This window comes from Bradyrhizobium dasycarpum (assembly GCF_042019905.1).
GTDB lineage: Bacteria > Pseudomonadota > Alphaproteobacteria > Rhizobiales > Xanthobacteraceae > Bradyrhizobium > Bradyrhizobium japonicum_B.
This window is the reverse complement of record NZ_CP169574.1, coordinates 1,520,829-1,578,499: the sequence shown is the minus strand read 5'-3', so window position 1 is coordinate 1,578,499 and position 57,671 is coordinate 1,520,829. Positions and strand designations below refer to the sequence as shown.

General features: G+C 65.9%; 45 protein-coding genes and 8 pseudogenes (2 of these 53 cut by a window edge). 31 read left to right on the top strand and 22 right to left on the bottom strand.

The features are described from left to right. From dnaE to fabZ, 14 genes and pseudogenes are all read left to right on the top strand, one after another. Positions 1 to 2,409, top strand: partial view of a DNA polymerase III subunit alpha gene (gene dnaE, locus ACETMP_RS07975; RefSeq protein ID WP_375160530.1) — the 3' portion only. It extends 1,095 nt beyond the left edge of the window; only the last 2,409 of its 3,504 coding nucleotides appear in the window; its start codon lies off the left edge, out of view; it ends in the stop codon at positions 2,407 to 2,409. 114 nt (positions 2,410 to 2,523) lie between these two features. Beyond that, on the top strand, positions 2,524 to 3,267 hold the full coding sequence (locus tag ACETMP_RS07970; protein ID WP_375160529.1) for a carbonic anhydrase: 744 nt from the start codon (positions 2,524 to 2,526) through the stop codon (positions 3,265 to 3,267). A gap of 278 nt (positions 3,268 to 3,545) precedes the next feature. Beyond that, positions 3,546 to 6,132, top strand: a pseudogene (locus tag ACETMP_RS07965) (caspase domain-containing protein). A gap of 218 nt (positions 6,133 to 6,350) precedes the next feature. Beyond that, positions 6,351 to 7,346: a 30S ribosomal protein S2 gene (locus tag ACETMP_RS07960; RefSeq protein WP_028136108.1), complete on the top strand. Its 996-nt coding sequence runs from the start codon at positions 6,351 to 6,353 to the stop codon at positions 7,344 to 7,346. Between the two features lie 132 nt (positions 7,347 to 7,478). Next, positions 7,479 to 8,403: pseudogene (tsf, locus tag ACETMP_RS07955) on the top strand (translation elongation factor Ts). A 60-nt stretch (positions 8,404 to 8,463) separates the two neighbouring features. Then, positions 8,464 to 9,180: a UMP kinase gene (gene pyrH / locus ACETMP_RS07950; RefSeq protein WP_375160528.1), complete on the top strand. Its 717-nt coding sequence runs from the start codon at positions 8,464 to 8,466 to the stop codon at positions 9,178 to 9,180. 68 nt (positions 9,181 to 9,248) lie between these two features. Next, the gene (frr, locus tag ACETMP_RS07945) at positions 9,249 to 9,812 is read left to right on the top strand and encodes a ribosome recycling factor (RefSeq protein ID WP_028136111.1); all 564 of its coding nucleotides are present in this window, start codon (positions 9,249 to 9,251) and stop codon (positions 9,810 to 9,812) included. A gap of 12 nt (positions 9,813 to 9,824) precedes the next feature. After that, on the top strand, positions 9,825 to 10,583 hold the full coding sequence (locus ACETMP_RS07940; protein ID WP_375160527.1) for an isoprenyl transferase: 759 nt from the start codon (positions 9,825 to 9,827) through the stop codon (positions 10,581 to 10,583). Next, entirely contained in the window at positions 10,580 to 11,422 is an 843-nt protein-coding gene (locus ACETMP_RS07935; protein WP_375160526.1) for a phosphatidate cytidylyltransferase, read from the top strand. Before ACETMP_RS07940 ends, ACETMP_RS07935 begins: the two co-directional genes overlap by 4 nt. Before the next feature lie 4 nt (positions 11,423 to 11,426). Beyond that, positions 11,427 to 12,650, top strand: a complete 1,224-nt coding sequence (dxr, locus tag ACETMP_RS07930; RefSeq protein WP_375160525.1) for a 1-deoxy-D-xylulose-5-phosphate reductoisomerase — start codon at positions 11,427 to 11,429, stop codon at positions 12,648 to 12,650. Positions 12,651 to 12,693: 43 nt separating this feature from the next. Then, positions 12,694 to 13,844: pseudogene (gene rseP, locus ACETMP_RS07925) on the top strand (RIP metalloprotease RseP). A gap of 176 nt (positions 13,845 to 14,020) precedes the next feature. After that, positions 14,021 to 16,542: pseudogene (gene bamA, locus ACETMP_RS07920) on the top strand (outer membrane protein assembly factor BamA). 125 nt (positions 16,543 to 16,667) lie between these two features. Continuing rightward, on the top strand, positions 16,668 to 17,735 hold the full coding sequence (gene lpxD, locus ACETMP_RS07915; protein WP_375160524.1) for a UDP-3-O-(3-hydroxymyristoyl)glucosamine N-acyltransferase: 1,068 nt from the start codon (positions 16,668 to 16,670) through the stop codon (positions 17,733 to 17,735). Continuing rightward, positions 17,732 to 18,193, top strand: a complete 462-nt coding sequence (gene fabZ / locus ACETMP_RS07910) for a 3-hydroxyacyl-ACP dehydratase FabZ (protein WP_024341283.1) — start codon at positions 17,732 to 17,734, stop codon at positions 18,191 to 18,193. The genes lpxD and fabZ overlap by 4 nt, the downstream gene beginning before the upstream one ends. A gap of 27 nt (positions 18,194 to 18,220) precedes the next feature. Here fabZ and ACETMP_RS07905 read toward each other — a convergent pair whose 3' ends face one another. Further along, positions 18,221 to 18,544, bottom strand: coding sequence for a KTSC domain-containing protein (locus ACETMP_RS07905; RefSeq protein WP_375160523.1), 324 nt, complete (start codon positions 18,542 to 18,544; stop codon positions 18,221 to 18,223). Between the two features lie 175 nt (positions 18,545 to 18,719). Between ACETMP_RS07905 and lpxA the strand changes: the two genes are divergently transcribed. The 3 genes and pseudogenes from lpxA (at position 18,720) to lpxB (ending at position 21,564) form a co-directional block, all read left to right on the top strand. Next, positions 18,720 to 19,511, top strand: coding sequence for an acyl-ACP--UDP-N-acetylglucosamine O-acyltransferase (lpxA, locus tag ACETMP_RS07900; protein WP_375160522.1), 792 nt, complete (start codon positions 18,720 to 18,722; stop codon positions 19,509 to 19,511). A 19-nt stretch (positions 19,512 to 19,530) separates the two neighbouring features. Then, a complete protein-coding gene (locus ACETMP_RS07895; RefSeq protein ID WP_375160521.1) occupies positions 19,531 to 20,388 on the top strand; it encodes an LpxI family protein in 858 nt (285 codons plus the stop codon). Continuing rightward, positions 20,385 to 21,564 (top strand): annotated as a pseudogene (gene lpxB / locus ACETMP_RS07890) (lipid-A-disaccharide synthase). Before ACETMP_RS07895 ends, lpxB begins: the two are co-directional and overlap by 4 nt. Positions 21,565 to 21,673: 109 nt before the next feature. On the opposite strand, the gene ACETMP_RS07885 reads toward lpxB, so the two are convergent. From ACETMP_RS07885 to gltX, 8 genes are all read right to left on the bottom strand, one after another. Further along, entirely contained in the window at positions 21,674 to 22,441 is a 768-nt protein-coding gene (locus ACETMP_RS07885) for an SDR family NAD(P)-dependent oxidoreductase (protein ID WP_375160520.1), read from the bottom strand. Next, positions 22,438 to 23,547 carry an ABC transporter ATP-binding protein gene (locus ACETMP_RS07880; RefSeq protein WP_375160519.1) on the bottom strand — a complete coding sequence of 370 codons (1,110 nt, stop codon included), beginning with the start codon at positions 23,545 to 23,547 and terminating at the stop codon, positions 22,438 to 22,440. The genes ACETMP_RS07885 and ACETMP_RS07880 overlap by 4 nt, the downstream gene beginning before the upstream one ends. Before the next feature lie 10 nt (positions 23,548 to 23,557). Beyond that, positions 23,558 to 24,415: a carbohydrate ABC transporter permease gene (locus ACETMP_RS07875; protein WP_375160518.1), complete on the bottom strand. Its 858-nt coding sequence runs from the start codon at positions 24,413 to 24,415 to the stop codon at positions 23,558 to 23,560. Next, positions 24,408 to 25,331: a carbohydrate ABC transporter permease gene (locus ACETMP_RS07870; RefSeq protein ID WP_257179972.1), complete on the bottom strand. Its 924-nt coding sequence runs from the start codon at positions 25,329 to 25,331 to the stop codon at positions 24,408 to 24,410. Before ACETMP_RS07870 ends, ACETMP_RS07875 begins: the two co-directional genes overlap by 8 nt. Then, a complete protein-coding gene (locus ACETMP_RS07865) occupies positions 25,328 to 26,614 on the bottom strand; it encodes an ABC transporter substrate-binding protein (protein ID WP_375160517.1) in 1,287 nt (428 codons plus the stop codon). Before ACETMP_RS07865 ends, ACETMP_RS07870 begins: the two co-directional genes overlap by 4 nt. Before the next feature lie 59 nt (positions 26,615 to 26,673). Beyond that, entirely contained in the window at positions 26,674 to 27,852 is a 1,179-nt protein-coding gene (locus ACETMP_RS07860) for an ROK family transcriptional regulator (protein ID WP_375160516.1), read from the bottom strand. 185 nt (positions 27,853 to 28,037) lie between these two features. Then, a complete protein-coding gene (gltA, locus tag ACETMP_RS07855) occupies positions 28,038 to 29,342 on the bottom strand; it encodes a citrate synthase (protein ID WP_028136129.1) in 1,305 nt (434 codons plus the stop codon). Positions 29,343 to 29,487: 145 nt separating this feature from the next. Next, a complete protein-coding gene (gltX, locus tag ACETMP_RS07850; protein WP_375160515.1) occupies positions 29,488 to 30,912 on the bottom strand; it encodes a glutamate--tRNA ligase in 1,425 nt (474 codons plus the stop codon). Positions 30,913 to 31,078: 166 nt separating this feature from the next. On the opposite strand from gltX, the gene ACETMP_RS07845 reads away from it, so the two are divergent. The 4 genes from ACETMP_RS07845 (at position 31,079) to ACETMP_RS07830 (ending at position 36,036) form a co-directional block, all read left to right on the top strand. After that, positions 31,079 to 32,755 carry a glutamine--tRNA ligase/YqeY domain fusion protein gene (locus tag ACETMP_RS07845; protein WP_375160514.1) on the top strand — a complete coding sequence of 559 codons (1,677 nt, stop codon included), beginning with the start codon at positions 31,079 to 31,081 and terminating at the stop codon, positions 32,753 to 32,755. Positions 32,756 to 32,762: 7 nt separating this feature from the next. After that, on the top strand, positions 32,763 to 33,149 hold the full coding sequence (locus tag ACETMP_RS07840; RefSeq protein ID WP_375160513.1) for an SgcJ/EcaC family oxidoreductase: 387 nt from the start codon (positions 32,763 to 32,765) through the stop codon (positions 33,147 to 33,149). 279 nt (positions 33,150 to 33,428) lie between these two features. Further along, the gene (locus ACETMP_RS07835) at positions 33,429 to 33,662 is read left to right on the top strand and encodes a DUF2171 domain-containing protein (protein ID WP_375160512.1); all 234 of its coding nucleotides are present in this window, start codon (positions 33,429 to 33,431) and stop codon (positions 33,660 to 33,662) included. Positions 33,663 to 33,756: 94 nt separating this feature from the next. Further along, complete coding sequence (locus ACETMP_RS07830) at positions 33,757 to 36,036, top strand: ComEC/Rec2 family competence protein (protein ID WP_375160511.1); 2,280 nt, start codon at positions 33,757 to 33,759, stop codon at positions 36,034 to 36,036. A gap of 124 nt (positions 36,037 to 36,160) precedes the next feature. On the opposite strand, the pseudogene ACETMP_RS07825 reads toward ACETMP_RS07830, so the two are convergent. From ACETMP_RS07825 to ACETMP_RS07800, 6 genes and pseudogenes are all read right to left on the bottom strand, one after another. Then, positions 36,161 to 36,596 (bottom strand): annotated as a pseudogene (locus tag ACETMP_RS07825) (hypothetical protein). A 550-nt stretch (positions 36,597 to 37,146) separates the two neighbouring features. Then, positions 37,147 to 37,848, bottom strand: coding sequence for a transcriptional repressor LexA (gene lexA / locus ACETMP_RS07820; RefSeq protein ID WP_375160510.1), 702 nt, complete (start codon positions 37,846 to 37,848; stop codon positions 37,147 to 37,149). 175 nt (positions 37,849 to 38,023) lie between these two features. After that, complete coding sequence (gene glp, locus ACETMP_RS07815; RefSeq protein ID WP_375160509.1) at positions 38,024 to 39,235, bottom strand: gephyrin-like molybdotransferase Glp; 1,212 nt, start codon at positions 39,233 to 39,235, stop codon at positions 38,024 to 38,026. A gap of 208 nt (positions 39,236 to 39,443) precedes the next feature. Continuing rightward, complete coding sequence (locus tag ACETMP_RS07810; RefSeq protein ID WP_375160508.1) at positions 39,444 to 39,650, bottom strand: hypothetical protein; 207 nt, start codon at positions 39,648 to 39,650, stop codon at positions 39,444 to 39,446. Between the two features lie 168 nt (positions 39,651 to 39,818). Further along, on the bottom strand, positions 39,819 to 40,442 hold the full coding sequence (locus tag ACETMP_RS07805) for an HAD family hydrolase (protein ID WP_375160507.1): 624 nt from the start codon (positions 40,440 to 40,442) through the stop codon (positions 39,819 to 39,821). A gap of 39 nt (positions 40,443 to 40,481) precedes the next feature. Beyond that, on the bottom strand, positions 40,482 to 41,615 hold the full coding sequence (locus tag ACETMP_RS07800; protein WP_375160506.1) for an alpha-hydroxy acid oxidase: 1,134 nt from the start codon (positions 41,613 to 41,615) through the stop codon (positions 40,482 to 40,484). A 321-nt stretch (positions 41,616 to 41,936) separates the two neighbouring features. Here ACETMP_RS07800 and ACETMP_RS07795 point away from each other — a divergent pair, with 321 nt between their 5' ends. After that, positions 41,937 to 43,274, top strand: coding sequence for a S41 family peptidase (locus ACETMP_RS07795; protein ID WP_375160505.1), 1,338 nt, complete (start codon positions 41,937 to 41,939; stop codon positions 43,272 to 43,274). A 124-nt stretch (positions 43,275 to 43,398) separates the two neighbouring features. Here ACETMP_RS07795 and ACETMP_RS07790 read toward each other — a convergent pair whose 3' ends face one another. Beyond that, positions 43,399 to 43,653, bottom strand: coding sequence for a hypothetical protein (locus ACETMP_RS07790; protein ID WP_375160504.1), 255 nt, complete (start codon positions 43,651 to 43,653; stop codon positions 43,399 to 43,401). Positions 43,654 to 43,767: 114 nt separating this feature from the next. Here ACETMP_RS07790 and ACETMP_RS07785 point away from each other — a divergent pair, with 114 nt between their 5' ends. After that, positions 43,768 to 44,022, top strand: a complete 255-nt coding sequence (locus ACETMP_RS07785; protein ID WP_375160503.1) for a hypothetical protein — start codon at positions 43,768 to 43,770, stop codon at positions 44,020 to 44,022. Between the two features lie 60 nt (positions 44,023 to 44,082). Then, entirely contained in the window at positions 44,083 to 45,351 is a 1,269-nt protein-coding gene (locus ACETMP_RS07780; RefSeq protein WP_375160502.1) for an OpgC domain-containing protein, read from the top strand. Positions 45,352 to 45,432: 81 nt separating this feature from the next. Here the strand turns inward: ACETMP_RS07780 and ACETMP_RS07775 are convergent, their stop codons facing one another. Then, positions 45,433 to 45,678, bottom strand: coding sequence for a hypothetical protein (locus ACETMP_RS07775; RefSeq protein WP_375160501.1), 246 nt, complete (start codon positions 45,676 to 45,678; stop codon positions 45,433 to 45,435). A 1-nt stretch (position 45,679) separates the two neighbouring features. Between ACETMP_RS07775 and ACETMP_RS07770 the strand changes: the two genes are divergently transcribed. From ACETMP_RS07770 to ACETMP_RS07740, 7 genes are all read left to right on the top strand, one after another. Beyond that, positions 45,680 to 46,165, top strand: a complete 486-nt coding sequence (locus ACETMP_RS07770) for a Spy/CpxP family protein refolding chaperone (RefSeq protein ID WP_375160500.1) — start codon at positions 45,680 to 45,682, stop codon at positions 46,163 to 46,165. A gap of 273 nt (positions 46,166 to 46,438) precedes the next feature. Beyond that, positions 46,439 to 46,696 carry a hypothetical protein gene (locus tag ACETMP_RS07765; protein ID WP_375160499.1) on the top strand — a complete coding sequence of 86 codons (258 nt, stop codon included), beginning with the start codon at positions 46,439 to 46,441 and terminating at the stop codon, positions 46,694 to 46,696. Positions 46,697 to 46,713: 17 nt separating this feature from the next. Continuing rightward, positions 46,714 to 48,153 (top strand): 2Fe-2S iron-sulfur cluster-binding protein, encoded by a 1,440-nt coding sequence (locus ACETMP_RS07760; protein ID WP_375160498.1) that lies wholly within the window; start codon positions 46,714 to 46,716, stop codon positions 48,151 to 48,153. Between the two features lies 1 nt (position 48,154). Further along, on the top strand, positions 48,155 to 48,853 hold the full coding sequence (locus ACETMP_RS07755; RefSeq protein WP_375160497.1) for an iron reductase: 699 nt from the start codon (positions 48,155 to 48,157) through the stop codon (positions 48,851 to 48,853). Beyond that, complete coding sequence (locus tag ACETMP_RS07750; RefSeq protein WP_375160496.1) at positions 48,850 to 49,629, top strand: cytochrome c3 family protein; 780 nt, start codon at positions 48,850 to 48,852, stop codon at positions 49,627 to 49,629. Before ACETMP_RS07755 ends, ACETMP_RS07750 begins: the two co-directional genes overlap by 4 nt. A 148-nt stretch (positions 49,630 to 49,777) precedes the next feature. Beyond that, on the top strand, positions 49,778 to 50,227 hold the full coding sequence (locus tag ACETMP_RS07745) for a hypothetical protein (RefSeq protein ID WP_375160495.1): 450 nt from the start codon (positions 49,778 to 49,780) through the stop codon (positions 50,225 to 50,227). Between the two features lie 358 nt (positions 50,228 to 50,585). Then, positions 50,586 to 51,197 carry an RNA polymerase sigma factor gene (locus tag ACETMP_RS07740; RefSeq protein WP_375160494.1) on the top strand — a complete coding sequence of 204 codons (612 nt, stop codon included), beginning with the start codon at positions 50,586 to 50,588 and terminating at the stop codon, positions 51,195 to 51,197. Here the strand turns inward: ACETMP_RS07740 and ACETMP_RS07735 are convergent. From ACETMP_RS07735 to ACETMP_RS07715, 5 genes and pseudogenes are all read right to left on the bottom strand, one after another. Beyond that, positions 51,194 to 53,927, bottom strand: a pseudogene (locus ACETMP_RS07735) (EAL domain-containing protein). The gene ACETMP_RS07740 and the pseudogene ACETMP_RS07735 overlap by 4 nt on opposite strands. Before the next feature lie 175 nt (positions 53,928 to 54,102). Then, on the bottom strand, positions 54,103 to 54,666 hold the full coding sequence (moaC, locus tag ACETMP_RS07730) for a cyclic pyranopterin monophosphate synthase MoaC (RefSeq protein ID WP_375160493.1): 564 nt from the start codon (positions 54,664 to 54,666) through the stop codon (positions 54,103 to 54,105). A gap of 1 nt (position 54,667) precedes the next feature. After that, positions 54,668 to 55,489, bottom strand: coding sequence for an indole-3-glycerol phosphate synthase TrpC (trpC, locus tag ACETMP_RS07725; protein ID WP_375160492.1), 822 nt, complete (start codon positions 55,487 to 55,489; stop codon positions 54,668 to 54,670). 7 nt (positions 55,490 to 55,496) lie between these two features. Then, positions 55,497 to 56,511 (bottom strand): annotated as a pseudogene (gene trpD, locus ACETMP_RS07720) (anthranilate phosphoribosyltransferase). Between the two features lie 14 nt (positions 56,512 to 56,525). Then, on the bottom strand, positions 56,526 to 57,671 hold the 3' portion of the coding sequence (locus ACETMP_RS07715; RefSeq protein WP_375160491.1) for a SurA N-terminal domain-containing protein. It continues 753 nt past the right edge of the window; only the last 1,146 of its 1,899 coding nucleotides appear in the window; its start codon lies beyond the right edge, outside the window; it ends in the stop codon at positions 56,526 to 56,528.

Here is a 57,671-nt window from a genome sequence, read left to right as displayed (position 1 = left end):
CCGGTCGGGCCGGGCCGCGGCTCGGGCGCGGGCTCGCTGGTTGCCTGGGCGCTGACCATCACCGACCTCGATCCGATCAAGTTCGGCCTGCTGTTCGAGCGCTTCCTCAATCCCGAACGCGTCTCGATGCCGGACTTCGACATCGACTTCTGCCAGGACCGCCGTGGCGAGGTGATCAGGTACGTCCAGGATCGCTACGGCCGCGACCAGGTCGCGCAGATCATCACCTTCGGAACGCTGCAGGCGCGCGGCGTGCTGCGCGACGTCGGCCGCGTGCTGCAGATGCCCTATGGCCAGGTCGACAAGCTGACCAAGCTGGTGCCGCAGAATCCGGCCGCACCGGTGACCCTTGCGGCCGCGATCGAGAGCGAGCCGAAGCTCCAGGCGTTTCGCGACGAAGATCCGATCGTGGCGCGCGCCTTCGACATCGCCCAGCGCCTCGAAGGCCTGACGCGGCACGCCTCGACGCACGCCGCCGGCATCGTGATCGGCGATCGCCCGTTGAGCGAGCTCGTGCCGCTCTACCGCGATCCCAAATCCGACATGCCGGTGACCCAGTTCAACATGAAATGGGTGGAGCCGGCCGGCCTCGTCAAATTCGACTTCCTCGGCCTGAAGACGCTCACCGTCCTCGACGTCGCGGTGAAGCTGTTGAAGCCGCGTAACATCCATGTCGATCTCGCCACGCTGCCGATCGACGACGCCGAGAGCTACCAGATGCTGGCCCGCGGCGAGGTGGTCGGCGTGTTCCAGGTTGAAAGCCAGGGCATGCGGCGCGCGCTGGTCGACATGCGCCCGGACCGTTTCGAGGACATCATCGCGCTGGTGGCGTTGTATCGGCCGGGCCCGATGGCGAACATCCCGACCTATTGCGCGCGCAAGCACGGCGACGAGGAGCCGGAATATCTGCATCCCGTGCTGGAGCCGATCCTGAAGGAAACCTTCGGCGTCATCATCTACCAGGAACAGGTGATGCAGATCGCGCAGGTGATGTCGGGCTATTCGCTCGGCGACGCCGACCTGCTGCGCCGCGCCATGGGCAAGAAGATCCGCGCCGAGATGGACAAGCAGCGCGACATCTTCGTCGCCGGCGCGGTGAAGAACGGCGTGCCGAAGGGGCAGGCCGAGACCATCTTCGAGCTGCTGGCGAAGTTCGCCGATTACGGCTTCAACAAGAGCCATGCGGCAGCCTACGCGCTGGTATCCTACCACACCGCCTACATGAAGGCGCATTACCCGGTGGAGTTCATCGCGGCGTCGATGACGCTCGATCTCAACAACACCGACAAGCTCTCAGAATTCCGCTCCGAGGCGCAGCGCCTCGGCATCAAGGTCGAGCCGCCGAACATCAACCGTTCCGGCGCGACCTTCGAGGTCGGCGACAAGACCATCTACTACGCGCTCGCAGCGCTCAAGGGCGTCGGCATCCAGGCGATCGAGCAGATCATCGAGGAGCGCACCAAGCGCGGATTGTTCACCTCGCTCGCCGACTTCGCCGCGCGGGTCAATCCGCGCGCGATCAACAAGCGCATCATCGAAAGTCTCGCCGCCGCCGGCGCCTTCGACACGCTGGAGCCGAACCGCGCCCGGGTCTTCGCCGGTGCGGACTCGATCCTGGCCGCCTGCCAGCGCGCGCACCAGGCCGAGACCATCGGCCAGAACGACATGTTCGGGATGTCGGCGGATGCGCCGACCATCATGCTGCCCCAGATCGAGCCCTGGCTGCCGGCCGAAAAGCTCCGCCGCGAATACGACGCCGTCGGCTTCTTCCTGTCGGGCCATCCGCTCGACGATTACGCCACCGTGCTGAAGCGGTTGCGGGTGCAGAGCTGGGCGGAATTCTCGCGCGCGGTGAAGACCGGCGCCACCGCCGGCAAGGTCGCCGCCACCGTGGTCTCGCGCATGGAGCGGCGCACCAAGACCGGCAACAAGATGGGCATCATGGGGCTGTCCGATCCCACAGGCCATTTCGAGGCGGTGCTGTTCTCCGAAGGCCTCGCGCAATATCGCGACGTGCTGGAGCCGGGCGCCGCCGTGCTGCTGCAACTGGGCGCCGAACTGCAGGGCGAGGACGTCCGCGCCCGCGTGCTGCATGCCGAGCCGCTCGACGATGCCGCCGCCAAGACGCAGAAGGGCCTGCGCATCTTCGTGCGCGACACCAAGCCGCTGGATTCGATCGCCAAGCGTCTGGCCGGCCCCGACATGGCGGCTTCGAACGGCGCTGCGCCGAAGGTCGGCAGTCCGGGCATCGCGCCGCGCGGAAACGGCGACGGCGAGGTCTCGCTGGTGATGATGCTCGACCTCGAGACCGAGGTCGAGATGAAGCTGCCCGGTCGCTTCAAGGTCTCGCCGCAGATCGCCGGCGCGATCAAGGCGGTCGCGGGCGTGGTCGACGTGCAGCAGATCTGACGCTGCCTGCGGCGCCGCAAACCAAAGCTTAACTATCAAGCTCATGCATGGTTTCGAAGCCTGCCGGGCACAGCTATCAGTTGTTTCCCGGCGCGCAACCAAGGAAGAACAACCATGTGTGACAAATGCTCTGAAAATCCGCATCAATCGCTCGCTCCCTCCCGGCGCTCGATGATGCTCTTCGCCGCTTCCGCGCTCGGGGCCGCTGCGTTCGGCGGGGTGGCGTCGGCCAAGGAGGCGAAGGCGCCGCCCAAACCCCAGAACGTGCTGTCGCCCGATGCGGCGCTGAAGCGGCTGATGGAGGGCAATTCGCGCTACGTATCGGGCGTGTCGCGCCGTCACGATTTCAAGCATGAGCGCGAGGCTCTGGTCGGCGGTCAAAATCCCTACGCGGCCGTTCTGAGCTGCGCCGATTCGCGCATCGCGCCCGAATATGCCTTCGACAGCGGACGCGGCGATCTGTTCGTGTGCCGCGTCGCCGGAAATTTTGCCGGCGACGAGACGGTCGCGAGCATGGAATACACCGTCGCCGTGCTCGGTACGCCGCTGATCCTGGTGCTCGGCCACGACAATTGCGGCGCCGTCGACGCCACGATCAAGTCGCTGAAGGACGACAAGCCGCTGCCCGGGCACATCCCGACGCTGGTCTCCGCGATCGCGCCGGCGGTGAAGACGGCGGCCCAGCAGAGCGGGAATGCGCTCGACAACGCCATCCGCCAGAACGTCGTCGACAACGTCGCCAAGCTGAAATCGGCCGCGCCGATCCTCAATGCAGCGGTCGAGCAGGGCAAGCTCAAGGTGGTCGGCGGCATCTATCGGCTGAGCACCGGGGCCGTCGAGTTGCTGGCCCAGGGCTGAGCGCATCGGATGCCAGATGGTCGCGCCTCTATCCGTTAGAGGCCGGCTGTCAGCCGTTCGGCCGGCTCTATGTCCGTCTGTTCGCATGTTGGGGACTTGAACGAGCCTCGCGCGCTTTCCAGGCTGCGCCTCGTTGCCGTAGGCTGCTCCGGAGCTGACGCACGCGGCGGCATGGCCACGCCACCGCCTCAATCCCAGCTTTTCGTTCAAGCGCCGTTCAGCCGGCCGCGCGCCTGATGCGTGGTGGCACCTCAACAAGAATAACGGGCAGGCGAGCCATGCGTGGGACGTTCAGAGCCTTCATTTGCCTTCTCCTGCCGATCGTGGCCTTGGCTGTCGGCACGCCGGACGCGGCCCGCGCGCAGCAGCCGGAAAAGCGCATCGCGCTCGTGGTCGGCAACGGCGCCTATGCCAAGTCGCCGCTGGCGACCACCGCGAACGATGCCGGCCTGATCGCGCAGACGCTGCAGGCGGCCGGCTTCGACGTCGTCGGAGCGCGCGATCTCGACGGCGACACGCTGCGCAAGAGCCTTCGCGACTTCATCCAGAAGGCCCAGGCCTCCGGGCCGGGAACCGTCGCGATGATCTATCTTGCCGGCTATGGCGTGCAGCTTGCCGGCGAGAACTATTTCATCCCCGTCGATTCCAACATCGCCCGCGACACCGACATTCCGACCGAAGCCCTGCGCATCAGCGATTATGCGCGTCAGCTTGCTGCCATTCCGCTCAAGGCCAACATCGTCGTGCTCGACGCGGCCCGTGCGCAGCCCTTCATCGAGGGCGGTCAGCCGATCGCGGGCGGTCTGGCGCTGGTCGAGCCCGATGCGAACATGCTGATCGCGTTCAACGCGGCGCCGGGCACGGTGGCGCCGGAGGAGCCGGGGCCGTACGGCATCTATGCGCAGTCGCTGGCCGAGATGATCCGCACCGGCGGCCTGCCGCTGGCGGAGGTGTTCGACCGCGTGCGCCTGCGCGTCAACGAGGCCAGCAAGGGCGCGCAGGTGCCCTGGCACGAGCAGAAGATCTCGGCGCCATTCTCGTTCTTCGAGCGCGGGCCCGACGCGCCGCCGCCGGAGGCCGCACCCGACCAGGTCGCCGCGATCCGCAACAAGCCGATCCGCGATCTCGGCGTGCAGGACGCCTATGCCGCCGCGCTCGCGCGCGACACGCTGGCGGCCTATGAGGAATTTCTCGCCGTCTATCCGGGCGATCCGCTCGCAAAGCGCGTCATGGCGATCGTGGCGGCACGCCGCGAGGCGATCACCTGGAGGCGGACCTATCGCGCCGATACGCCGGACGCCTATTGGTCGTATCTGCGCCGCTATCCGCGCGGGCCGCATGCGGGCGATGCCCGGCGCAGGCTCGCGATCCTGACCGCGCCGCTCGAGGCCGCCGCCGACTTTCACGATGCTGGACTACGACGTGCCGCCACCGCCGCCGGAGGAGGTGATCTATGTCGACCGTCCGGTGCTGTATTTCAGCGATCCCGATTTCGGCTTCGCGCCGCCACCGCCGCCGCCGGTCTATTATCTGCCGCCGCCGCCGCCGGATTTCGTCGTGCTGCCGCCGCCGCTGCCGGTGATCGGCCTGTTCGTGCTGCCGCAGCCGGTGTTCGTGCCGATCCCGGTGTTCGTCCGGCCGCCGGTCTATGTCGCGCCGCCGCCGAACAACATCATCTACCAGAACATCCATAATACGACGGTGATCAACACGGTGATCAATCGCCCGCCGGCAGCTGCGCCGGCTGCGGGGCCGGGGCCTGGTCCGGCCAATCTGGCACCCGCGGTTGCCGGCCGTGCCAATCCGGCGGGCCCGGCCGTGCCGCAGGCGGTCGCACAGCGTGCCGCGCTGATCCAGCAGGGCAAGGCACCGATGCCGCCGAGCGCGACGATCCAGCCAGTGGCGAGGCCAGGTATCCCGGCACCTGCTCCGGCCAATGTCGCTCCCGCCACGACAATGCAGCCTCCGGCCGGGGCCAAGCTGCCGCAGGCCAATACCTTGCCGGCGCCGGGGGCTCCAGGCGCTCCGCCGACAGGACCGGCGGTTGCGCCCGGCGCTGCCGCGCCGAACGCCGCACCAAGTCCGACCGCGACGGCCCCTGCCGGCAACGCCGCGGCGACGCCGCAGCCACCCGCATCAGCCAAGCTGCCGCAGGCGACCAAGCTGCCGCAGGCAAACACGCTGCCGCAGGCGAACACGCTGCCGGTCCCCGGGACTCCTGGCGGACCGCCGCCGGCAGGTGCAGGGCGTGCGCCCGGCGCTGCCGCGCCGCCCGGCAAACCCGTTGCAACCACCACGCCGCCCGCCGGCAACATCCCGCCCGCGCCGCCGACCGCGACGGCGCCCAACCAGCCGCCGTCCGGGACTGACCGGCGGGGCAGGCCGATCGGTCCCCAGCCAGGCGCATTGCCGCCTCCGAGCACGGCCGCCGGCCGGCCGGCGATCCCGGGCGCGGTCAGACCGGCGGCGCCTCCGCCGCCACCGGTGGCAGCGCGGGAGCCGTCGAGAGTTCCAGATCGCCGGCCCGGTCCGCCGCCGCCGGCCGCCAAGCCCGTCGCGCCGCCACCGCCTCCGCAGGCTCTGGCGAGACCGACGCCGCCACCGCCGCGGGTCGCACCGCCTCCGCCGCCCCGGGCTGCGCCACCGCCCGTGGCCGTGGCACGGCCGGCCCCACCGCCGCCAATGGTGCGGCCGGCGCCACCTCCGCCTCCGGTTGCACGGCCCGCGCCGCCGCCACCGCCTGTTGCGCGGTCGGCACCGCCGCCAATGGCCGCTGCGCCACCGCGTGCGGCGCCGCCTCCGCCTCCGCCGCGGCCCGCCGGGCCTCCACCAAAGCCTTGCCCGCCCGGCCAGCCGAGGTGCTAGCCGGTCGAGGCGGGCGCCGGAATCGGCAGCAGCGTGACGACCGCAGCTTTCGGGCGGCCGCGACGGCCGCCTTATTTCCTTGCTTCTGGCCGAAATGGCGCTATATAGCGCGCCATCTCACACGGAAACATGGCTCACAAGGCCGTCCGGTGGCAGCCGGGGCGAACGCTCCGTTTTGCTCACACGTTTCCGGAGGAACCAACCGGAGAATCAGAACAATGGCACTACCCGATTTCACTATGCGTCAGCTGCTCGAAGCTGGCGTGCACTTTGGTCACCAGTCGCACCGCTGGAATCCGAAAATGGCTCCGTTCATTTTCGGTACCCGCAACAACATCCACATCGTCGATCTCGCCCAGACCGTGCCGATGCTGCACCAGGCCCTTCAGGCCGTCAGCGACACGGTTGCCAAGGGCGGCCGCATTCTGTTCGTCGGCACCAAGCGCCAGGCGCAGGACGGCGTCGCGGACGCGGCCAAGCGCTGCGCGCAGTATTTCGTCAATTCGCGCTGGCTCGGCGGCACGCTGACCAACTGGAAGACGATCTCGGCCTCGATCAAGCGCCTGCGTCACCTCGACGACGTGCTGGCCGGCGGCGATGCCAGCTCCTACACCAAGAAGGAGCGCCTGACGCTTCAGCGCGAGCGCGACAAGCTCGACCGCTCGCTCGGCGGCATCAAGGACATGGGCGGCCTGCCCGACCTGATCTTCGTGATCGACACCAACAAGGAAGACATCGCGATCCAGGAGGCCCAGCGCCTCAACATCCCGGTCGCCGCGATCGTCGACACCAATTCGGACCCGAAGGGCATCACCTATGTGGTGCCGGGCAATGACGATGCCGGCCGCGCCATCTCGCTGTATTGCGATCTCATCGCGCGTGCGGCGATCGACGGCATCTCGCGTGCCCAGGGTGATTCGGGCATCGACGTCGGTGCCTCGGCCCAGCCGGTCGCCGAGGAGCTGCCGGCGGCGTCGTCGAGCGGCTTCCAGGGCCTTGCAGGTCCGCGCGGCACCGCCGACGACCTCAAGAAGCTCCCGGGCGTGTCGGGGACGATCGAGAAGAAGTTCAACGACCTCGGCATCTTCCACTACTGGCAGCTGGCCGAGCTCGACCACGACACCGCGCACACGATCGGCGAAGAAGTCGGTCTGCCGAGCCGTGCGGATGCGTGGGTGGCCAAGGCCAAGGCGCTGACCGCGGAAGCGGAATAGTCGAGAGAACGATGGGCTGGCCGGATGAAATCCGGCCACCATTTCAGTTGACGCGAATTCCTGAGATGGACCGCGGCGGGGCGCCTCCAAGCCACGCCGCGGCGAACCGGCAGGCACAAAGGATTTTCAACGATGGCAACGATCACAGCTGCGATGGTCAAGGACCTGCGCGAGTCGACCGGCGCAGGCATGATGGACTGCAAGGCCGCGCTGACCGAAAACGACGGCAACATGGAAGCGGCGCAGGATTGGCTGCGCAAGAAGGGCCTGTCCAAGGCCGCCAAGAAGTCGGGCCGCGTCGCCGCCGAAGGTCTGATCGGCGCGCTCACCAAGGGCACCAAGGGTGTCGTGGTCGAGGTCAATTCCGAGACCGACTTCGTCGCGCGCAACGGTCAGTTCCAGGGCCTGGTCAAGATGATTGCCCAGGTCGCATTCGACGCCGGCGCCGATGTCGAGAAGATCAAGGCCGCCAAGGTCGGTGACGTCACGGTCGAAGCCGCCATCAATGACGCGATCGCCACCATCGGCGAGAACATGACGCTGCGCCGCGCGGCTGCGCCTCGAGGTGAGCCAGGGCGTCGTGGCGCATTACGTCCACGGTGCCGTCGTCGACGGCGCCGGCAAGATGGGCGTGATCGTGGCGCTGGAATCGCCGGGCAAGGCCGACGAGCTCGCAGCGCTCGGGCGCCAGATCGCGATGCATGTCGCCGCCGCCAACCCGCTCGCGCTCGATCCGTCCGGCCTCGATCCGGCGGTCGTCAAGCGCGAGAAGGATGTGCTCGCCGACAAATATCGCCAGCAGGGCAAGCCCGAGAACGTGATCGAGAAGATCGTCGAGTCCGGCCTGAAGACCTATTACAAGGAAGTCTGCCTGCTCGAGCAGGCCTTCATCCACGACACCGGCAAGTCGGTGGCGCAGGCGGTGAAGGAAGCCGAGGGCAAGGTCGGCGGGCCTGTGAAGATCGCGGGCTTTGTGCGCTATGCTCTCGGTGAGGGAATCGAGAAGCAGGAAAGCGACTTCGCGGCCGAGGTCGCCGCGGCCAGCGGCAAGAAGTAAGCGCCGGAACGTTCCTTCCGGCGTGCCGCCGGAAGCGGCGCCCGGACAAGGAAAGTGCTCATGACTGATCCGGTCTATCGTCGCGTCGTGATCAAGCTGTCCGGCGAATATCTCGCGGGACAGCAGGGCTTTGGCATCGACCAGCCGACCGTCGACCGGGTCGCGGACGATCTGATCGCCGCCCGCAAGCTCGGCACCGAGGTTGCGGTGGTGATCGGCGGCGGCAATATCGTGCGCGGCGTCGAGGTCTCCGCCCGCGGCGTGTCGCGCCCGACCGGCGATACCATGGGCATGCTTGCCACCATGATGAATTGCCTCGCGCTGGAAGCGGCGATCGAGCGCAAGGGCACGCCGGCGCGGACGCTGTCGGCGTTCGTCATGCCCGAGATTTCCGAGCTGTTCACCCGCACTGCGGCGCACAAATATCTCGCCGAAGGACGCATCGTGCTGCTCGGCGGCGGAACCGGCAATCCGTTCTTCACCACCGATACGACCGCGGTGCTGCGTGCCGCGGAGATCGGCGCCCAGGCGGTGCTGAAGGCGACCAATGTCGACGGCGTCTACTCGGCCGATCCGAAGAAGGATCCCGCCGCCACGCGGTTTGACCGGCTGACCCATTCGCAGGCGATCGAGGGCGGCTACAAGGTGATGGATGCGACCGCCTTCGCGCTTGCCCGCGAGACGTCGCTGCCTATCATCGTATTCTCGATCGCGGAGCCGGGGTCGATCGGCGCGATTCTGCGCGGCGTCGGCCACGGGACCATCGTCGCCGGCTGAAGGCTCATCCGGCGCGCCCGAAAGGGAAGGCGCGGGAGCGGTCGCCGGGATTTTGAAGGAGAAACGTGATGCCCACGGGTAATTTCGACCTCAACGAAGTGAAGCGCCGCATGCAGGGCGCCGTCGCCTCGCTCAAGCACGAGCTCGGCGGCTTGCGGACGGGCCGCGCCTCCGCCTCGATGCTCGATCCGGTGCAGGTCGACGCCTATGGCGGTCACATGCCGCTGAACCAGCTCGCCACCGTCAGCGTGCCGGAGCCGCGCCTGATCTCGGTGCAGGTCTGGGACAAGTCGATGGTCAAGGCGGTGGAGAAGGCGATCGTGGATTCCAATCTCGGCCTGTCGCCCGCGACCGAAGGCCAGGTGCTGCGCCTGCGCATCCCCGAGCTGAACGAGGAGCGGCGCAAGGAGCTGGTGAAGGTCGCGCACAAATATGCTGAAGCCGCCAAGGTCGCCGCGCGCCACGTCCGCCGCGACGGCCTCGACGTCCTCAAGAAGCTCGAGAAGAATCACGAGATGTCGGAGGACGACCAGAAGCGTCACGCCGACGAGGTGCAGAAGGCGACCGACGGCACGATCGCCGAGATCGACCAATTGCTGGCCGCCAAGGAAAAAGAAATCCTCACCGTTTAAGGCATCGCCTTCATGTCCAACGCCGCCGCGCCCGCAACGGAAGGACCTGACAGGTCCGAGGCGCCTGCGCATGTCGCCATCATCATGGATGGCAACGGGCGTTGGGCGGCCGCGCGCGGCCTGCCGCGTGCGGAGGGGCATCGCCGCGGCGTCGAGGCGCTGCGCCGCGTCGTGCGGGCCTCGCACGAGCTCGGCATCCGCTATCTCACCATCTTCTCGTTCTCGTCGGAGAACTGGTCGCGCCCGGCGAGCGAGATCGGCGATCTCTTCGGCCTGCTGCGCCGCTTCATCCGCAACGACCTGGCGAGCCTGCATCGCGACGGCGTCAAGGTCCGCATCATCGGCGAGCGCGAGGGGCTCGAGAGCGACATCTGCGCGCTGCTCAACGAGGCCGAGGAGCTGACACGCGACAATTCCCGCCTGACGCTCGTCGTCGCCTTCAACTACGGCTCGCGGCAGGAGATCGCCAAGGCGGCGCAAAAGCTCGCCCGCGAGGCCGCGGAAGGAAAGCGCGACCCTGCCACGATCGATGCCGAGACGCTCGGGGCGCATCTCGATGCGCCCGACATTCCGGATCCCGATCTCATCATCCGCACCAGCGGCGAGCAGCGCCTGTCGAATTTCCTGATGTGGCAGGCCGCCTATAGCGAGCTCGTGTTCGTGCCGATCCACTGGCCCGACTTCGACAAGGCGGCGCTCGAGGGCGCGATCGCCGAATTCGCCAGGCGCGAGCGCCGTTTTGGCGGCCTGGTCGCGAAAACCGCCTCGTGAGCGAACACGATTCCGCACCGGTGGGCGCCAAGCCCGCCCCGAGCAATCTGGTGATGCGGATCCTCGCAGCGCTGGTGCTGGCGCCGCTCGCCATTGCGATCGCTTATGCCGGCGGCTGGCTCTGGGCGCTGCTCGTGACCCTGGTCTCGATCGGGCTGTTCGCGGAATGGCTGACGGTGGTCGGCGCAGGCTCGGCCGCGCTCACCGGGGCAGGGACGGTCGTCATCGCCATGATGGGCGCCGCCGTCGCTTTTGGGGGGCTCAAGACCTCGGTCGTCGTCGGCCTCGTCGGCGGCGCGATCGTGACGCTGATCGCGCGCGGCAAGTTCGTCTGGGCCGCGACCGGTTTTGCCTACGCTGCTGCGGCGTTGCTGGCCTCAATCCTGCTGCGCAAGGACCTCGTCAACGGCTTTTCCGCGCTGATGTTCGTGCTGCTCGTGGTGTGGGCGACCGATATCGGCGGCTATTTCGCCGGCCGCAGCATCGGCGGGCCGAAGCTCTGGCCGCGCGTGAGCCCGAAGAAGACCTGGTCCGGCGCGCTTGGCGGCTTCGTGGCGAGCCTTGCGGTGGCCGGAGGTTTTGCCGCTTGCGGCATCGGCAAGGCGGTTCCGCTCCTCCTGGTCAGCGCCGTCCTGTCGGTGGTGTCGCAGCTCGGCGATCTCTTCGGATCCGCCGTGAAGCGGCGCTTCGGAGTCAAGGATTCCAGTCACTTAATTCCCGGCCATGGCGGGCTAATGGACCGCCTGGACGGCTTTGTCGCCGCCATCCTGGCGGCATGGATTATCGGCTTTCTCCGCCATGGTGTGCATAGCGCCGGAAGCGGTCTTATGGTTTGGTGAGGATATGAGCGCGGTCCCATTGCGAAACAACAAGGCTGCGGCGTCATCCGTCCGCAGCGTCACGGTTCTCGGCGCCACCGGCTCGATCGGCGACAGCACGATGGATCTGCTGCGGGCTTCGCCCGAGCGCTACCGTGTCGAAGCGTTGACGGCGAACGGCAATGTCGCGGCGCTGGCGAAGCTGGCGAAGGAATTTTCCGCGCGTTATGTCGCGATCGCCGACACCTCCAAATTCGCCGAGCTCAAGGCCGCACTGGCGGGAACGAGCACGGAATGCGGGGCCGGCGAAAGCGCGGTGATCGAAGCCGGCGCACGTCCGGCCGATTGGGTGATGGCGGCCGTGAGCGGCGCCGCCGGATTGAAGCCGGCACTGGCCGCGGTCGATCGCGGCGCGCATGTGGCGCTGGCCAACAAGGAATGCCTGGTCTGCGCCGGTGATTTCTTCATGCAGCGTGCCGCCAAGGCTGGCGCATGCATCCTGCCGGCCGATTCAGAGCACAATGCGCTGTTCCAGGCGCTGAGCTCCGGCAATCGCGACGAGCTGGTCCGCGTCATCATCACGGCCTCGGGCGGCCCGTTCCGCACCTGGAAACCCGCGGACATCGAGCAGGCGACCCTCGCGCAGGCCCTGAAGCATCCGAACTGGAGCATGGGCCAGAAGATCACGATCGATTCCGCCTCGATGATGAACAAGGGCCTCGAGGTGATCGAGGCGTCCTATCTGTTCGCGCTCGCGCCCGAGGAGATCGACGTTCTCGTTCATCCGCAGTCGATCATCCACGGCATGGTCGAGTTTTCCGACTGCTCGGTGGTGGCCCAGCTCGGCGCGCCCGACATGCGCACCCCGATCGCGCATTGCCTCGGCTGGCCCGACCGGATCAAGGGGCCGGCGGCCAAGCTGGACCTCGCCAAGATCGGCCAGCTGACCTTCGAGGCGCCCGATTTCGAGCGCTTCCCCGGCCTGCGCCTGGCGTTCGATTCGCTCAGGACCGGGAAGGGGGCGACCACGGTCTACAACGCGGCCAACGAGGTCGCGGTCGCCGCGTTCATTGCCGGCAAGATTCGGTTCGGCGCGATCGCCCGGCTGGTGGAAGCGACGCTGGACGACTGGATCCGCAGCGGGAACCAGGCACCGCTGACGTCCGCGGACGATGCAATCTCTGTTGACCATGTTGCGCGAAATAGAGCTGCCGCCCTATTGCCTCAAATTGCCTTAAAGGCATCCTAGTTGGTTCGGACCAACGCCTTGCGGCGCTGGAAGAGGGAATTCGATGATCGATTTTTTCACCCATAGTTTCAATACGTTGAGCCATGGGGTCTTGGGCTACGCGATTCCTTCCTGTTCGTCCTGACGATCGTCGTGTTCTTCCACGAGCTCGGCCACTTCCTGGTCGCGCGCTGGGCAGGCGTGCGGGTGCTGACCTTCTCGCTCGGTTTCGGACCCGAGCTGATCGGCTTCAACGACCGCCATGGCACCCGCTGGAAGGTTTCGGCGATCCCGCTCGGCGGCTACGTCAAGTTCTTCGGCGACGAGAGCGAGGCCTCGACCCCGTCCACGCAGACGCTTGCATCCATGACGGCCGAGGAGCGCTCCGGCAGCTTCCATCACAAGAAGGTCGGCCCTCGCGCCGCCATCGTCGCGGCCGGCCCGATCGCCAATTTCATCCTGGGTGCGCTGATCTTCGCCGGCATGGCGCTGTATTACGGCAAGCCGAGCACGATCGCGCGCGTCGACGGCGTCGTTGCCGACGGCGCTGCGGCTGCGGCAGGCTTCAAGGTCGGGGACGTGGTCGTCCAGATCGACGGCAAGCCGATCGAGAGCTTTGCCGACATGCAGCGAATCGTTGCGATGAACGCGGGTTCGGCGCTTGCCTTCCAGGTGAAGCGGGACGGCACCATCGTCTCGCTGACGGCTACCCCGGCGCTGCTCGAGCGCAAGGATCCGTTCGGCAACAGCCATCGTCTCGGCGTGCTCGGCATCGAGCACAAGGCACAGGCCGGCGAGGCCTCGACCGCGCCGGTGGGCATCGGCGAGGCACTCAAGATCGGGGTCGAGCAGGTCTGGTTCATCATCACCAGCACCTTCAAGTTCCTGGGCTCGCTGTTCGTGGGGCAAGGCAATCCCAACGAGGTCAGCGGCGTCCTGGGAATCGCGAAGATGTCGGGGCAGGCGGCCAGCGCCGGGTTCCAGTTCGTGATCAACCTGTGCGCGGTGCTGTCGGTGTCGATCGGCCTGCTGAACCTGTTCCCGATCCCGCTGCTCGACGGCGGCCACCTTATGTTCTACGCGGCGGAAGTGCTCCGCGGCCGGCCGCTGTCCGAGCGGACCCAGGAGATGGGGTTCCGAATCGGGCTCGGCTTGGTGCTTATGCTGATGGTGTTTGCGACCTACAACGACATCCTGCGGATGGCGGCATCTTGATGGAGGCTTTTTTTGTGGCGTTGCTGTTGAGCAACGTCTTGGAATGAAATTGAAATCACGACGCTTTCGGCCGTTTGCGGCGTCGGCGAAATTGGCTACAAGCGGCCTCGACTTGGGGAATCTCCGGACCGGCGTTGGGGTGGGTCTGGCACGGAATGATAAGGGCGCGTTGCGCGATGAAGTTTGGACTGCGACTCCGGGGGGCTTGCTCGCAACCCTGATCATGTTCGGCGCGCCGGTGGTTGCCCCGGTCGGGGCTGTTTTTGTGTCTTCGTCTGCGCTCGCTCAGACCGTTCAGTCGATTTCCGTCCAGGAAATCGCCGCGTCGAGGTGGAGACGATCCGCTCCTATTTCAAGCCGGGTCCGGGCGGTCGCCTGGATCAAGGCGCCATTGACGACGGCCTCAAGGCGCTGATCGAGACCGGCCTGTTCCAGGACGTCAGGATCAACCGCGGTCCTGGCGGCCAGCTCGTCGTTTCGGTGGTCGAAAACCCGGTGATCGGCCGGATCGCCTTTGAGGGCAACAAGAAGATCAAGGACGAGCAGCTCACCATTGAGGTGCAGTCCAAGGCGCGCGGCACCTTCTCCCGCGCCATGGTGCAGTCCGACACGCTGCAGAATCGCGGAGATCTATCGCCGGTCCGGCCGCTACGACGTCCGCGTCACGCCCGAGATCATCGAGCAGCCGAACAACCGCGTCGATCTCATCTTCACGGTCGAGGAGGGCGTCAAGACCGGCGTCAAGTCGATCGAGTTCGTCGGCAACAACGCGTTCTCGTCCTACCGCCTCCGGGACGTCATCAAGACGCGCGAAACGAACCTGCTGAGCTTCCTCGGCAGCGGCGACGTCTACGATCCCGACCGCGTCGAAGCCGACCGCGACCTGATCCGCCGCTTCTATCTCAAGAACGGCTACGCCGACGTCCAGGTGGTGGCTGCGCTCACCGAATACGATCCCGAGAAGAAGGGCTTCAACGTCACCTTCAAGATCGAGGAAGGCGCTCAATATCGCGTCGGCGCGGTCGACTTCCGCTCCAGCATCCCGAATTTCGATCCATCGTCGATGCGCGGCTATTCGCGCGTCCATGCCGGCTCGCTCTACAACGTCGAATCGGTCGAAAAGTCGGTCGAGGAGATGCAGATCGAGGCCTCGCGCCGCGGTTACGCCTTCGCCGTGGTCCGTCCCGGCGGCGACCGCAACTTCGAGGCGCACACCGTCTCCGTCGTGTTCAACATCGACGAGGGTCCGCGCACCTATATCGAGCGCATCAACCTGCGCGGCAACACGCGGACGCGCGACTACGTCATCCGCCGCGAGTTCGACATCTCCGAGGGCGATGCCTATAACCGCGCCCTGGTCGACCGTGCCGAGCGGCGCCTGAAGAACCTCGATTACTTCAAGAGCGTGAAGATCACGACCGAGCCGGGCTCGTCGAGCGATCGCGTGATCCTGATCGTCGACATGGAAGAGAAATCGACCGGCGACTTCTCGATCTCGGGCGGTTACTCCACCACCGACGGCGCTTTGGCCGAAGTCTCGGTCTCCGAGCGCAATCTGCTCGGCCGCGGCCTGTTCGCCAAGGCGGCGGTGACCTACGGCCAGTACGCACGCGGCTACTCGCTGTCGTTCGTCGAACCCTATCTGCTCGACTACCGCGTCGCGCTCGGCCTCGACCTCTATCAGCGTCAGCAGCTCGCCAACAACTACATCTCCTACGGCACCAAGACGCTCGGCTTCTCGCCGCGCCTCGGCTTCTCGTTGCGTGAAGATCTGTCGCTGCAGCTGCGCTACTCGATCTATCAGCAGGAAATCACGCTGCCGAGCTACCTGGCGAATTGTAACAACAACCCGGCCAGCGCGGCGTTCAATCCAAGCCCGGCTTACGCGGCCGCCAACGGCATCGACCTGAGCTCGACCAATGGCCTCGGTTGCTACAACGATGGCGAGGCCTCGCTGCCGGTGCGCAGGGAGCTTGCCAACGGCAAGACCCTGACCTCGGCGCTGGGCTACACGCTCACCTACAACACGCTGGACAACAACAAGAACCCCACCGACGGTCTGCTTATCGACTTCCGGCAGGATTTCGCCGGCGTCGGCGGCGACGTGTCCTATCTGAAGACCACGGCGGACGGAAAGTACTATGCCCCGCTGGTGTCCGACATCGTTGGTCTCGTCCGTCTCCAGGGCGGTATTCTGACCAAGATGAACGACGATCTGCGGATGCTCGACCATTTCCAGATGGGTCCGAACCTGGTCCGCGGCTTTGCTCCCAACGGCATCGGCCCGCGTGACTTGAACCCGTTCGGTTCGCGGGACGCGCTCGGCGGCACCCAGTATTGGGGTGCTTCGCTCGAACTGCAGATGCCGTTCTGGTTCCTGCCGAAGGAAGTGGGTCTGAAGGGCGCGGTCTATGCCGATGCCGGCGGCCTCTACGACTATAAGGGACCGACGAGCTGGACCACGACCAACGAAGTCAATGCGCCGGGCTGCATCCCGTCGAGCATCAACCCGTCAACGACGGGGACCTGTACCGGCCTCGTCTACGACGACAGCAAGGTGGTCCGCTCGTCGGTTGGTGTCGGCCTGATCTGGCAGTCGCCGTTCGGTCCGCTGCGCTTCGACTACGCCGTGCCGCTCAGCAAGGGCAAGTACGACCGTACGCAGGAATTCCGGTTCGGCGGCGGCACCACGTTCTAGTTCGATCAGCACGGCACGATCCGGATCAATGGAGCCGGTTTCCGAAGGGGATCGTGCCATTCCAAGAGATGGGGCATGATGCGGCCTGACCGCTTCATGCCGAAGCCGGACCGCGACGGGGTGGAATGGCGCAGCCGATCTTCTTCACAAAGCCGCCTGCCTCAGCGCTGGCCGACATTGCTACGCTGGCCAAGGCCGAGCTGGTCGATCCCGGCAGGGGCGGCCACGTCATCACCGGCCTTGCTTCGCTCGACGAAGCGGGCCCGATGCATCTGGCGTTCTTCGATAACCTCAAATATGCCGACGAGCTGAAGGCGACCAAGGCCGGTGCTTGCCTGGTCAGCCCGCGCTTCGAGGCCCAGGTGCCCGCCCATGTGGCCGTGCTGCGGGTGGCGCAGCCGTTCCGGGCCTTCGTCAGGATCGCGCGGGAATGGCACGGGGACGCGCTGAGGCCGCAATCCTGGGTCGGCAATGACGGTATCGCACCGTCGGCGATCATCGATCCCTCGGCCCGGCTCGAGGACGGCGTGATCGTCGATCCCCTGGCGGTGATCGGCCCGGATGTGGAGATCGGCAGCGGCACGGTGGTCGGCGTCGGGGCGGTGATCGGTCCCGGGGTCAAGATCGGCCGGGACTGCAACGTCGGGGCCCGGACCGCGATCCAGTGCGCCCTGATCGGCAACAACGTGCTGATCCATCCCGGCTGCTCGATCGGCCAGGACGGCTACGGCTTCATCTTCTTCGGCCCCGAGGGCCATCTCAAGGTGCCGCAGACCGGCCGGGTCCTGATCCAGAACGATGTCGAGGTCGGCGCCGGGACCACGATCGACCGTGGCAGCTTGCGTGACACCGTGATCGGCGAGGGGACCAAAATCGACAATCAGGTCCAGATCGGCCACAATGTGACCATTGGCCGGCACTGTCTGCTGGCGGCCCAGATCGGCCTCGCCGGCAGCCTGACCATCGGCGACAACGTGGCGCTCGGAGCAAAGGTTGGCATCAACAACCACCTCAAGATCGGAGATGGAGCCCAGGTCACCGCGATGAGCGGCGTCAAGGACGACATCCCGCCGGGCGGACGCTGGGGTGGCTTCTTTGCCAAGCCGACCAAGCAATGGTTCAAGGAGATCATCGCGGTGGAGCGCCTGGTGCGCGACAGCAAGGCCGATGCGAAGGACGAGGGACGGGAATGACGGCGGAATCACCTGTGAAGTTCGAGCTGGTGGATATCAATGCCATCCTCCAGACCCTGCCGCACCGCTTTCCGATGCTGCTGATCGATCGCGTGATCAACATCCGCGCCGATTACAGCGGTATCGGCATCAAGAACGTCACCTTCAACGAGCCGGCCTTCCAGGGGCATTTCCCGGAGCGCCCGGTCTATCCCGGCGTCATGATGATCGAGGCGATGGCGCAGACGGCAGGCGTGATCGGCATCAAGTCTGTCGAAGGCACCGAGAAGCCGCGCGCGGTCTATTTTCTCACCATCGACAAGTGCAAGTTCCGCAAGCCTGTGCTGCCCGGTGACACCATCGAGTATCACATGCGCTCGCTCGGCCGCCGCAAGGCCATGTGGTGGTTTCACGGCGATGCCAAGGTCAACGGCCAGGTGGTGGCGGAGGCCGATGTCGGCGCCATGCTGACAGACTGAGCGGCGCCGGGGCCAGCGGGACGGGACTCAGGCGCTGCAATCGTAGCGGCCGCCGGCGGCCTCGCGCCGGATGTGCCGGTTGAAGAACTGGCCCATGGACGGCGCGCCGAGCAGGCGGTCGACCGTCTCGGCGGCGACGCCGCAATAGCGCGCATAGGAGCCGCCGGTCGCGACGACGAGGTCATGCCGCGCGCGGTCGTAGCAGACACGCTGGAGCACGGTGCTGCGATTGATGTCGCGGCATTCGAATGTCGCGAGGTCGACCGGTCGGCGATCGCCGGTCTCGACCGTCTCGGACACGATCGGCGCGGTCGCGAGCTGTGCGAGCAGAAGTGCCAAGGTCCTGACCACGAGTGTTGAAGCTCCGCATGAACTCCGGGGCGGACCGGGACGGCCGCCTCATCCGATACTTGAAACACGACGAGATGATACGTCACTGGACAGATCGGGCATAGACGCGGTAACCACCGGAAAACTGAATGACTTCAACACCTAATCAGAGCTTCCTGACGAGTAAGATTGCTTGATGAGCAAGATTGATCCCACCGCACGGATCGCGGACGGCGCCGTGATCGGCGCGGGCACCGAGATCGGGCCCTATTGCATCATCGGCCCGAATGTCGTGATCGGCGCGAACTGCAAGCTGATCGGGCACGTGCATGTCACGGCGCAGACGACCATCGGCGACGATTGCACCATCTATCCCTTTGCCTCGCTCGGCACCCCGCCGCAATCGCTCAGCTACCGCGGCGAGCTGACGAAGCTCAAGATCGGATCGGGCTGCACCATCCGGGAATCCGTGACCATGAACGCCGGTACCGTCGCCGGCGGCGGCATCACCACGGTCGGCGATCGCGGCTACTTCATGAATTGCAGCCACGTCGGCCATGACTGCCATGTCGGCAATGACGTGATCTTCGCGACGTCGGCCACGCTCGGCGGGCATTGCGAGATCGGCGACTTCGTCTTCATCGGCGGCCTGTCCGCCGTGCACCAGTTTACCCGCATCGGCCCCCAGGTCATGGTCGGCGGCGTCTGTGGCGTGCGCGACGACATCATCCCGTTCGGCCTCGTCAACGGCCAATATGCGGTGCTGGAAGGCCTCAACCTGATCGGCATGAAGCGCCGCAAGTTCACCAAGCAGCGGCTGGCGACGGTGCGGGGCTTCTACCAGAAACTCTTCCACGGCCCCGGTACCTTCGCCGAGCGGTTGGAGGCATCCCGGCCGCTCGCGGGCGAGGATCCGGCGATCGCCGAGATCCTCGACTTCATCGGCAAGGGCAAACGCCCGCTCTGCCTTCCCGCCATCGCGAAGTGACCTTGGCATGGCCCCGGGCATGACATCGGCGGCTTCGCAAGTTTCATCGCCGGTCGGCATCGTCGCCGGCGGCGGCGCCATGCCGTTCGCGGTCGCCGACTCGCTCGCCGCCCGCGGCATCACGCCGGTGCTGTTTCCGCTTCGCGGCGCCTGCGATCCGGCCCGGGTGGAGAAATTCCGTCACCGCTGGATCTCGGTCGGCCAGCTCGGCCGTGCGATGCGGCTGTTTCGCGAGGAGGGCTGCCGCGACCTGATCTTCATCGGCACCCTGGTGCGCCCCTCGCTCGCGGAGATCCGGTTCGACGTCAAGACGCTGCGCCTGCTCGGCAACGTCATCCGCGCCTTTCGCGGCGGCGACGATCATCTCCTGTCCGGCGTCGGCCGCCTCCTCGAGCAGGACGGCTTTCGCATGGTCGGCATCAAGGACGTCGCCCCGGATCTCCTGCTGCCGGAAGGCTGCATCAGCCGCGCCTGGCCGAACGACAACAGCAAGGCCGACATCGAGCGGGGCCGTGCGGTGCTGACCGCGCTCGGCCCGTTCGACATCGGCCAGGCGGTGGTGGTGATCGACGGCCATGTGGTGGCGGTCGAGGACATCGAGGGCACCGACGCGCTGCTCGCGCGCGTGGCGCGGCTGCGCGAGGAGGGACGCATTCGCGCGGCCGCCGGCCGCGGCGTGCTGGTGAAGGCGCCGAAGAGCGGCCAGGACCTGCGCTTCGACCTGCCAACGATCGGCCCGCGCACGCTCGAAGGTGTGGCCGCCGCAGGGCTCGCCGGCATCGCCGTCATCGCCGGCAACACCATCGCGGCCGAGCCGCAGGCGATGATCGCGCTGGCCAACGCCAAATATCTCTTCGTCATCGGCCTGCCGGCGTGATGCAGTCGCGCGATCCCAAGCGCCGGATCTGCCTGATCGCCACCGAGGAATCCGGCGACCGGCTCGGCAGCGCCTTGATGAAGGTGCTGCGCCAGCGTCTCGGCGACGGCGTCGAATTCGTCGGCGTCGGCGGCCGCACCATGGCGCGCGAGGGGCTCGAGTCGCTGTTTCCGATCGAGGAGCTGTCGATCGTCGGTTTCGCCGCGGTGGTGCAGCAATTGCCGAAGATCCTGCGATTGATCCGCAACACCGCGGAAGCCGTGCTGGAAGCCGCGCCGGACGCGCTCGTTATCATCGACAGCCCCGATTTCACCCATCGCGTTGCCCGCCGCGTGCGCGCGAAGAATTCCGCGATTCCGATCGTCGACTACGTCTCGCCGCAGCTCTGGGCGTGGCGGCCGGGACGGGCGCGCACCATGCTCAGCTATGTCGACCATGTGCTCGGCCTGTTGCCGTTCGAGCCGGAGGAATACCGCAAGCTCGGCGGACCGCCATGCAGCTATGTCGGCCATCCCCTGATCGAGCAATTGTCCTCGCTGCGGCCGAACGCGGAGGAGCAGGCGCGCCGAAGCAGCGAGCCGCCGGTGCTGCTGGTGCTGCCCGGCAGCCGCCGCAGCGAGGTCAGGCATCATCTCGGCGTGTTCGGCGCAACGCTCGGCCGCTTGCAGGCGGAAGGCTGTGCCTTCGAGCTGATGCTGCCGACCATGCCGCATCTGGAAGCCACCATCCGCGAGGGCATCGCGAGCTGGCCGGTCAAGCCGAGCATCGTGATCGGCGAGAACGAGAAGCGCGCCGCCTTCCGCATCGCGCATGCGGCGCTGGCCAAATCCGGCACGGTGACGTTGGAGCTCGCGTTGTCGGGTATTCCGATGGTGACAGCCTATCGTGTCGGCGCGATCGAGGCCTTCATCCTGCGCCGTGCCATCCGCGTCTCCTCGGTGATCCTCGCCAATCTCGTGATCGGCGAGGATGTCATTCCGGAGGTATCTGCAGGAGGACTGCACGCCGGAGAAGCTGGCACCGGCGCTTCATGACGTGCTGACGGAGTCCCCCTTGCGGCGGCGGCAGGTCGAGGCGTTTGCGCGGCTCGACCAGATCATGTCGACCGGCAACAAATCGCCGAGCGTGCTCGCCGCCGACATCGTGCTCGAGACGATGCGCAAGGGCAGTCGGTGAGCGACGGTCTCATAGGGTGGGCAAAGCGCAGCGTGCCCACGCATCTCTGCGATCGAGAGAGATCGTGGGCACGGCGCGCGAAGGGCGCGCCTTTGCCCACCCTACGAGATCACGCAAGGCCTGCATCGACCCGAAAACATTGGCCGGTGATGCGCTGGCTGTCGTCGGAGGCGAGGAACAGCGCCATGTTGGCGATGTCCTCGGGCGTGACCGCATCCGGAACGGCCTGGCGCGAGCGCATCTCGGCGATGACCTTCTCGTCCGGATACCACAGCCGGCGCTGCCGCTCGGTCACGACCATGCCGGGCGCGATCGCGTTGACGCGGATGCGGTCGGGGCCGACCGAGCGGGCCAGCGAGTTGGTGAAGCCGACGATCGCCGCCTTGGCCCCGGCGTAGACCGGCAGCGCCGGCGCACCGCGCATCCAGGCGATCGAGGACATGTTGATGATCGAGCCGCCGCCGCGTGCCTGCATCTGCGGCACCACCGCTTGCGCGGCAAAGAAGACGTGCTTGAAATTGACGCCGATCATCCAGTCGAACTCGGCGGGCGTCACCTCGGCCAGCACCTGGCGCTGGTCGTTGGCGGCGTTGTTGACGAGCACCGCGGCGTCGCCGAAGGATCGCCGGACCTCGGCCATGGCGGCGCGCAAGGCCTCGATGTCCAGGAGATCGCAGGGCACGAACAGCGGCGCGGTGCCGCATGCGGCCGCGACTTCGGCGGCCAGCGCCTTGCCGGCTGCTGCATCGATATCGAGGAACGCGACCCGGGCGCGCTGGGCGGCGAAGGCCCGCACGAAGGCGGCACCGATGCCGCTGGCACCGCCGGTGATCAGCACCACGCGGTCCGCGAGGCCGGCATAGCTCGTCTTGGTCATACGATCAGTCGCTCCGTCTTGGGGTCGAACAGGCAAATGCGGCGGGTGTCGAGCGCGAAAGAGGCGGACGCGCCCGGCACGGGCCGGATATCGGGGGAGATGCGCGCCATCGCCGGCTCGCCGCCGAGCCGCAGCGACACCATCGTCTCGGCACCGGTCGGCTCGACCATGTCCACCGGCGCCTCGACGAGGACGGGCGCATCGTTCGAGAACGTGCGGCTGCCCTCGGCGATGCATTCCGGCCTGATGCCGAACACCACGTCGCGTCCGACAAAGGAAGCTGCGCTGTCATAGCCGCTCAGGCGCAGGCGGATCTCGTCCGGCCGTCCCGCGCCAATCACGACCACCATCCCGTCATTTTCGGCTTCGAGCCGCGCCGGCAGCGTGTTCATCGGGGGCGAGCCCATGAAGCGCGCGACGAACAGGTTGGCCGGATAGCGGTACACGGTATCGGGATCGGCGAATTGCTGCACGCAGCCCTGATGCATCACGGCGATCCGCGTCGCCATCGTCATCGCCTCGATCTGGTCGTGGGTGACGTAGACGATGGTTGCGCCGATGCGCTGGTGCAGGCGCTTGATCTCCATCCGCATCTCGACGCGCAGCTTGGCGTCGAGATTGGAGAGCGGCTCGTCGAACAGGAAGAGCAGGGGATCCCGGACCAGCGCACGCCCCATCGCGACGCGCTGGCGCTGGCCGCCGGAGAGCTGCGACGGCTTGCGGCCGAGCAGCGTCTCGATCTGAAGCAGCTTTGCGACATTGGCGACCGCCGCGTCCTGCTCGGCCTTGGGCACGTGACGGCATTCCATCCCGAAGGTGATGTTCTGCCGCACCGTCATCGACGGGTAGAGCGCGTAGGACTGAAACACCATGGCGATGTCGCGGTCCTTCGGCGCGACGTCGTTGACGACGCGTCCGCCGATCTCGATCGTCCCCGCGCTCGGGCGGTCGAGCCCGGCGACGATGTTGAGCAGCGTGGACTTGCCGCAGCCGGACGGTCCGACCAGCACGGTGAATTCGCCGCTCTCGATGTCGAGCGCAATGTCCTTCAGCACCTCCAGATTGGCGTAGCGCTTGGACAGGGCGCGAATGCTCAGTGCTGCCATGACAACTCCATCATTTCACGGCCCCGGCAGTCAGGCCGCGGACGAAGTACTTGCCGCCGAGAAGGTAGATCAACAGCGTCGGCAGCGCGGCGATGATCACCGCTGCGCTCTGCACGCCATGCTGCGGGATGTCGGCGACTGCGGCCGAGAGTGCGATGAGAGCCGCCGTGACCGGCTGCTGCTGGCCGGTCGTGAACGTCACGCCATAGAGGAACTCGTTCCAGATATGTGTGAACTGCCAGATCACCGTGACGATCAGGATCGGCCCGGAGAGCGGCAGGATGATGCGCCAGAAGATGCGGAAGAATCCGGCGCCGTCGATCCGCGCCGCCCTGATCAATTCATGGGGAATGGCGACGTAGTAGTTGCGGCAGAACAGCGTGGTGAAGGAGAGCCCCTGGATGGTGTGGATCAGCACGAGGCCAGCGAGCGTGTTGATCAGACCGATGTCGCGCAGCACGATGGTCCAGGGAAGCAGGCGCATCTGCTGAGGCAGGAAAAGGCCGAGGGTCACGATCCCGTAGATCCAGTTGTCGCCGCGAAAGCGCCAGAGCGACACCGCGTAGCCGGCGACGGCGCCGAGCAAGGTCGAGAAGATCGTTGCGGGGATCGTGACCAGCGCGGAGTTCAGCATGTAGGGCCGGATGCCGGAGCAGGTCTCGGCCACGCAGAAGCCGCTCCAGGCGGCGGCGTAGTTGCTCCAGGCCAGATGTTGCGGCCAGCCGATCATCGAACCCTGCGCGATCTCCTCGTTGGTCCGCAGCGAGTTCAGAACGACGACCACCAGCGGTGCGAGCCAGGCCGCGGCGATCAGTGAAACGACGAGGTAGATCAAGATCCGGCTCGGGGTGAAGCTGCGCTCACGCATGAACGGCCCGCCGTCGCTGGAGATATCGCCATGCCGCATAGGGCACGAGCACCGCGAGAAGGATGAGCAGCATCAGCACTGCCGCCGCGGCGCCGCGGCCGAGCAGGCTGCGCTGGAACATGAGGTCATAGACCACCAAAGCGGGCAGCTGGGTCGCAATTCCCGGCCCGCCATTGGTCAGGGCGCGGACGAGGTCGAACGTCGAAATCGCGAACTGCAGCTGGATCACGACGACGGTGATGGTGATCGGCCAAAGCGACGGCAGGATGATGCGCCGGTAGATCCGGACCGGTCCGGCACCATCGATCTGCGCGGCCTTGATGATGTCGGCGTCGACGGAGCGCAGGCCGGCAAGAAAGAGAGCCATGGCAAATCCCGAGGATTGCCAGATCGCGGCGACGACGATGGTCCAGATCGCCATGTCGCGGTCGATCAGCCAGTCGAACTTGAAGGAGGTCCAGCCGAGATCGTGAACCAGCTTCTGAATCCCGAGGCCGGGATTGAGCAGCCAGCTCCAGACCGTGCCGGTGACCACGAACGACACGGCGAGGGGATACAGGAAGATCGACCGCAGCACGTTCTCGCCGCGAATACGCTGATCGAGCAGGATCGCAAGAACGAGGCCTGTCGCCGCACTCAACACCACGAACGCAATGCCGAACAGCAGCAGGTTGTCGAAGGCGATCTGCCAGTTGCGCGATGCCAGGACGGCCGTGTAGTTGCGCAATCCCACCCAGCCCGAGACCGGGATCAGCGTGGAGGGCGTGAACGAGATCCAGATCGTCCACAGCGAGAACGAGACGAGGTGTGCGGCCGACAATAGCAGCGGCACCCAGATCATCAGATATTCGGGCAGCCGGCGCACCCATTCAGGAAGCGCTGGCCGGCCCGGTCTTATCGCGGCGGCATTGCTCAACGTGCGCCCTCGACGGCCTCGGCGAGGCGGGTCGCCGCCTGCTCGGGCTTGATCGTCTTGTTCTTCACGTACTCCGTGATCACGTCGATCATGGCTGCGGTCATGCCGTTTTCCTGCGCCATGTTGTGCGCCATGCTGAGCACCGCCTGGTTGCTGGCGATAGCCTCCTTCAGGGCCTTGGCGGTGGTGCGTTGACCCTCCGACCAGCCTTCGCCGGACAGATCGACATCGGTGCGCACCGGGATCGATCCGGTGATCTGCGAGTACATGGTCTGGATCGCCGGATCCATGACCAGCTGGGCCATCAGCGTCTGGCCGGCCTGCAGGTCGGCTTCCTTGCGCTGCCAGAAGATGAAGGCGTCGGCATTCAGCAGGAAGACCGGCTTGCTGTTGTCGCTGGGACCCGGCGCAATCATGAAGTCCTCGAGCTTGAAGCCGGCGTTGCGCAACACGCCCTGGGCCCAGCCGCCCATGATCATCATGCCCATGTCGCCGTCGATGAAGCGCTTCAGATTGGTCGAGAAGTGCTGGGCTCCGACGTTTGGGTCCATCCAATCCGCGATCTTGCGCACCTGCGCGAACGCAGCCTTGATCTCGGGACCCTCCAGAGCCTTCTTCTCGAGATTCATGATGGCGGCGCGGTAGGCGAGCGGACTGATGCCGGCGAGGGCGGCCTCGAATTTCTGCCCGTCATCTGGCCGGGTCCCGCCGTTGGCGATGGGATGGGCGACGCCGCCGGCCTTCATCTTTTCAGCAAGGTCGTTGAAATCCGCCCAGGTCACCGGAACCTTGTCGGCCTTGGCCTTGTCCATGGCGCGCTTGGACAGGAACAGCATGTTGGTGCTGTAGATCTGCAGCGGCAGTGCGATCCATTTGCCGCCCGGCTTGTGCAATTTCGCAAGGTCCGGCGCGACGACCTTCTCGTAACCGGCGGCGGCGACGACGGCGTCGAGATCGACGGTCGGGGCGATCTTCGACCAGGCCGCAATCTCGGGACCCTTGAGCTGCGAGCAGGCCGGCGGATCGCCGGCCATGATCTGAGCCCGCAGCTTGTTCATCATCTCGGTGGTGAAGCCGGGGACGGGCGAATGCTGCCAGACGCCGCCCTTCTCCTCGAACTTCTTGCCGAGCGCGGTGATGGCCGCGCCGTCGCTGCCCGCGGACCATTGCGAGATCGCGGTCAGGCGCGGCTTGACCGCGCCTTGCGCGCGGGCAAAGGCCGGCAGTGCGAGCGTAGCGACGGAGCCGGCGAGCAGACGGCGCCTTGTTGTGGTGATCGGCATGGCAGTTCCTCCCGGTGTGAAGTCTTGGGCGCGTGTGGGACGTTCAGGTTCAGCGCATGTCAGGCCGCCTCCGTCGAGGCCGCGGGCATGCCGCCGCGGCTGGCGAGACAAAAGGCGGCGAAGGCGAGCGCGGCCTGCGGATCGTTGCCGGTCGATGGCGGCACGAAGGCGATGGACACCTGCGCCAATTTGCGTCCGCCGAGCAGGCAGGCATCGATCCCTTCGATCACGGCGTTGCGATCGTCTGCGGCGAGAAGCGACGGCCAGCCGCTGATGGCAACGCCGCCGCACGGTTTCACGTTCAGCGTGTTGCCGATCGCAAGGCCGAGCCAGAACAGCCGCCGGCGCAGCTCCTGCCGCACCCGCGATGAGATCGGAATCGTGTTCACCCATTCGTTGCCGAGCCGAAGCAGCTCGGCTTCGGCGACGCCGAGAAGCTCGGCCAGGGCGGGGATCGACGCATAGGCCTCGACGCAGCCATGATGCCCGCAGCGGCAGCGCGGGCCCTCAGGCTCGAACACCATGTGGCCGAGCTCGATCGGTTGCAGCGCCTCGGCCTTCGCCGGATCATCCATCCAGGCGCCGGCAACGCCGTGGCTGACAAGCACGAACAGATGCGTGTCGCTGAACGGATAATTCTGGGTGCGGCAGCGGTGAAAGGTGGCGTGGGCGACCACCGAATTGGTGATCTCGAGCGGCACGCCGGCGAACATCTCGTCGAACATCTCGCTGAGGCGCCCGACGTCGCAGGGAATGATCGGATTGGCCGAGATGCTGAGACGGCCGAGGCCTGGAATGGAGACGCCGATCTGGGCGAGGGTGATGCGGCGGCGCCGCGTCCAGTCGCGCAGCAAGGTCATGGCTTCGCGAAATGCCTGGCCGACTGTCTCGGTGGTCGGCGTCTTCGGCAGCTTCACGCGCTCGGCATAGTGCAGCTCGCCCGACAGGCCGCCGACGCCGACGCTGAGATGCTGCGCGGTCAGCTCGAAGGCTGCGAGGGCGACCGAGCCGTCGAGCGACACGAGGCCGGTCGGGCCGCCGACGTAAGGGGCAGGGCGCCGCACCTCCTCGATCAGGCCTTCGGCCTTCAGGTCGAACAGGATGCGCGACAGGCTCGCTTCCGACAGGCGCACGGCCTTCGCCAGAGGCGGACGGAACGAGCCGCCCGACTGAAGCAGATGGGTCAAAATGGCAGCGCGCGTCTGCCGCCGACTTCTCGGCTGCTCCGGCATTTCCATCCCTGTCGTCATTCTTACTTAGTGTAAGAATGCGCGCGGAGCGGTTCGGCTGTCAAGGCGCCTGCCGTCATGTCCATGGACTTGTTGTTGTGCGCGGCAGCAAGATGAGCGCTACGGCCCCTGCACAAACGAAAACGGCGCCATCTTGCGATGACGCCGTTCCGATAGCCGTATCGGCTCAGGACTTACTTGCGATCCTTCATCGCGACGTAGTCGCGCTTGGTGACGCCGGTGTAGAGCTGGCGGGGACGACCGATCTTCTGCTGCGGATCCTCGATCATCTCGCTCCACTGGCTGATCCAGCCGACGGTGCGGGCGACCGCGAACAGCACGGTGAACATCGAGACCGGGAAGCCCATCGCCTTCAGCGTGATGCCCGAGTAGAAGTCGACGTTCGGGTAGAGCTTGCGGTCGATGAAGTACTGGTCGCTGAGCGCGATCTTCTCGAGCTCCATCGCCACCTTCAGCATCGGATCGTCGCCATGGCCGGTCTCCTTGAGCACGGCGTGACACATCTTCTGCATGAGCTTGGCGCGCGGATCGTAGTTCTTGTAGACGCGGTGACCGAAGCCCATCAGGCGGACTTCGGAGTTCTTGTCCTTCACCTTGGCGATGAATTCGGGAATCTTGTCCACGGTGCCGATCTCGGCGAGCATCGCGAGCGCGGCTTCGTTGGCGCCGCCATGCGCCGGGCCCCAGAGGCAGGCGATGCCGGCGGCGATGCAGGCGAACGGGTTGGCCCCGGACGAGCCGGCGATGCGCACCGTCGAGGTCGAGGCGTTCTGCTCGTGGTCGGCGTGCAGAATGAAGATCTTGTCCAGCGCGTCGGCGAGCACCGGGTTGATCTTGTAGTCCTCGCACGGCACGGCGAAGCACATGTGCAGGAAGTTCTCGGCGAACTTCAGCGAGTTCTTCGGATACACGAAGGGCTGGCCGATCGTGTACTTGTAGGCCATCGCCGCCAGGGTCGGGATCTTCGCGATCATGCGCATGGATGCGATCATGCGCTGCTTCGGATCGTTGATGTCGGTGCTGTCGTGATAGAACGCGGCGAGCGCCCCGACTGCGGCCACCATGATCGCCATCGGATGAGCGTCGCGGCGGAAGCCCTGGAAGAAGCGGGCCATCTGCTCGTGCACCATCGTGTGATGGATCACGCGGTCGTCGAAATCCTTCTTCTGCGCGGCGGTCGGCAGGTTCCCGTAGAGCAGGAGATAGCAGGTCTCCAGGAAGTCACCGTTCTCGGCGAGCTGCTCGATCGGATAGCCGCGGTATTCCAGCACGCCCGCGTCGCCGTCGATGTAGGTGATCTTGGACTGGCAGCTCGCGGTGGAGGTGAAGCCGGGATCGTAGGTGAACAGGCCGGACTGGCCGTAGAGCTTGCCGATATCGATGACATCAGGCCCGACGCTGCCGCTGTGGATCGGGAGATCGTAATTCTTGTTTCCGACCGTCAGCGTAGCGGTCTTTGGGCTTGGTTTTGCGTCCATCAGAGGTCCCCGATGTATGGTGAAACGGGCCGGAGCCGGAGCCCCCGAGGCAGGTCCTGGGGGCAGGCGGATGTTCCAGAAGGTACGGGGCAGATGGGTATATTATTGCTATGTGCGCTGCAAGATCGCCGCACGCATGGTCGACTTACGTCGTAGACTGATCCTTAAGCCGGCCAAGGCTTTCCTGGCGTCCCAGGACGTCCAAAACCTCAAATATGCCAGGCGACGTCGTCCGTCCGGTCAGCGCCGCCCGCAAGGGCTGGGCAACCGCGCCGAGCTTGAGACTATTTTCCTCGGCAAAGGCGCGCAGTGCGGCTTCGGTGCTGGCCCCGCTCCACGTCTCGACTGTCTCCAGCGCGGCACGAAGCTGGCCGATCAGCTTGCGATTTTCTGGCGTCAGCAGGGCTTGCGCCTTGGGATCGAGCTCCAGCGGCCGGTCGGCGAAGATGAAATAGGCGCCGTCGATCAGCTCGAGCAACGTCTTGGCGCGCTCCTTCAGGGCCGGCATGGCCTTCGCGAGCTGCGCGCGCGTGGCGTCGTTTAACTTGGCCTTAAGCTCGGCCCGTCCCGGCACGTGGTCGAGCACGTCCTCGAACATCTTCACGAGCGATTGATCGTCGGCGTGGCGGATGTAGTGGCCGTTGAGGTTTTCCAGCTTGGCAAAATCGAAGCGGGCGGCGGCGCGGCCGACGCTGGCGAGGTCGAACGCTTCGATCATCTCCTCGGTCGAGAAGATCTCCTGGTCGCCATGGCTCCAGCCGAGCCTGACGAGATAATTGCGCAGCGCCGCCGGCAGATATCCCATGGCGCGGTAGGCATCGACCCCGAGCGCGCCGTGGCGCTTCGACAGCTTCGAGCCGTCCGGACCGTGGATCAGGGGAATGTGGGCCATGCTCGGCAGCGCCCAGCCCATCGCATCGTAGATCTGCTTCTGGCGGGCGGCGTTGATCAGATGGTCGTCGCCGCGGATCACGTGGGTGACGCCCATGTCGTGGTCGTCGACCACCACCGCGAGCATGTAGGTCGGGTTGCCATCGCCGCGCAGCAGGACGAGGTCGTCGAGGTTCTCGTTCTGCCAGACCACGCGGCCCTGAACCTGATCCTCGATCACGGTCTCGCCGGTCTGCGGTGCGCGCAGGCGAATGGTCGGCTTGACGTCGCCAGGGGCGGTCGCGGGATCGCGGTCGCGCCACATGCCGTCATAGAGGCGGGTGCGGCCCTCGGCGCGCGCCTTCTCGCGCATCGCGGCGAGCTCCTCCGCACTGGCGTAGCAGCGATAGGCCTTGCCGTCGGCGAGCAGCTGCTCGGCGACCTCGCGGTGACGCGCGGCGCGGGCGAACTGGTAGATGACTTCGCCGTCCCAGCCGAGCTCGAGCCATTTGAGACCGTCGAGAATGGCGCCGATCGCGGCCTCGGTGGAGCGCTCGCGGTCGGTGTCCTCGATCCGCAGCAGCATCTTGCCGCCGTGCTTCTTCGCATAGAGCCAGTTGAACAGCGCCGTGCGGGCGCCCCCGATATGGAGGAAGCCGGTCGGCGAGGGGGCGAAGCGGGTGACGACGGAATCGGTCATTCTTGGCAGGGCCTATGCAGTGGAAGCGGTGGTGTATAGCAGGACCGGCGCATAACTAAAGCCCGACGGCGAACCTGCCGGGCCTGCTTAAGCTCTTGCTTAGGCTCTTGGCTCAGCCTCCCGAATTTGGCAGAAGGATCGCTGATTTCCCGACAGGATTTTGGTAATGACAGAACCGGTGGCAGCTGAGGTTGGGCGCGATTTCATTCGTGACATCATCCAGGCCGACCTCGATCAGGGCAAGTACAGGGAAATCGTGACCCGGTTCCCGCCGGAGCCGAACGGCTACCTGCATATCGGCCACGCCAAGTCGATCGCACTCAACTTCGGCATCGCGGAGGAGTTTCCGGGCCGCTGCCACCTGCGCTTCGACGACACCAATCCGGTCAAGGAAGAGCAGGAATACATCGATTCCATCCAGGCCGACGTGCGCTGGCTCGGCTTCGACTGGGGCAAGAACCTGTTCTTCGCCTCGGACTATTTCGACCGCCTGTACGAATGGGCGGAGCAGCTGATCCGCGACGGGCTCGCTTATGTCGACGACCAGACCCAGGAGGAGATCCGCGCCTCCCGCGGCACGCTGACCGAGCCCGGCAAGAACTCGCCGTTCCGCGACCGCAGCGTAGAGGAGAATCTCGACCTGTTCCGGCGCATGAAATCAGGCGAATTTCCGAACGGCGCGCGCGTGCTGCGGGCCAAGATCGACATGGCCGCCGGCAACATCAACCTGCGCGATCCGGTGCTGTACCGCATCCTGCACGCGCACCATCCGCGCACCGGCACGAAGTGGAGCATCTATCCGAGCTACGATTATGCGCACGGCCAGTCGGACGCGATCGAGGGCATCACGCACTCGATCTGCACGCTGGAGTTCGAGGACCACCGGCCGCTCTACGACTGGTTCATCGAGAAGCTGCCGGTGCCGTCCAGGCCGCATCAGTACGAGTTCGCGCGGCTGAACCTGACCTACACGCTCCTGTCCAAGCGCGTGCTGACGCAGCTCGTCCGCGACGGTCATGTCGCGGGCTGGGACGATCCGCGTATGCCGACCATGGCCGGGATGCGCCGCCGCGGCGTGCCGCCGGCGGCCTTGCGCGAGTTCGTCAAGCGCATCGGCGTTGCCAAGGCCAACAGCGTCGTCGATGTCGGCATGCTGGAGTTCTGCATTCGCGAGGAGCTGAACCGCACCGCGCAGCGCCGCATGGCGGTCTTGAAGCCGCTCAAGGTCGTGATCGAGAACTACCCGGAAGGGCAGACCGAGGAACTCGAGGCGATCAATCATCCGGATGATCCCAGCGCGGGCACGCGGAAGATCACGTTCGGCCGCGAGCTCTATATCGAGCAGGACGACTTCATGGAGAACCCGCCGAAGAAGTTCTTCCGCCTGTCGCCGGGCAACGAGGTGCGGCTGCGCTACGCCTATTTCGTCAAGTGCACCGGCGTGATCAAGAACGACAAGGGCGAGGTGGTGGAGCTGCGCTGCAGCTACGATCCCGCGACCAAAGGCGGTAACGCGCCGGACGGCCGCAAGGTCAAGGCGACCATGCACTGGCTCCCGGCCGCGACGTCGAAGCCGGCGGAGATCCGCATCTACAACCAGCTGTTCGCCAATCCGAGCCCGGATGCCTCGAATTTTGCGGCCGATCTCAATCCGAACTCGCTGGAGATCCTGTCCGATGCTCGGATAGAGGCAGCGGTGGCGGAGAGCAACTCGACCGAGCCGATGCAGTTCGAGCGCCAGGGCTATTTCGTGCGCGACAGGGACTCGACGCCCGGCAAGCCGGTGTTCTCGCGCACCATCGGCCTGCGCGACACCTTCGCGAAGGAAGTAGCGAAGGGCTGAGGCACGCATGAGCACGGAGGCCGACGCCATCATTGCCGCTATCATCGCGAAATGGTGCGCCGGCTTCGCGACGCTCGACGCAGCGGCGCTGTCGTCGCTCTATGCGAAGAACGCATTCTTCTTCGGCTCGAATCCGAAGCTCTATCGGGGCAGGGACGGCGTCGCGGACTATTTCAACGGCCTGCCGCGCTGGCGCCAGCCGAGCGCCGTGTTCTCCGACGTGAACGCAGCGCAGGCCGGCCCCGACCTGATCAACATGGCCGCCACCATCTCGTTCGATCTCGCCGGCGAGCGGGACGATCTCGTCGTCAAGATGAGTTGGGTCATCGTCCGCGAGGACGGCGACTGGAAGATCGTCAATCACCACGCCTCGTCGCAGGCGCCGCTGATCTGACGCGGCTTCATCGGTTTCGTCATTCCGGGGCGCGCTTGGCGCGAGCCCGGAATCCACACTCACGATGGTGGTTATGGATTTTCGGATGCGCAATTGCGCATCATAGCTCGTGACTTCGGCGCGCCCCGGAATGACGACTATAGTACCGTAGGTTGGGCAAAGGCGCAGCGCGCCGCGCCCGCCATCTTTCGGTCGCGACACACCACACGGCATCGTCATTCCCGAGAGAGAACGAACGTGCCTCGTCTGCGTTGGCGTGGGTTCAACAAGGAACCCACCATGCAAAACATCGCAGAGCATATGGAAGTCATCGGCGCCGACGGCGTCCATGTCGGCACGGTCGACAAGGTCGAAGGCAACCGCATCAAGCTGACCAAGAAGGACAGCGGCGAGGGCAGCCACAAGGGCCATCATCATTTCATCGACAAGGGCCTCATTGCCGACGTCGAGGGCAACAAGGTGCGGCTGTCGGCCAAGGCGTCGGTGGCCGTGACGATGGAAGAGGAAAAGTAGGGGCGCCTTCCCGCGTTCCTGATCTGTACCGCTATTCGCCCGGCCGCACGTTCCGGTAGCCTTGGCGCCAGTCGCGTCGCGTTAGGTGCAGGGAATGGCGGAGCAGGGCCGGCCAGTACGCGCCCAGGGGATTGCCGGGACGTGGCCGGTCGGCCGCGCCGCACCTGCCGGCGGCCTTGCTCCGGCGGGTTTCGGCATCTGGCCCACAATCGTCGAAACGCTCCGCGGATGGGCCCGCGCCGAGGCCGGTCCCGGGCGCCTGCTGCCGTGGGTGCCGGTCGCCTTTGGCGGCGGCATCGCGCTCTATTTCGCCGCCGATCAAGAGCCGGTGCTGTGGGTTGTCGCGGCGACGGCGGCCGCACTGCTGTTCGGCGCGATCCTGCTGCGGCGGAGCCGGCTGTTCGCGCCCGCGCTCATGATTGCGGCGGTCGCTTCCGGCTTTGCCGGGGCGACCTGGAAGACGGCGCGCGTCACACATACCGTGCTGGCCAAGCCGCTCTATTCCGTGTCGCTGTCGGGCTTCGTCGAGACGCGCGACATCCGCGAGCGCACCGACCGGTTCGTGCTGCGCGTCACCGCCATGGAGGCGCAGCGCACCGACGTCAGGCTCGAGCGCGTCCGCCTGTCGGTGCGCAAGGGCACCGCGCCCGAGGTCGGCAGCTTCGTTCAATTGAAAGCGCGCTTGATGCCGCCGCTCTCGCCGGTGCGCCCGGGTAGCTACGACTTCTCGCGGGACATGTTCTTTCAGGGCATCGGCGCCTCCGGCTTCGTGATGGGCGCGATCACGGCTTCAATCCCGCCCGATGCCGGTGGCCTGAGGCTGCGCTACGCCGCCTTCATGCAAGGCCTGCGCGATGCGATCGACGCCCGCATCCGCGCGACGCTCGAGGGCGACAACCGCGCGATCGCGACCGCCCTGCTCACCGGGCGGCGCGATGCGATTTCCGCGCCCGTCAACGACGCGATGTTCATCTCGGGACTCGGGCACGTTCTCTCGATCTCCGGCTATCACATGGCGGTGGTCGCGGGGGTCGTCTTCTTCGCGGTGCGCGCGCTGCTGGCGTTGATCCCGGGCCTCGCCGTCGGGTTCGCCATCAAGAAATGGTCGGCGGCTGCAGCATTGGTGGCCGCCGCGTTCTATCTGCTGCTCTCGGGTGCCGAGGTCGCAACCCAACGATCGTTCTTCATGACGGCGGTGGTGCTGATCGCGGTGATGGTCGACCGCCGCGCCATCACCTTCCGCACGCTGGCGGTGGCGGCGCTGATCGTGCTCGCGGTCGCGCCGGAGGCGCTGGTGCATCCGAGCTTCCAGATGTCGTTTGCGGCAACGCTCGGGCTGGTGGCGCTGGTGCAGATCGGCATGCCGAATCTGCTAGCCGCGCCCGATCATTCGGCGACCGCACGCGTCGCGCTGTGGGGCGGCCGCGAGATCGCGATGCTGTTCCTGGCCTCGCTGATCGCGGGGCTTGCGACCACGCCCTACGCCGCCTTCCATTTCCATCGCGTCACGCCCTATGGCGTGCTCGCCAATCTCGGGGCGATGCCGGTGGTCTCGGCGCTGGTGATGCCGGCGGGGCTGTTGGGCTTGCTCGCTGCGCCGTTCGGGTTCGATGGCGTGTTCTGGTGGTTGATGGGGCTGGGCATCGACTGGATGGTCGCGGTCTCGCGCTGGGTGGCGGCGCTGCCGGGCGCGGTCGGCCGCATCCCGGCGTTCGGCATCGCGCCGCTGATCGCCGCGAGCCTCGGCATCATCCTGATGGGCCTGTTGCGCACGCCCCTGCGCTGGTGCGGTGCCGTGGTGCTGCTGGCTTCCATCACCTGGGGCCTATCCGCGCGGCAGCCTGATGTCCTGATTGCCGGGGACGGCGCCAGCGTCGCGGTGCGGGGCGGGGACGGGCGTCTGCACCTGATCAGGGCGGGCAAGGACGGTTTCCTGCTGAAGGAGTGGCTGGCGGCCGACGCCGATCCGCGCGATGCCGGCAGCAGCGCGTTGGCTGAGGGAGTGTCGTGCGACGAGTCCGGCTGCGTGACACCGCTCGCCGATGGACGCCTGGTCGCGCTGGCCTCGCGGATCGACGCGCTGGCGGACGATTGCAGCCGTGCCGCGCTGGTGGTGACGTCGCGGCCAGCGCCGCCCGATTGCGCGGCGATGGTGGTCGATCGGCAGCGGCTCGCCAGTCAGGGCGCGCTGGCTCTGACGCAGAGCGGTGACGGCTTCTCGGTTCGGGCGGTGAGGGCGAGAGGCACAAGCCGCCCCTGGCTGCCCGCCGGCGCCGGCGAGGGGGATTTCGACGGCAGCCTTGCGCCGAAGACGGCCGTGCCCCGCAACCGGGACGCAACGCCATCGGAGACGGACTTGCTGGCGGAGGATTGAGGAGCGATGCGGGGGAGGTCGATCGGACGGGATTTCGCAGGACGCAAACCATACCATCTCGCCGGCCTCGGCCGGCGATGGCATTTCATTCCAGGCCCACGACCATCGGCCGGGGGCGACGACGTCAGCCAATCGGCAGGCGCGTGACCGGTGACCGACTGTCGGCGATGATCTGCGGCTTGTGCTCGCGTTCGCCGGCCGGCTGCGTCACCGGCAGTTGCAGCACGGTTGCGCGCTGGCCTTCGACCAGTTGAGTCACCAGCACGTATTTGCCGTCCAGGAAATTCGATCGCGTCGTGATGGCGATCGGGAATGTGCGGATCGATCTTGCCGAACTTGCCGACGCGGGAGTTGACGGTGCGCGTCCAGATCCAGCGGTTGTCGTAACGGACGTTGTCGGCGAAGGCGAGCTCCGTCCCCGGCAGCAGGCAGACCGCAACGGAGAGATCGGCTTCGGAGGCGAAGCCGCGCGTCGAGGTGCCGCGGAAGGTTGTCGTGACGATCGTCTCTCCGACCTCAGCGGGACGCGTCGCGACGGCATGCAGGCTGTAGTCACACATCGGGTGCTCCTCATGCGAAGATAGCGACCCGCACCTCTCTTGGAGGCACAGGCCTCGAAGTAGAAGCATGCAACGCTCTGCTCGGTTGTAGGCAGATCTGCGGCTGTGATTCGCGAGGGGCGATCACATTATCTTTCCCGAAGTCGGTAGGAACAAAGCCAAGTCCCGCGCATTCTGGCGGGCGTCTGGGACTGGCCCGGACCGCTGCGCCGGCCGCTCGATTGCGACGGCTGCACGATGATATTGCGGGCGCTGCGGACTTGCCCATTCACCGCCGTGTTGTTGCGGACATGATGATGCGCCGCGACGGCTGCACTCAAACGCTCTGGCGCTCGGCTGTCCTCTCCAACTCGAACGGCCGTGAAGCGATGTTGCTTCGCGCCGGCCCAGGGAGGATATCGCCGGAGAGGAGGGGCCGGATCATCTGCGCAGAACCGGAAAGACGATCCAGCCGGAGCGGACATTGGTCCGCTCCAATTGTTGATCGGCGATGCCGACCGAAGGGCGCACGCAGACGCCGCAATACGTCCGGATCGAGTCGTTCCGGAAGTCAGTACTTGCGGTAAAGCCCGATCAGCTTGCCCTGAATCTTCACGCGGTTCGGCGGCAGGATGCGCACCTCATAAGCGGCATTGGCCGGCTCGAGTGCGATCGAGGCGCCCCGGCGGCGGAAGCGCTTGAGCGTGGCCTCCTCGTCGTCGATCAGCGCCACCACGATGTCGCCGGTATCGGCGCTCTCGTTGCGCTGAATCAGCGCCATGTCGCCGTCGAGGATACCGGCTTCCACCATGGAATCGCCGCGCACCTCGAGTGCGTAGTGCTCGCCCGAGCCGAGCATGTCGGGCGGCACGCTGATGGTGTGGCTGCGGGTCTGCAACGCCTCGATTGGCGTACCGGCCGCGATACGGCCCATCACGGGCACCGCAACGGGCCGCTCGCCCTCGCCCATGGACGGGCTGGAGCTCGTGCGGACCTTGCCGAGATTGCCCTCGATGACGCTCGGCGTGAAGCCGCGCCGGGCGCCGGCGGCAGCCTGGAGCTCCGGCAGCTTGATCACTTCGATGGCGCGTGCGCGGTTGGGCAGGCGGCGGATGAAGCCGCGCTCCTCGAGCGCGGTGATGAGGCGGTGGATGCCCGACTTCGAGCGCAGGTCGAGCGCGTCCTTCATCTCGTCGAAGGAGGGCGGCACACCGCTTTCCTTCAAACGTTCGCTGATGAACCTCAGAAGCTCGTATTGTTTGCGCGTTAACATCTCGACCAAAGTCCCCCGGTTGATGTCGTTCGATTCCGAGACGATGAGTTCAGCGATGAGCCGCTACATGCTCGAAACAAATCATGAACGGACACTATATGTTCGATACATGTTCCGCAACTGCTTAATTTACCGTGAACGGCGGCGAGCTCGCGGAATGCGTGTGGCCGTGCACTCAGACGGGGAGCCGCAGCACCTCGCAGGGGCTGCCGGCCTCGGCCTTCGGCGCGAACGGTGCGCGCACGAGAAGTACCTGTGCCGCAGCAAGATTCGCAAGCAGAGAGGAATCCTGATGGCTGACGGGAACGGCGACTTGCGCACCGTCGTCGCGCAGTTCCAGGCGCGCGCGCAGGTAATCCTCGCGCTGGTCGTTGGCGCCGAGATCCTTGCCCAGCACGGCGCGCTCGCGGCGATGATGAATCACTGAACGGCCCGACAAGGCGCGAATCAACGGCACCATGAACAGGAACGCGCACACGTAGGACGACACGGGATTGCCGGGCAGGCCGATCACGCGCATTGCGCCGAGCCGTCCGTGCATCATCGGCTTGCCGGGCCGGATCGCGATCTTCCAGAACGCCATCGAGATGCCTTCGCCCCGCAGCGCCTGCTGGACCAGATCATGGTCGCCGACCGACGCGCCGCCGGTCGTGACCAGGATGTCAGCACCGTTCTCGCGGGCGCGGCGGATTCCGGCGGAGGTGGCCTCCAGCGTGTCGGCGGCGACACCGAGGTCGATGGTTTCGGCGCCCTCGCTGCGGGCGAGCGCATGCAGGGCGTAGCCGTTGGAATAGACGATCTGGCCGTGCCCGGGCGTGGTGCCCGGCCTCACCAGCTCGTCGCCGGTGGCGAGGATCGCAACCTTGGGACGGCGGCAGACGGCGAGGTGCGGGTGATTCATCGCCGCGGCAAGCGCGAGATCGCGCTCCGTCAGGCGGGTTCCCTTGCGCAGGAGCACGTCACCCTCGCGGAAATCGACCCCGGCCGGGCGGACGTGCCGTCCGGCGATCGCGGCTTCCTTGATGGTGACGCTGTTGCCGTCCGCGACAGTGTCCTCCTGGATCACGACCGCGTCCGCTCCATCGGGGATGACGCCGCCGGTGAAGATCCGCACGGCTTCGCCGGCGCCAACTGCTCTTGTGAAAGGACGGCCGGCTGCGATCTCGCCGATCACCGTCAGCCGGGAATCGACCGTTGCCGCATCGGCCGCGCGCACGGCGTAACCGTCCATCGCCGACATCGCCTGCGGCGGCTGCGTGCGCCGCGCCGCGACGTCATGCGCGAGCACGCGGTGATAGGCTTCGTCGAGCGAAACCATCTGTTCAGGCAGCGGCTCTGCACCTGCCAGCACCGCAGCAAAGGCGTCGGAAACCGGCATCAGGGCCACGGGCGAAACTCCTGCTCGCACATCGTTCAATGGGGCGGCGAGAGTTCTAGCTGACTGCAGACGCGAGGCAAAGCAGCACGCAGGATGATCTATCCTGCGTGCTCTCCTTGATCGAGCAAGTGCAAGTTCGCACACGTGATTCTAAAGGCGAAACGGCCGGCATGAGCCTGGCCAACACTGAGTCGGCCAGCGCCACCCGCTCATGTGGTCAAGGTGCCGTCGGATCGTCCCGGCTGACGTCCCATGCGACGTCGGGAGGTTTGGGGCCTTGGTCCCTGTCGGGGAGCGGATCGGCCTGCGATTTCAGGTCCGCAGCCTTGCTGATCAGCTTGGCGGAAAGCTCGGAATCCGAGGTGTTTCTTGCGAATTCAAGCAGCAGAGAGGCTTGCTTGGTAAGGTAGGTTTTGCCCAGCACGTCGATCAGTCCGATGTAAAGATCCCAACGGACTCATGAGTCCGAAGGGTGGTATTCCGTTCCGGGAACTCGGTATAAAAATGCACAAAGTGATCAAGTTCCACAGTTTCTGTAAATTTGGTTCCGAACGCGGCTTGCAGTTGGGCTGCTTCTAATGACGGGCCGGGGTCAAATGCCCAGCGCCTTCAATGCGTTCCCGACGTCGCGCGGCGTCGTCACGTGGACTGCCGTCAGGCCGCGCGCCCGCGCGCCCTCGATGTTTTCCTCGAGATCGTCGAAGAACACGATGCGCCCGGCTGGCACGCCGATCGCCGCGACGACATGGTCGAAAGCGTCCGCGTCCGGTTTGCGCAGGCCGATGCTGGATGACAGGTACAGCTCGCGGAAATGGCCGAGCAGACCGGCAAATTCCTTCGAGAAATAGTCGACATGCGGCCGATTGGTGTTGGAGAAGGCGTAGAGCGGCATCTGCTTTGCCGCACGCGGCAACAGCTCGGCGATCTCAGGCATCTCGCCGGCGAAGATCGCGTTCCAGCCCTCCAGGAACTGGGCGTCCGAGATGCCGATCCCCAGTGAAGCGCGTAACGAGGCGAAATAGTCGGCGTCGCTGATCTTGCCGACCTCGTGCAGCCGGTAGGCCTCGTCGCGCACATAGCGCGCGACGATGCTTTCGGGCTGGCAGCCGGCGTGCCCCGCCCAGCAGGCGATCGCCTTGGAGAAGTCGATGTCGAGCACCACTCGCCCGAGATCGAACAGAAGCGCATCCGCGCTGCCGGGAGAGAGCGATGTCATTGCGTCCTTTTCACCTCAGCGTCGGCAGGAATCCGCAAGTCAGTACCGATAAGGCTCGTGGTCGAACAGCGGGAACGCGCTGAACACGCTCGGCGCGTTGGTGGCGGTCGCCGGATGCAGGCAGGATTTGTCGATCTCGGCAAACGATGTGGCACCCAACAGGCCGAGGCAGCGCAGCACCTCGTCCTCCAACAGTTCCAGCATCCGCGTGATGCCGGCTTCGCCTGAGGCCGCCAACGCCCAGCATTGCAGCCGGCCGATGCCGACGAGATCTGCGCCTGCCGCGATCGCCTTGACGATGTCGGTGCCGCGACAGATGCCGCCGTCGACCATGATCTTGGCGCGGCCCTTCACGGCCTCGACGATCTCGGGTAGCACGTGCATGGCACCGCGGCCATGGTCGAGCTGGCGGCCGCCATGGTTGGAGACGTAGATCCATTCGACGCCGTGATCGACGGCGATCAGGGCGTCCTCGGCGGTGGCGATGCCCTTCAGGATCAGCGGAATCTTGTACCTGTCCTTGATCATCTTCACGGTCCGCCACTCCAGCCCCTTCTGGAAATCGCCGCCGGTGGCGCGCAGGCGGCTCTCGCGAACATAGCGCTTGGCGATGTCACGTTCGCGACGGCTGTAATGGGCGGTGTCCACGGTCAGGCAGAACGCGGCGTAGCCGTTCTTCTCGCTCCGGCTGACGACATCGGCGACGAAAGCATCGTCGCCGCGGACATAGAGCTGGTAGAGCCGGAGCGCATCGGGAGCCGCCTCGGCGGTCTTCTCCAGGCCGGGCTCGGACACCGAGCTCAGCATGTGCGCCGCACCGAAGGTGCCGGCACCGCGCGCGACGCTCGCCGCACCATCCGGATCGAAGATTTCAAGCGCACCGACGGGCGCGAGCACCACCGGCAGGCGCATCCTGCGGCCGAATTGCTGAACCGAGCCATCCACCTTGCGGACGTCGCGCAGCACGCGGGGGCGAAAGGCGATCTCGTCCAGCGCCATGCGGTTGCGGCGCATCGTGGTCTCGGTCTCGGCGGCGCCGACGATGTAGTCCCAGGCGTTCTGGTTGAGGTTGGCCCGCGCTTTCCGGATGAATTCGTGCAGGTTCTGGAACGGCTCGTCGCTGGCGCCGAGTTCGACGTTCCGTTCCGCCCGGATGCCGGGTGCTTCGTTCATTGTTATCCTCCCGAGAATTTGAACCCTTATCTCATCGCCTAACCCGTCCAGCCCTGCAAAACTATCCTAGATTTGCATGGCTGCGAGGCGCGGACCGGCCTACGATTCCGCTTGCAGCTAAGGCAGTCCTGCAACGTTGCCAAAAGTTTAGGTCCGGGCGAAGCGATTTCTGCGGCGTACCCGTCGGCGTGGTATCCCGGCCTTGAAGAAACCAGAATGGTATTGTGAGAAGCGAGCTGGATCGCCAATTGCAAGGCGTCTCCTATGGTCCCAAGAGACAAGCTCCAAGCGAACCGCCAAAGCAAGAAGGCAAGCCCATCCATGCGGAAATCCCTGCTGTTCCCTCTGGGCGCGCTCACCGGAGCGTGTCTCACCCTTCTGGTAGCCAGTCCGCAAGGCGGCGTATGGGCGGCGCGGGCGGCAGCGAACGCGGATGATGCCTATTCGCAGCTCAACCTGTTCGGCGAAGTGTTCGAGCGCGTGAAGGCGAGCTATGTCGAGAAGCCCGACAATGCCAAGCTGGTCGAGGGCGCGATCACGGGCATGGTGACCTCGCTCGATCCGCATTCGCGCTACATGAATGCAAAGGCCTGGACCGAGATGCAGGAGACCACCTCCGGCGAATTCGGCGGCCTCGGCATCGAGGTCACGATGGAGGACGGCCTCGTCAAGGTGGTCTCGCCGATCGACGATACGCCCGCCTCGAAGGCCGGCCTGATGTCCGGCGACCTCATCAGCAAGATCGACGGCGAGGCCGTGCAGGGCATGACGCTCGAGCAGGCCGTCAACAAGATGAAGGGCCCGGTCGACACCAAGACCAAGCTCACCATCATTCGCAAAGGCGCGGATGCGCCGCTCGACGTCGCGATCACGCGCGAGATCATCCATGTGCGCCCGGTGCGCTTCCGGGTCGAGAACGGCGACATCGGCTATATCCGCATCACCTCGTTCAACGAGCAGACAACCGACGGCCTGAAGAAGGCGATCGCGTCGATCTCCAAGCAGGTGTCGCCGGAGAAGCTCACTGGCTACGTCGTGGACCTGCGCAACAATCCGGGCGGTCTGCTCGATCAGGCGGTGTCGGTGTCGAGCGCGTTCCTGCAACGCGGCGAGGTCGTTTCGACCCGTGGCCGCAGTCCGGAGGAGACGCAGCGCTTCACCGCCCATGGCGGCGACCTCACCAAGGGCAAGCCGCTGGTGGTGCTGATCAATGGCGGCTCGGCCTCGGCCTCGGAGATCGTGGCCGGCGCCCTGCATGACCACAAGCGCGCCACGATCATCGGCACGCGCTCGTTCGGAAAGGGCTCGGTGCAGACGATCATTCCGCTCGGGTCCGGCAATGGCGCGCTGGCGCTGACGACGGCGCGCTATTACACGCCGTCGGGCCGCTCGATCCAGGCCCAGGGTATCGCCCCCGACATCGAGATTCTGCAGGACGTGCCGCCCGAGCTGAAGGGCCGCATGGACACCATGGCGGAGTCCCAGATGCGTGGACATCTGTCGGCCGGCGAGGGTGGCGAGCAGACCGGATCACAGTCTTACGTTCCGCCGGAAGAGAAGGACGACAAGGCGCTGCACGCGGCCTACGACTTCCTGCACGGCGTCACCGCGAACGCGGTCGCGGCGAAACGCGCATCGAAGGGCGCGGTGCCGAACTAGGCTTTGCGACTTTCAGAGCTCGATATCGCCCGGGAGTGGATGACCACTCCCGGGCGATTTCGTTTGGGCTCCGTCTGGGTTCGGCAACATGGCCGCATCGAGCCGCGGGATCACCGCGCGACCGTCACTGCGGCTTCTTCGCACCCGTGTGGTGCGGGACTTCGGTCTTCGGTCCGCCGCCGTAATGGTGGCTGCCGCCGGATGCGTTGGTCGATCCGCCGCCGCTCTCCTTCTTGCCCATGTGGTGCGGGACCTCCGTCTTCGGGCCACCCGAATAGTGGTGACCGTTCTTTTCGTCGGTCGTGCTCGTCTGCGCCATGGCAGGCAACGCAACGAACGACATGATCGCGACGGCCGCGATCAGCTTGCGGTGACTCATTTTGGTTTCTCCTGTTGCTTTCGCCGAGTTGGTGTCAATCAAGTCCCGGTGGCTCGATCGAGCTGCAACCAAACGCGCAGCGTGATTGTGTAAGTTGAGCAAGATCAAGTGTCGATGCGCACGCTCGCCTGCGCCGTTGCGTGGATCTGCGCGTTGCTGCAGGCGACGAGAAACGTTGAACTTCTTACAGGAAAAAATTTTCGCCTGGCGCGCGATCGCAGGCCGCAGGCAAAGCCTTCGGCCGCGTCGGTGAGCCGGATGACGGATGTTCGCAACCAACAACCGTGCCGGCCGAGGACGACGTGCGTCGTGATTCATTACGCGCTTGAATTACAAAAAAGATTTGGCTGGCGTGTCGAGCGGGTTTGATGTCCGTCAAACTCGCATCGATGACGCAACCTAGCGTACCCGCGCGAATGAAACGGCGACGTGATCGCGATCGAAAAGAGACCGGCCGCTGACATGGAGAACGAGCCTTTGGCCGACGAGACCATCCACGCACCTGCTCGGTCGTTGCGAGCCGCGTTCGTCCTGCATCGCCGGCTGTGGGAGACGATCACGATCAGGTCGGTGCTGGTCAAGTCGGGGCGCGACGTGCGCCTTGACCTGTTCCGCGGTCTGGCGAACTGGCTGATCTTCCTCGGGCACATTCCGGATTCTGCGCTCGTCTGGTTCACGACACGCAACTACGGTTTCAGCGATGGCGCCGATCTGTTCGTGCTGATTTCCGGATATACCGCGACGTTCGTGTTCGGCTCGATGATGATGGAGCGTGGCTTCGTCGTCGGCGCAACCCGGCTTTTGCGGCGGGTGTGGCAGCTCTATGTCGCTCACCTGCTGCTGTTCCTGGTCTATCTCACGGCCGTGCACTACATCGCACACAGCTTCGACGATCTTCATCTGATGGACCAGTTCAACGTCGCGCCGCTGATGAACTTTCCCGTCGAGACGCTCGCCCAGGGTCTGATCCTCAAGTTCAAGCCGCTCAATCTCGACGTTCTGCCGCTCTACATCGTGCTGATGGCCGCGTTTCCCGTCGTGCTCTGGCTCATGCTGCGCTGGCGCAATGCGGTGATGATCGGCTCGCTCGGTCTGTACCTCGCTGCCCGTCACTACGAGTGGAATCTGCCTGCCTATCCGGCCGGGGTCTGGTACTTCAATCCGTTCGCCTGGCAGTTGCTCTTCGTGTTGGGCGCCTGGCTGGCTCTGGGAGGAGCGGCGGCCAGCCGCCGGCTGCTGTCGTCCCGCATGCTGCTTGTCCTGAGCGCTGGCTTCGTGACGTTTGCACTCGCGATGACGCTGGCGGAGCGCATTCCGGGATGGCGGGACTACGTCCCTGACGCGCTAGCCGCCGCCTTCATTCCGAACGACAAGACCAATCTGGGGCCTTATCGCGTCGTCCATCTGGCGAGCCTGGTGTTCATCGCCGTCTCGCTCATTCCAATCGATTGGCCCGGTCTCAAGTCACGCTTGCTTCAGCCCCTGATCAGATGCGGTCAGCATTCGTTGTCGGTGTTCTGCGTCGGTCTCTTCCTGTCGTTCGTCGCGCATTTCGTGATCGAGTCCGGATCCGAAGGATTGTGGGTCCAGCTTCTGGTCGGTGCCGCCGGTCTCTGGATCATGACGATCGTGGCCTATTATCGAACCTGGTCGAAGGAGGTCGACAGAAGCCGCGCGACCGAGCAGGCGGGCGGATGATGACGTCCGGGCTGATCGTGGCGGAAGAGACCATTGAGCCACGTGGCACTTGCGCGCGTAAGAGCCACCGACGCTCCGCGTCTATAACGCCTGACCATCGCCGACCTCGACGATCAGAAGACCATCCCAATCGAACTGGAGAATGACCATGCACCGTCGGACAAATGTCTTCGTCAGCGCCGCCACTCTTGCCGTCCTCGCCCTGGCGCCGGTTGGGCTTTGGCCTGCCGTGGCCGCCGGCTTTGGCCAGATCGCGATGATGGATGACGACAAGATGTCGAAGATGCCTGCGTCCCCGGGTTCGAGCGGCTCGATGAACGACGACAAGATGAAGATGCCGCCGCAGGGCCAGATGCGGGACTGCCGGCGCGCTGGCTGCCAGGACAATTCCGGCATGATGCAAATGATGCCGATGATGCAGATGATGGAAAAAATGATGCGTGGCCAGATGAGCTCGCCCGCCGCAAGCGGCGCAATGAGCGGCCCGGCGGACGTGACGGAGCGGCTCGAGGGACGCATCGCCTTTCTGAAGGCGGAGCTGCAGATCAGTGACAAGCAGGCCGCCGATTGGAACAACGTCGCAGACGCGTTGCGTTCGAGCCGGCAGCATCTGCTGGAAGCGCGCAAGATGCTCGCGACGGACGACAGGCAGGGAAGCGCGGAACGCCTGGAGCATTACGAGCGGCACCTGTCCGAACGTCTGGAGGCGCTCAAGGCGGCGCGGCTGGCCTTCACGCGGCTGTACGCATCCTTGAACGAGAGTCAGAAGCAGACTGCAGATGCGATCCTGCTGCCGCTGATCGCCTCGTTCTGACCGATCGGTAAGGGCGAGATCATGTTCGGTCTGCCTCTTCGGCGTCGTTCCGGGCTGCTCTTGCTTGGTGTCCTGGCGAGCCAACTTGCAGGTGGCGCGCCTGCATCGCACCTCGGCCACGGCGTAACGCATGGGGCTGGGTCGTTTCCCAAACGGTGGGAGCTGGCGCAGAATGAGGGCGATCACGCCGCGCACCATCCCGCGGCGTCTGGCTCGGCCGGAGACGCCCCATCAGGGCCGGAAAAATCTGCCGGCGCCAGCGCCGGCACGCAGATGCGCGGCGCCACGCCTGGAATGATGGGTGGAATGGACGGCATGATGGGCCGTCCGAGCAAGGAGTTCTATCCGGCATTGATGGGCATGCCGGCGCTCTCCGCCGAGGAGCGGAGCAGGCTGGAGGTGCAGGCGCGCCAGCGGATAAGCGCGGAAGCCGATCGTCTTGCAGCCGCCGAGATGGACCTGCGGCATGCGATCGCGGGCGACGATACCGCGGCTGCGGATCGGGCCTCGCGTCGACTTCGCGACTCCTGAATGCGGTCCAGAGCGGCGTGCTCGCGCTACGCTCGCTGCACGACGGCAAGCCGCCGCAGCAAATCGCTCAGGCCTGGTTCAAGTCGCAGATGAATCTTCCGCCGCGGCAAGACGGTGCGGATGGCGACGGCGCGCCGGGCGTGTCCTGGTTTCACGTCACGACCATGGCGTTGCTGGTGCTGTTCGCGCTGGCGATGCTTGCCGTCCACGTCGCCCGGATGCGCCGGGCCAACGCACTGGTCGAGCGGTTGACGCGGCTGGCGGTTGCTCCGGGCGGTGCCGCACCCCTGGTGTCCGCGCCAGCCGCCGTTGCACCGGCCGTCAAGAGCGAGGCGACACCCTCGACTGGTTCGGTCCGGCGGGCCGATGCGGCCCGTTCCTGGAAGGGGCAATTGAGGATCTGCGCGATCTACCAGGAAACGCCTGACGTGAAGACCTTCCGGTTGCAGGCCCCAGGCGGCGGCGTGCTTCCGTTTGCGTTCCTGCCCGGGCAGTTCCTGACCTATGCCATCGAGATTGACGGAAAAACGGTCAGGCGCTCCTACACGATCGCGTCGTCCGCTGCGCAGACCGCTTATGTCGAGACCACGATCAAGCGTGAAGGTGGCGGGCTTCTATCCGACTACATGCATGGTCACCTGAAGCAGGGAGATCTCGTCGAGGTGGCGGGACCTTCCGGCGCCTTTACGTTCACCGGCGCGGAAGCCGACAGTGTCGTCCTGATCGGCGGCGGCGTCGGCATCACGCCGCTGATGGCGGCGATCCGCTATCTCTCGGACATCGCATGGCCCGGCCAGATCTATCTCGTCTATGGCGCGCAGACGACCGCGCAATTCATCTTCCGCGACGAACTGGAATATCTCCAGCGCAGGATGAACAATCTGCACGTTGCGGCCACGATGATGCGGGCCGCAGGGACATCGTGGATGGGGAGCGAGGGGCAGATCACGGCCGAATTCCTGGCGCAGGCGGTGCCCGATCTCGCCAGACGGCGAGTTCATATGTGCGGTCCGCCCGGAATGATGGAAGCGTTGAGGAAGACCTTGGCCGGGCTCGGCGTCCCGCCCGAGCAAATCAAGACGGAGGCCTTCGGGCCTGCCCGCGGAGCTGTTCCACCTCCCGCGGCAAGCGCCGGGGACGTGCAGATGCAGCACGGCAGAGCGGACGGCCGCGCCGCGGCGGCAATCGGCCCCGCAACGGCGACTGTTCGTTTTGCGAAGTCCGGCAAGGTGGCGGCGCTGCCTCCGGACAAGAGCGTGCTGGAAGTGGCCGAGGGTGCGGGCGTGTCGATCGACTATTCCTGCAGGGTCGGGGTCTGCGGGGTTTGCAAGACGCACCTGCTGGAAGGAAACGTCACGATGGAGGTCCAGGATGCCCTGACCGCGGACGACCGGGCGAACGGTCTCATTCTGGCCTGCCAGGCCAGATCGATCGGCAATCTGGTCGTCGAGGCCTGAGATGGCGGACGCGAGAGAGCGCCTGATCGCCGACCTCGTTCTGGCCGGCCTGTTGCTGCTGGTGCCGGCGTTCCTGCTGCATGCCGACAGCAGGTTTGCAGGAAGCCTGGCCGGCTTTGTTCTCGGGGCGGGTGCGGCCGCGCTGATGGTTCTGCTGCTCGTCTATCCCATGGTCAAATACAGCGCGGTGCTGAAATCACAGGTCACCCGATGGTTGTCGATGCGTGTGCTCCTGGCCTTTCACGCCTATGCCGGCGTCGTCGCGGCTTTCCTCGGCCTTCTGCATACCGGACACAAGTTTCAGAGCCCGCTTGGGATCGCGCTGGTGACCTCCATGATGATCGTCGTGGTCACTGGTTTCGTCGGGCGCTACTACCTGCCGCAGACTGCGACGGAGCTGCGGCAGCAGCAGACGCATCTGTCGACGTTGAGGTCGACCTACGAGCATGTTGCGGCGGCCCTGTCGTCGCCCGAGCGTGCCACGCATGAGGGCTCCGCGATGCTTGCTCAGGCCGTGCCGCTGCTGCAACTCGTCGATGGCATCTCCGACGTCGAAGCGGCGATCGGCTCGCGGGAGGCGGTCAAGAAGATCTTCATGCAGTGGATCGGGCTGCATGTCTTGGCCGCGATCGTCATGTATGCGCTGCTCGCCGTGCATGTGGCGGCCGAGGTCTATTACGGGCTGCGGTGGCTCGCGTGACGATCAGGGGCGTGCTCTACGTCGTGGTCGCGGCGCTGGCCGTCGGAAGCGCAGCCGTCGCTTCGATGGCTCTGTATCGGGGCGTCGCCGGAAAGATTCCGGGGTGGACGAGGTTCGTCAGTCCCGGACCGCTGTCTGCCAAGCATGCCTTTCTGTCTGGCGCGTGCGAGAGCTGTCATGCGCCGGTCGACGGGGTCGCAGGGGCCGCCTGCATTGCCTGTCACGCGCCTGCCGCTGCGGACCTCGCCAAGCAGTCGACGGCGTTTCATGCCGTGGCGGGTGGTGGGTGTTCCGGCTGCCATCGCGAGCATACGGGGGAGCGGCGGCCGATCAGGATGAACCATGCGGCGCTGCTGCAAGTCGCGGCAGCTTCCTCCGGCGCGGGAGCGTTCGGCCGGGCCGCGTCCGATCAACTGGCCGCCGACCTCAAGGAATTTCTCGGCCTGTCAGGATCAGAGCAGCGGGAGAGGGCGGCGCTCGACTGCGCCAACTGCCACAGCAACCGGGAGCCGCACCGCGAATTGTTCGGGCGGGACTGCGCGGCGTGTCACGGGCTGGCGTCCTGGAAAATCGGAGGCTTCCTGCATCCCTCGCCGACATCGAAGGACTGCGCCCAATGCCATCAGGCGCCGCCGAGCCACTACATGGGCCACTTCCTGATGATGGATCGGATGATCACGGGGCAGGAGCATGCATCGGTCGATCAATGCTTTCTGTGCCACAGAACTGACTCGTTCAACGACATCAAGGGCGTCGGCTGGATGAAGCATCATTGATCGGCGCGACCGTGCGACGCTGATCGGTGTCGGATATTACAGCGGCTTGCGACAAATTTTCGAGCGGCCAGATTTGCGCGGGCCGCATGTGCGGGCGTCGACGCGACGTCCGTCGTTTTCTATTGGCCGTCGCTGCAACCAGGGCTATATGTTTGCGATCGAGACCGTGGATGCAGTGATGATTGGCTTGAGAAAGCCAAGGCGAAGGTGGTGGGGATGGCTTGTCGCCATCGCCTATCTGTTCGCGTCGATGACCCCGTCTCTTGCGATCTCGATGTCTCCCGATACAGGGATACCCTGCGAGCATCCGGCCGATCTGCCCGCGCATGCGTACGACCATGAGCACGATCAGGCCGATGCCGGATCGGTGCCGCATTCACATGACGTAGCGATGGCCGGAGATTGCGAGGACGATCAGGACCGGTCCGGCGATCGACATGCGGCCTGCTGCGGCTCGGTGCTGTGTTTCAGCGCGGTGTCGCCGCAAGCGCCGGGGATCGCGGAGTTCGGAGTGCCGCGCTCGCGTTGCGAAGCGCAGCCCGATGTGATCGGTGACGAGGGCGCGTTTCGTCGTCACTACCGGCCCCCCATCGCCTGAGTTAGCTCCCGAAGACCGAGCTGCGCCGCTCCAGGTCCGGGCGCGGATCCGCATGTCTGTGAGGGTGCCGAGCCCAGGCGGATGATGCTGATCCATGCCGGGGATGTGCGGGCCGCGAGACCACGAGACCGGTTCCGGTCGTTGGTGGCGATCGCTGCGCGTTGAGCGGAAGAACCACGACATTGCGATCACTGGCCTGCTGGCAGTGAAGTCGCCGCGTCAGCGCTTCGGGCTCCGACGATCTCTCACGATTCCTGTTCGGCAAGGCACCGCGTCCGCGGATTGCGGCCATGCCCGATCTGAGGACTTTCCGATCCAACGAAGCGATCCACCGGATGGCACGCAAGGACGATACGCCATGAAGCCGCCGAAAGAGAAGCTGCCGGTGCAGGCAGCCGATTCCCTGGGAGGGCAGGATGCCCTTGTTCGCGCTGCCCTCGTCGGCAGTTACGATCGCCTGCGCGGCTACCTGCAACGACGCTTTGGCGGCAAGGGGGAAGCGGAGGAGGTGCTGCAGGCCTTCATGTTGCGTGCACTCGAGCGGTCCGGGGACGTTCGCGACGCAGACTCGGTTCGAGGCTGGCTGAGCAGAGTCCTGGCGACGACCATCGCCGACTTCCACCGCAAAGCGTCGAGGAGCAGGACCCGGGAGACGCCGTTCCCGCATGGGCTCAACGATCGCCTCGCGGCCGATCAGGACGCTGCGGCGAATGTGGTGGTCTGCGAGTGTCTCTACATCCATCTGTCTCTGCTCAAGCCTGAGCATGCCGAAGTGATCCGACGGATCGATCTCGCCGGCGAGCCGCGGGAGCGGGTTGCTGCCGATCTTGGGGTGACCGTGAACAATCTGACGGTTCGGCTTCACCGCGCACGACACGCGCTGAAAGAGCGCCTCGAGCAGACCTGTGTTGTCTGTCTCGAGGAGAGCTTCTGGGAGTGTCGCTGTGCCGACAACCGAGGTCCGGCCTAACCCGTCCCGCGGCGGCGGCTGCCGCTGCCTTCGCGCTGGGCCAGCCGGCTGCGATGCAGCGCGAACAGCTCCAGCATCTTGTCGGCGGGCCTGGCGGCGCTGAACAGATAGCCCTGCATCTCGGAGCAGCCGAGCGCACGCAGCAGGCGCTGCTGCTCCTCGGTCTCGACGCCCTCGGCCGTGGTGGTCATGCGGCGCGCGGCCGCCAGGTTGACGACGGCCTGGACGATGCTGGCGGAGCCGTCGGGGCGGGCGATGTCCTCGACGAAGCAGCGGTCGATCTTGATCTTGTCGAACGGGAAGCGGTGCAGGTAGCTCAGCGACGAGTAGCCGGTGCCGAAATCGTCGAGCGCGATGCGCACGCCGATGGCGCGGAGCTGGTGCAGGATCGCGAGCGCGGCATCGTCGTCGCGGATCAGCACCGCCTCGGTGATCTCGAGCTCGAGCCGGCTCGCCGGCAGGTTCGAAGCAGCGAGCGCCGCCATGATCTTCAGGGCCAGGGTGCCGCTCTTGAATTGCACCGGCGAGACGTTGACCGCGAGGCGGATGTCGTCGGGCCAGCTCACGGCGTCCCGGCAGGCGGTCGCCAGCACCCATTCGCCGATCTCGTTGATCAGGCCGGTATCTTCGGCGATCGGGATGAACTCCGCCGGCGAGACCATGCCGCGCTCGGGATGGCGCCAGCGCACCAGGGCCTCGCAGCCGGTGATGCGGTCATCCTTCAGGCTGAGGCAGGGCTGGTAATAGACTTCGAGGCCTCCTTCGCGGCCGCCTTGGGCGATGGCGTGGCGCAGGTCGCTCTCGAGGCTGCCGGCGCTCGCGCACCTTGGCATCCATCTCCGGCTCGAAGAAGCGATAGGTGCGGCGTCCGGCGGACTTGGCGGCGTACATCGCCATGTCCGCGTTCTTGAGGATCTGGTCGAGCACCGTGCCGTGTTCCGGCGCGAGCGCGATGCCGATGCTGGCGTCGGTGGTGAGATGATGGCCCATGCAGTCGAACGGCGCGCGGATGGCCGCGAACACCCGCGCGACGAGCTCGTCGACCTGGTCTCGTGAGGTCACCGCGCTCTGGACGATCGCGAATTCGTCGCCGCCGAGCCGCGCCACGAAATCCGCCGGGCCCGCACAGCGGCGCAGGCTTGCGGCAACCGATTTCAACAATTCGTCGCCGACGAGGTGGCCGAGCGCGTCGTTGACGCCCTTGAACTCGTCGATGTCGATGTAATGCACCGCGATCTCTTCGCCATTGCCGGCCGTGGCCAGCTCGTTGCGCAGATGCTCGTGGAACATGGCACGGTTGGGCAGATCGGTCAGCGCGTCGTAAAGGGCGAGGTGCGTGATGCGCTCCTCGATGCGGCGGCGCTCGGTGATGTCCTCATGGGTCGCCACCCAGCCGCCGTCCGCGAGCGGCTCGTTGAGGATGTGGATCGAGCGGCCGTCGGAGGTCTCGACCACCATGGAGTTGCGCGTGTGGATGTCCTTCAGCACGCGTGCGACGTAGGCGCCGACGTCGCCCGTGAACGAGCCGGTTGCCTTGCGATGGGCGATGATGTCGTGAAAACTGCAGCCGGGTTTCACGATCTTGCGCGACAATCCGTACATTTCGATGTAGCGCTGGTTGCAGACCACCAGCCGCTGCTCGGCGTCGAACAGCAGCAGACCCTGCGTCATGTTGTTGACGGCGCGGTCGAGCCGCTGCTTCTCCAGAGTCAGCCGCTCGCGCGAGGCGCGATGCTGCTCCAGCAGCTTGCGCACGACCGCGATCAGCACGCCTGCGATGGCAAGCGCGGAGGCGGCGGCGACCGAGACCAGCATGCCGATCTGCTCGCGCCAGTCGGTCAGGGCTGCCGCACGCGTGGTGGTGGCCATCATCAGGATCGGGAAATTGGGCAATGCGCGTGAGGAGATCAGTCGATCTTCGCCGTCGATGGGGCTGGTGAAACGGCCGGCGAAATGATCGAGCCCGAAAACCCGCTGCCGTTCGAACTCACCGGTCTTGAAGTTTTGTCCCATCAATTCGCTGGAATGGGGATAACGGGCGAGCAGCGTGCCGTCCCGATGCAGCATCGAGATCGTCGCGCCTTCGCCGAGCGCGACGGAAGCGAAGAACTTCTCGAAATTGGCGGGCTCGATGCCGCGTCCGACGACACCGAGGAACTCGCCGTTGGGCCCGACGATCCTCCGGGCCACCAGGATGGTCCAGGCACCGGAGATGCGGCTGTGCAATGGCTCGATCAAGACGTCGGGCGAATTGGGATCATACCTGAAGGTGCGAAAATAGGCGCGGTCGGCGATGTTGACCTTGGGAGCCGGCCACGTCGTCGATGAATTGATCAGGTTGCCTTCGGCATCGATGATGTTGACGCCGCCGATATAGGGCAGCGCCTCGATCTTCGAACGCAGCATCCGGTGCACGTCCTGACCGGAGAGGCGGGCGCGGAAGTCTGCGACGCTGGAGATGCCGATCGAACGCGCGTGATCGACGAAGTCCTTCTGGATGACCGCGAAATCCTGCAATTGCTGGTCGAAGTGATGGGCGAGCATCAGCACGGTGTTTTCCAGCTCGCGGCTGGAGTTGCGCAGCGCCCGCTCGCGGAAATTCTGCGCCATCAGGACCGAGCCGATGGCGATGGCCGCGATCAGCAGCGTGCCGCCCACCACCAGCCAGCGGATCGGCCCGCTGCGCACGAAGGCCTGGTCAAAAAAGCGACTGCCGAATCTCGTCTTCATGCCGATCATTTGCCGCACACACCTCAGGATCAACTTCTGGCCCTGAGAACACCCGTTGGTTTACGGGGACGGTGTGGAGGTAAAGTTAGGAAGCGGGGTTAACGAAGCATGAATTGCCGCGCGCGAAAGCAAGCCATGCGCGTCGCGGGGGCCAGCTCGCTGAAACGAGCGCGCTTCAGGCGCGGTAATGGCCGGACTTGCCGCCGAGCTTCTCGACCAGATGGATGCCTTCGATGCGCACCCCGCGCTCGACCGCCTTGATCATGTCGTAGATGGTGAGGCAGGCGACGGACACCGCGGTGAGTGCCTCCATCTCCACGCCGGTCGGTCCGGTCACCTTGACGCTGGCGCGGACCAGGCAGCCCGGCAGCTTTGCGTCGGGCTCGATGTCGACGATGACCTTCGACAGCGCGAGCGGATGGCAGAGCGGGATCAGCTCCGAGGTGCGCTTGGCGGCCATGATCCCTGCGATGCGCGCGGTGCCGAGCACGTCGCCCTTCTTGGCGTTGCCGGAGACGATCAGGTCGAGCGTCGCCTTGGTCATGACGACGCGGCCTTCCGCGACCGCGAGCCGCTCGGTGGCCGGCTTGTCCGACACGTCGACCATGCGCGCCTCGCCGGAGGCGCCGATATGGGTGAGGGCGGGGCCGGTCTTTGTCTTCAAGGCCCCCATCTTCGAGGACCTGGTCCTCAAGAGCTCGGTCTTCGACGGCCTGGATGTGGAAGCCCTGCGCGCCATGTCAGCGCGTACCGGTCGCGCGCGCGCCCGTCTGCCGCGCCAGCAGCGTGCGCGTCGCCGCGGTGACGTCGGCCTGCCGCATCAGGCTCTCCCCGACCAGGAAGGTCGTCATGCCGACGCGCTCGAGCCGGGCGAGATCGGCGGGCGTGAAGATGCCGCTCTCGCCGACCATCAGCCGGTCCGCCGGGATCAGCGGCGCCAAGGCCTCGCTGGTCGCGAGCGTGGTCTCGAAGGTGCGAAGATTGCGGTTGTTGACCCCGATCATCGGCGAACGAAGTTTCAGCGCCCGGTCGAGCTCGGCGCGGTCGTGGATCTCGATCAGCACGTCCATGCCATAGGCAATCGCTGCATCCTCGAGATCCCGGGCGGTGGCATCGTCGAGTGCCGCCATGATGATCAGGATGCAATCGGCGCCGTGCGCCCGGGCCTCGACCACCTGATAGGTGTCGAACATGAAATCCTTGCGCAGCACCGGCAGGGCGGTCGCGGCGCGCGCAGCGACCATGAAGTCGAGATGGCCCTGGAACGAGGGCGTGTCGGTCAGCACCGACAGGCAGGCCGCGCCGCCCGCCTCATAGGCCCTGGCGAGCTGCGGCGGATCGAAATCGGCGCGGATCAGGCCTTTCGAGGGGGAGGCCTTCTTCACCTCCGCGATCAGCGCGTAATCGCCGTTGGCGTGCTTGGCCTTGATCGCGCGCACGAAGCCGCGCGGCGCCCCTTGCGCCTTCGCCTTTGCCTCGACCGAAGACAGTGGCTGCGCGCGCCTGGCGGCGGCGATCTCCTCGCGCTTGTAGGCTTCGATCTTGGTCAGGATGTCCGACATGTCAGGCTCAGCCGTTCGAGACCGCGATCAGGTGCTTCCAGGCGCATGTTCGCCGCGCCGCTGTCGAGTGACTTGGTGCCGATCGCAACGCCCTCCTTGAGGTCCTTGGCGCGCCCGGCCACGACCAGTGCGGCGGCGGCGTTCATCAAGGCCACGTCGCGATAACCACTCGGCTTGCCATTGAGCACACTTTGCAGCGCGATCGCATTGGCGTCGGCATCGCCACCCTTCAGCGCGCCGGGCTCGCAGCGCGGCAGGCCGGCGTCTTCCGGCGTCACCTCGAAATTCCGGATCTCGCCGTTGTGAAGCGCGGAGACGAAGGTCGGGCCGGTGAGGGTGATCTCGTCGAGACCATCGGAGCCGTGCACCACCCAGGCGGATTCGGAGCCGAGGTTCTTCAGCACCTGCGCCAGCGGCTGCACCCACTGCCTGGAGAAGACGCCGACCATCTGCCGCTTCACCCCAGCCGGATTGGACAGCGGGCCGAGCAGATTGAAGATCGTGCGCGTCGCGAGCTCGACCCGGGTCGGGCCGACGTTCTTCATGGCGGGATGGTGGGCGGGCGCGAACATGAAGCCGATGCCGCATTCGCGCACGCAGCGGCCGACCTGCTCCGGCTTCAGATCGATCTTGACCCCGAGCGAGGCCAGCACGTCGGCGGCGCCCGAGCGCGACGACAGCGCGCGGTTGCCGTGCTTGGCCACCGGCACGCCGGCGCCCGCGACGATGAAGGAGGCGCAGGTCGAGACGTTGACCGAGCCGGAGCCGTCGCCGCCGGTGCCGACGATGTCGACGGCGTCCGGCGGCGCCGCCACGGTCAGCATCTTGGAGCGCATCGCCGCGACCGCGCCGGTGATCTCGTCCACGGTTTCGCCGCGCACCCTGAGCGCCATCAACAGGCCGCCCATCTGCGAGGGCGTGGCCTCGCCGCTCATCATGGCGTCGAAGGCGGCTGCGGCTTCGTCACGCGACAGGCTGGCGCCGGTCGCCACTTTTCCAATGATCGATTTCAGGTCGTCCATCGCGTGCTTTCAACTCACTGGTTCGCGCCGGTCACCTGCGCGAAGGCGGCCTGATTAATGGTGGTCCCGATGTCGGTTTCAAGCTTGTTGACGTAGGAGGCGACCTGCTCCTCGGTCTGGGTCCGGTCGAGGGTCTCCTTCAGCTTCTTGACCGCGTCGGAGGCAGCGTCGACCGCGGGATCGACGATATCGGTGACGCGGAAGACGATGACCTCGGTGCCGCCGGTCACCGGCGTCTGTCCGACGCCATCCTTGGCGGTGCGGAAGGCGGCCGCCACCACTGCTGCGGGCACGCTGGCGGGCGTATCGTCGCGCTTGAAGCCGGTCGCGGTCTCGACCTTGGCGCCGATGGCGGCGGCTTCATCGGCCAGCTTGCCGCCCGCTTCGAGCTTCTTCACCATCTCGGTCGCCTTGGCCTTGAGCTTGGTGGCGATCTGGTCCTGGCGCCAGCGCGCCTCGACCTGGTCGCGGACCTCGTCGAGATTGCGGTCGCGCGAGGGCGTGATGGCGAGCACGTCGTACCAGACATAGCCGCCCTTGTACGAGATCGAGTCGTTGTCGACGCCGACATCGGTGTTGAAGGCCTGCGACACCACGTCGAGGCCCTGCGGGATGTTGGCGACCGGCTGGCCGTTCGGGGCGCGGCCGGAGCGGTCGACGGCGTCGATGGTGACGGCGCTGAGCCCGAGCTTCTGCGCCGCCTCGATCACGCTGGCGCCGCCGCCGCGCTCGTCTTCCATCTTGTCGCGGAGATCATTGACCTTGACGCGCGCGCGCTCGATCGCGATCTCGCGCTTGATGTCGCCGCCCGCGCTGGCGTAGTCCGCCTCCTTGCCCGGCTCGATCTTGTCGACCTTGACGATGGACGTGCCGAGCGCGCCCTGGATCGGCTGGCTGATCTCGCCGGCGGGAAGCGCGAAGGCGGCTTCGCCGACCGCCGTATCCAGCGAAGATTTGCTGACGAGGCCAAGGTCGATATCGGAGGCGCTCAGCCCGCGTTCCTTGCCGAGGTCCTCGAACGACATGCCGCCGACGAGGCGCTCTCGGGCCGCCTGGGCTTCCGCGGCGTTGGGGAAGACGATCTGCTGGATCTGGCGCTTCTCCGGCGTGCCGAGCCGGTCCTTGCGCTGCTCGAACACCTTCCTGGCGTCCTCGTCCGA

Coding starts and splice junctions, on each gene's coding strand:
- lexA (WP_375160510.1), bottom strand. CDS start 37,848: ATGTTAACGCGCAAACAATACGAGCTTCTGAGGTTCATCAGCGAACGT.
- moaC (WP_375160493.1), bottom strand. CDS start 54,666: ATGGCGCGCAGGGCTTCCACATCCAGGCCGTCGAAGACCGAGCTCTTG.
- ACETMP_RS07895 (WP_375160521.1), top strand. CDS start 19,531: ATGACATCGGCGGCTTCGCAAGTTTCATCGCCGGTCGGCATCGTCGCC.
- ACETMP_RS07755 (WP_375160497.1), top strand. CDS start 48,155: ATGGCGGACGCGAGAGAGCGCCTGATCGCCGACCTCGTTCTGGCCGGC.
- lpxA (WP_375160522.1), top strand. CDS start 18,720: ATGAGCAAGATTGATCCCACCGCACGGATCGCGGACGGCGCCGTGATC.
- gltA (WP_028136129.1), bottom strand. CDS start 29,342: ATGGACGCAAAACCAAGCCCAAAGACCGCTACGCTGACGGTCGGAAAC.
- pyrH (WP_375160528.1), top strand. CDS start 8,464: ATGACTGATCCGGTCTATCGTCGCGTCGTGATCAAGCTGTCCGGCGAA.
- ACETMP_RS07740 (WP_375160494.1), top strand. CDS start 50,586: ATGAAGCCGCCGAAAGAGAAGCTGCCGGTGCAGGCAGCCGATTCCCTG.
- ACETMP_RS07880 (WP_375160519.1), bottom strand. CDS start 23,547: ATGGCAGCACTGAGCATTCGCGCCCTGTCCAAGCGCTACGCCAATCTG.
- gltX (WP_375160515.1), bottom strand. CDS start 30,912: ATGACCGATTCCGTCGTCACCCGCTTCGCCCCCTCGCCGACCGGCTTC.
- ACETMP_RS07970 (WP_375160529.1), top strand. CDS start 2,524: ATGTGTGACAAATGCTCTGAAAATCCGCATCAATCGCTCGCTCCCTCC.
- ACETMP_RS07785 (WP_375160503.1), top strand. CDS start 43,768: ATGCGCACGCTCGCCTGCGCCGTTGCGTGGATCTGCGCGTTGCTGCAG.
- lpxD (WP_375160524.1), top strand. CDS start 16,668: ATGGCGCAGCCGATCTTCTTCACAAAGCCGCCTGCCTCAGCGCTGGCC.
- ACETMP_RS07800 (WP_375160506.1), bottom strand. CDS start 41,615: ATGAACGAAGCACCCGGCATCCGGGCGGAACGGAACGTCGAACTCGGC.
- ACETMP_RS07845 (WP_375160514.1), top strand. CDS start 31,079: ATGACAGAACCGGTGGCAGCTGAGGTTGGGCGCGATTTCATTCGTGAC.
- frr (WP_028136111.1), top strand. CDS start 9,249: ATGCCCACGGGTAATTTCGACCTCAACGAAGTGAAGCGCCGCATGCAG.
- ACETMP_RS07960 (WP_028136108.1), top strand. CDS start 6,351: ATGGCACTACCCGATTTCACTATGCGTCAGCTGCTCGAAGCTGGCGTG.
- ACETMP_RS07840 (WP_375160513.1), top strand. CDS start 32,763: ATGAGCACGGAGGCCGACGCCATCATTGCCGCTATCATCGCGAAATGG.
- ACETMP_RS07770 (WP_375160500.1), top strand. CDS start 45,680: ATGAAGATGCCGCCGCAGGGCCAGATGCGGGACTGCCGGCGCGCTGGC.
- fabZ (WP_024341283.1), top strand. CDS start 17,732: ATGACGGCGGAATCACCTGTGAAGTTCGAGCTGGTGGATATCAATGCC.
- ACETMP_RS07835 (WP_375160512.1), top strand. CDS start 33,429: ATGCAAAACATCGCAGAGCATATGGAAGTCATCGGCGCCGACGGCGTC.
- ACETMP_RS07885 (WP_375160520.1), bottom strand. CDS start 22,441: ATGACCAAGACGAGCTATGCCGGCCTCGCGGACCGCGTGGTGCTGATC.
- ACETMP_RS07790 (WP_375160504.1), bottom strand. CDS start 43,653: ATGAGTCACCGCAAGCTGATCGCGGCCGTCGCGATCATGTCGTTCGTT.
- ACETMP_RS07795 (WP_375160505.1), top strand. CDS start 41,937: ATGCGGAAATCCCTGCTGTTCCCTCTGGGCGCGCTCACCGGAGCGTGT.
- ACETMP_RS07865 (WP_375160517.1), bottom strand. CDS start 26,614: ATGCCGATCACCACAACAAGGCGCCGTCTGCTCGCCGGCTCCGTCGCT.
- dxr (WP_375160525.1), top strand. CDS start 11,427: ATGAGCGCGGTCCCATTGCGAAACAACAAGGCTGCGGCGTCATCCGTC.
- ACETMP_RS07745 (WP_375160495.1), top strand. CDS start 49,778: ATGTTTGCGATCGAGACCGTGGATGCAGTGATGATTGGCTTGAGAAAG.
- ACETMP_RS07765 (WP_375160499.1), top strand. CDS start 46,439: ATGCGCGGCGCCACGCCTGGAATGATGGGTGGAATGGACGGCATGATG.
- ACETMP_RS07940 (WP_375160527.1), top strand. CDS start 9,825: ATGTCCAACGCCGCCGCGCCCGCAACGGAAGGACCTGACAGGTCCGAG.
- ACETMP_RS07860 (WP_375160516.1), bottom strand. CDS start 27,852: ATGGAAATGCCGGAGCAGCCGAGAAGTCGGCGGCAGACGCGCGCTGCC.
- ACETMP_RS07875 (WP_375160518.1), bottom strand. CDS start 24,415: ATGCGTGAGCGCAGCTTCACCCCGAGCCGGATCTTGATCTACCTCGTC.
- ACETMP_RS07805 (WP_375160507.1), bottom strand. CDS start 40,442: ATGACATCGCTCTCTCCCGGCAGCGCGGATGCGCTTCTGTTCGATCTC.
- trpC (WP_375160492.1), bottom strand. CDS start 55,489: ATGTCGGACATCCTGACCAAGATCGAAGCCTACAAGCGCGAGGAGATC.
- ACETMP_RS07830 (WP_375160511.1), top strand. CDS start 33,757: ATGGCGGAGCAGGGCCGGCCAGTACGCGCCCAGGGGATTGCCGGGACG.